General features: G+C 65.8%; 49 protein-coding genes, 1 tRNA gene and 3 pseudogenes (2 of these 53 only partly in view). 26 read left to right on the top strand and 27 right to left on the bottom strand.

Translation table 11 applies throughout. The features are described 5' to 3' along the window. From argJ to IPM73_01605, 3 genes are all read right to left on the bottom strand, one after another. On the bottom strand, positions 1-481 hold the 5' portion of the coding sequence (gene argJ, locus IPM73_01615; GenBank protein MBK8916789.1) for a bifunctional glutamate N-acetyltransferase/amino-acid acetyltransferase ArgJ. Its footprint begins 746 nt before the window's first position; 481 of the gene's 1,227 nt are visible here — the first part of the coding sequence; it begins with the start codon at positions 479-481; its stop codon lies beyond the left edge, outside the window. A 117-nt stretch (positions 482-598) separates the two neighbouring features. Further along, complete coding sequence (gene secA, locus IPM73_01610; GenBank protein MBK8916788.1) at positions 599-3,322, bottom strand: preprotein translocase subunit SecA; 2,724 nt, start codon at positions 3,320-3,322, stop codon at positions 599-601. Positions 3,323-3,441: 119 nt separating this feature from the next. After that, a complete protein-coding gene (locus tag IPM73_01605; GenBank protein ID MBK8916787.1) occupies positions 3,442-4,311 on the bottom strand; it encodes a M23 family metallopeptidase in 870 nt (289 codons plus the stop codon). Between the two features lie 68 nt (positions 4,312-4,379). On the opposite strand from IPM73_01605, the gene IPM73_01600 reads away from it, so the two are divergent. After that, complete coding sequence (locus IPM73_01600) at positions 4,380-4,811, top strand: DUF721 domain-containing protein (GenBank protein ID MBK8916786.1); 432 nt, start codon at positions 4,380-4,382, stop codon at positions 4,809-4,811. A 10-nt stretch (positions 4,812-4,821) separates the two neighbouring features. Here IPM73_01600 and IPM73_01595 read toward each other — a convergent pair whose 3' ends face one another. From IPM73_01595 to mraZ, 17 genes are all read right to left on the bottom strand, one after another. Next, positions 4,822-5,010 (bottom strand): hypothetical protein, encoded by a 189-nt coding sequence (locus IPM73_01595; GenBank protein MBK8916785.1) that lies wholly within the window; start codon positions 5,008-5,010, stop codon positions 4,822-4,824. A gap of 30 nt (positions 5,011-5,040) precedes the next feature. Continuing rightward, positions 5,041-5,967, bottom strand: coding sequence for a UDP-3-O-acyl-N-acetylglucosamine deacetylase (locus tag IPM73_01590; protein MBK8916784.1), 927 nt, complete (start codon positions 5,965-5,967; stop codon positions 5,041-5,043). 91 nt (positions 5,968-6,058) lie between these two features. After that, entirely contained in the window at positions 6,059-7,222 is a 1,164-nt protein-coding gene (gene ftsZ / locus IPM73_01585; protein MBK8916783.1) for a cell division protein FtsZ, read from the bottom strand. A 34-nt stretch (positions 7,223-7,256) separates the two neighbouring features. Beyond that, a complete protein-coding gene (gene ftsA / locus IPM73_01580) occupies positions 7,257-8,486 on the bottom strand; it encodes a cell division protein FtsA (GenBank protein MBK8916782.1) in 1,230 nt (409 codons plus the stop codon). 4 nt (positions 8,487-8,490) lie between these two features. After that, on the bottom strand, positions 8,491-9,243 hold the full coding sequence (locus tag IPM73_01575; GenBank protein MBK8916781.1) for a cell division protein FtsQ/DivIB: 753 nt from the start codon (positions 9,241-9,243) through the stop codon (positions 8,491-8,493). Positions 9,244-9,310: 67 nt separating this feature from the next. Beyond that, a complete protein-coding gene (locus IPM73_01570) occupies positions 9,311-10,216 on the bottom strand; it encodes a D-alanine--D-alanine ligase (GenBank protein MBK8916780.1) in 906 nt (301 codons plus the stop codon). Beyond that, on the bottom strand, positions 10,213-11,610 hold the full coding sequence (locus IPM73_01565; protein ID MBK8916779.1) for a UDP-N-acetylmuramate--L-alanine ligase: 1,398 nt from the start codon (positions 11,608-11,610) through the stop codon (positions 10,213-10,215). The genes IPM73_01570 and IPM73_01565 overlap by 4 nt, the downstream gene beginning before the upstream one ends. Continuing rightward, positions 11,607-12,665 carry an undecaprenyldiphospho-muramoylpentapeptide beta-N-acetylglucosaminyltransferase gene (gene murG, locus IPM73_01560; GenBank protein ID MBK8916778.1) on the bottom strand — a complete coding sequence of 353 codons (1,059 nt, stop codon included), beginning with the start codon at positions 12,663-12,665 and terminating at the stop codon, positions 11,607-11,609. The genes IPM73_01565 and murG overlap by 4 nt, the downstream gene beginning before the upstream one ends. A 175-nt stretch (positions 12,666-12,840) precedes the next feature. Then, entirely contained in the window at positions 12,841-14,004 is a 1,164-nt protein-coding gene (gene ftsW, locus IPM73_01555) for a putative lipid II flippase FtsW (GenBank protein MBK8916777.1), read from the bottom strand. Then, a complete protein-coding gene (gene murD / locus IPM73_01550; protein ID MBK8916776.1) occupies positions 14,001-15,353 on the bottom strand; it encodes a UDP-N-acetylmuramoyl-L-alanine--D-glutamate ligase in 1,353 nt (450 codons plus the stop codon). The genes ftsW and murD overlap by 4 nt, the downstream gene beginning before the upstream one ends. 79 nt (positions 15,354-15,432) lie before the next feature. Continuing rightward, positions 15,433-16,536, bottom strand: a complete 1,104-nt coding sequence (locus tag IPM73_01545) for a phospho-N-acetylmuramoyl-pentapeptide-transferase (GenBank protein ID MBK8916775.1) — start codon at positions 16,534-16,536, stop codon at positions 15,433-15,435. Further along, a complete protein-coding gene (murF, locus tag IPM73_01540; GenBank protein MBK8916774.1) occupies positions 16,536-17,963 on the bottom strand; it encodes a UDP-N-acetylmuramoyl-tripeptide--D-alanyl-D-alanine ligase in 1,428 nt (475 codons plus the stop codon). The genes IPM73_01545 and murF overlap by 1 nt, the downstream gene beginning before the upstream one ends. After that, positions 17,960-19,429, bottom strand: coding sequence for a UDP-N-acetylmuramoyl-L-alanyl-D-glutamate--2,6-diaminopimelate ligase (locus tag IPM73_01535; GenBank protein ID MBK8916773.1), 1,470 nt, complete (start codon positions 19,427-19,429; stop codon positions 17,960-17,962). The genes murF and IPM73_01535 overlap by 4 nt, the downstream gene beginning before the upstream one ends. After that, complete coding sequence (locus IPM73_01530) at positions 19,426-21,180, bottom strand: penicillin-binding protein 2 (GenBank protein MBK8916772.1); 1,755 nt, start codon at positions 21,178-21,180, stop codon at positions 19,426-19,428. The genes IPM73_01535 and IPM73_01530 overlap by 4 nt, the downstream gene beginning before the upstream one ends. Beyond that, entirely contained in the window at positions 21,180-21,473 is a 294-nt protein-coding gene (ftsL, locus tag IPM73_01525; GenBank protein MBK8916771.1) for a cell division protein FtsL, read from the bottom strand. Before ftsL ends, IPM73_01530 begins: the two co-directional genes overlap by 1 nt. Continuing rightward, the gene (rsmH, locus tag IPM73_01520) at positions 21,473-22,390 is read right to left on the bottom strand and encodes a 16S rRNA (cytosine(1402)-N(4))-methyltransferase RsmH (GenBank protein MBK8916770.1); all 918 of its coding nucleotides are present in this window, start codon (positions 22,388-22,390) and stop codon (positions 21,473-21,475) included. Before rsmH ends, ftsL begins: the two co-directional genes overlap by 1 nt. Positions 22,391-22,493: 103 nt before the next feature. Continuing rightward, positions 22,494-22,940: a division/cell wall cluster transcriptional repressor MraZ gene (gene mraZ / locus IPM73_01515; protein ID MBK8916769.1), complete on the bottom strand. Its 447-nt coding sequence runs from the start codon at positions 22,938-22,940 to the stop codon at positions 22,494-22,496. Positions 22,941-23,362: 422 nt separating this feature from the next. Between mraZ and aceE the strand changes: the two genes are divergently transcribed. The 5 genes from aceE (at position 23,363) to IPM73_01490 (ending at position 32,720) form a co-directional block, all read left to right on the top strand. Continuing rightward, positions 23,363-26,041, top strand: coding sequence for a pyruvate dehydrogenase (acetyl-transferring), homodimeric type (gene aceE / locus IPM73_01510; protein ID MBK8916768.1), 2,679 nt, complete (start codon positions 23,363-23,365; stop codon positions 26,039-26,041). Positions 26,042-26,054: 13 nt separating this feature from the next. Further along, positions 26,055-27,710: a dihydrolipoyllysine-residue acetyltransferase gene (gene aceF / locus IPM73_01505; GenBank protein ID MBK8916767.1), complete on the top strand. Its 1,656-nt coding sequence runs from the start codon at positions 26,055-26,057 to the stop codon at positions 27,708-27,710. A 12-nt stretch (positions 27,711-27,722) separates the two neighbouring features. Next, positions 27,723-29,621, top strand: coding sequence for a dihydrolipoyl dehydrogenase (lpdA, locus tag IPM73_01500; protein MBK8916766.1), 1,899 nt, complete (start codon positions 27,723-27,725; stop codon positions 29,619-29,621). Positions 29,622-29,802: 181 nt separating this feature from the next. Further along, positions 29,803-30,870: a DUF839 domain-containing protein gene (locus IPM73_01495; GenBank protein ID MBK8916765.1), complete on the top strand. Its 1,068-nt coding sequence runs from the start codon at positions 29,803-29,805 to the stop codon at positions 30,868-30,870. A gap of 98 nt (positions 30,871-30,968) precedes the next feature. Further along, on the top strand, positions 30,969-32,720 hold the full coding sequence (locus IPM73_01490; GenBank protein MBK8916764.1) for a hypothetical protein: 1,752 nt from the start codon (positions 30,969-30,971) through the stop codon (positions 32,718-32,720). A gap of 16 nt (positions 32,721-32,736) precedes the next feature. Here IPM73_01490 and IPM73_01485 read toward each other — a convergent pair whose 3' ends face one another. Genes IPM73_01485 through ppk2 form a run of 3 tightly spaced genes read right to left on the bottom strand, consistent with a single transcriptional unit; the run spans position 32,737 to position 36,658 of the window. Then, positions 32,737-34,245: a PAS domain-containing protein gene (locus IPM73_01485; GenBank protein ID MBK8916763.1), complete on the bottom strand. Its 1,509-nt coding sequence runs from the start codon at positions 34,243-34,245 to the stop codon at positions 32,737-32,739. Further along, positions 34,242-35,534: a M18 family aminopeptidase gene (locus tag IPM73_01480; GenBank protein MBK8916762.1), complete on the bottom strand. Its 1,293-nt coding sequence runs from the start codon at positions 35,532-35,534 to the stop codon at positions 34,242-34,244. Before IPM73_01480 ends, IPM73_01485 begins: the two co-directional genes overlap by 4 nt. Beyond that, positions 35,531-36,658 carry a polyphosphate kinase 2 gene (ppk2, locus tag IPM73_01475; GenBank protein ID MBK8916761.1) on the bottom strand — a complete coding sequence of 376 codons (1,128 nt, stop codon included), beginning with the start codon at positions 36,656-36,658 and terminating at the stop codon, positions 35,531-35,533. Before ppk2 ends, IPM73_01480 begins: the two co-directional genes overlap by 4 nt. Positions 36,659-37,296: 638 nt before the next feature. On the opposite strand from ppk2, the gene IPM73_01470 reads away from it, so the two are divergent. The 8 genes and pseudogenes from IPM73_01470 to IPM73_01435 all read left to right on the top strand — a co-directional run bounded on the left by IPM73_01470 (position 37,297) and on the right by IPM73_01435 (position 44,388). Continuing rightward, positions 37,297-37,908 carry a thermostable hemolysin gene (locus IPM73_01470; protein MBK8916760.1) on the top strand — a complete coding sequence of 204 codons (612 nt, stop codon included), beginning with the start codon at positions 37,297-37,299 and terminating at the stop codon, positions 37,906-37,908. A gap of 256 nt (positions 37,909-38,164) precedes the next feature. Further along, on the top strand, positions 38,165-39,664 hold the full coding sequence (locus tag IPM73_01465; GenBank protein ID MBK8916759.1) for an AMP-binding protein: 1,500 nt from the start codon (positions 38,165-38,167) through the stop codon (positions 39,662-39,664). After that, a complete protein-coding gene (locus IPM73_01460) occupies positions 39,651-40,325 on the top strand; it encodes an iron-containing redox enzyme family protein (GenBank protein ID MBK8916758.1) in 675 nt (224 codons plus the stop codon). The genes IPM73_01465 and IPM73_01460 overlap by 14 nt, the downstream gene beginning before the upstream one ends. Next, a complete protein-coding gene (locus IPM73_01455) occupies positions 40,322-41,188 on the top strand; it encodes an SDR family oxidoreductase (protein MBK8916757.1) in 867 nt (288 codons plus the stop codon). The genes IPM73_01460 and IPM73_01455 overlap by 4 nt, the downstream gene beginning before the upstream one ends. Positions 41,189-41,200: 12 nt before the next feature. After that, positions 41,201-41,842 carry a hypothetical protein gene (locus IPM73_01450; GenBank protein ID MBK8916756.1) on the top strand — a complete coding sequence of 214 codons (642 nt, stop codon included), beginning with the start codon at positions 41,201-41,203 and terminating at the stop codon, positions 41,840-41,842. Beyond that, positions 41,843-42,514 (top strand): annotated as a pseudogene (locus tag IPM73_01445) (response regulator). 649 nt (positions 42,515-43,163) lie between these two features. Beyond that, positions 43,164-43,976, top strand: coding sequence for a hypothetical protein (locus IPM73_01440; GenBank protein ID MBK8916755.1), 813 nt, complete (start codon positions 43,164-43,166; stop codon positions 43,974-43,976). Positions 43,977-44,040: 64 nt separating this feature from the next. Continuing rightward, a complete protein-coding gene (locus IPM73_01435; GenBank protein MBK8916754.1) occupies positions 44,041-44,388 on the top strand; it encodes a diacylglycerol kinase in 348 nt (115 codons plus the stop codon). A gap of 66 nt (positions 44,389-44,454) precedes the next feature. Here the strand turns inward: IPM73_01435 and IPM73_01430 are convergent, their stop codons facing one another. Further along, positions 44,455-44,772, bottom strand: coding sequence for a hypothetical protein (locus IPM73_01430; protein MBK8916753.1), 318 nt, complete (start codon positions 44,770-44,772; stop codon positions 44,455-44,457). 204 nt (positions 44,773-44,976) lie between these two features. On the opposite strand from IPM73_01430, the gene ybaK reads away from it, so the two are divergent. Then, the gene (gene ybaK / locus IPM73_01425) at positions 44,977-45,462 is read left to right on the top strand and encodes a Cys-tRNA(Pro) deacylase (protein ID MBK8916752.1); all 486 of its coding nucleotides are present in this window, start codon (positions 44,977-44,979) and stop codon (positions 45,460-45,462) included. 66 nt (positions 45,463-45,528) lie between these two features. On the opposite strand, the gene IPM73_01420 is transcribed toward ybaK, so the two are convergent. Next, positions 45,529-45,879, bottom strand: a complete 351-nt coding sequence (locus IPM73_01420) for a dihydroneopterin aldolase (GenBank protein MBK8916751.1) — start codon at positions 45,877-45,879, stop codon at positions 45,529-45,531. 58 nt (positions 45,880-45,937) lie between these two features. Between IPM73_01420 and plsY the strand changes: the two genes are divergently transcribed. The 3 genes and pseudogenes from plsY to IPM73_01405 all read left to right on the top strand — a co-directional run bounded on the left by plsY (position 45,938) and on the right by IPM73_01405 (position 47,413). Next, on the top strand, positions 45,938-46,546 hold the full coding sequence (plsY, locus tag IPM73_01415) for a glycerol-3-phosphate 1-O-acyltransferase PlsY (protein MBK8916750.1): 609 nt from the start codon (positions 45,938-45,940) through the stop codon (positions 46,544-46,546). A 139-nt stretch (positions 46,547-46,685) separates the two neighbouring features. Then, entirely contained in the window at positions 46,686-46,982 is a 297-nt protein-coding gene (locus tag IPM73_01410; protein MBK8916749.1) for an AraC family ligand binding domain-containing protein, read from the top strand. 151 nt (positions 46,983-47,133) lie between these two features. Next, a pseudogene (locus IPM73_01405) lies at positions 47,134-47,413 on the top strand (DUF4166 domain-containing protein). Positions 47,414-47,431: 18 nt separating this feature from the next. Here IPM73_01405 and tsaD read toward each other — a convergent pair. After that, a pseudogene (gene tsaD / locus IPM73_01400) lies at positions 47,432-48,465 on the bottom strand (tRNA (adenosine(37)-N6)-threonylcarbamoyltransferase complex transferase subunit TsaD). Between the two features lie 155 nt (positions 48,466-48,620). Between tsaD and IPM73_01395 the strand changes: the two are divergent. From IPM73_01395 to IPM73_01370, 6 genes are all read left to right on the top strand, one after another. Then, positions 48,621-48,833 (top strand): 30S ribosomal protein S21, encoded by a 213-nt coding sequence (locus tag IPM73_01395; protein MBK8916748.1) that lies wholly within the window; start codon positions 48,621-48,623, stop codon positions 48,831-48,833. Positions 48,834-48,976: 143 nt separating this feature from the next. Then, complete coding sequence (locus tag IPM73_01390) at positions 48,977-49,423, top strand: GatB/YqeY domain-containing protein (protein MBK8916747.1); 447 nt, start codon at positions 48,977-48,979, stop codon at positions 49,421-49,423. Between the two features lie 7 nt (positions 49,424-49,430). Continuing rightward, positions 49,431-51,161, top strand: coding sequence for a DNA primase (locus tag IPM73_01385; GenBank protein ID MBK8916746.1), 1,731 nt, complete (start codon positions 49,431-49,433; stop codon positions 51,159-51,161). A 44-nt stretch (positions 51,162-51,205) separates the two neighbouring features. Then, positions 51,206-53,176, top strand: coding sequence for an RNA polymerase sigma factor RpoD (gene rpoD, locus IPM73_01380; protein MBK8916745.1), 1,971 nt, complete (start codon positions 51,206-51,208; stop codon positions 53,174-53,176). Between the two features lie 154 nt (positions 53,177-53,330). After that, a tRNA-Ile gene (locus IPM73_01375) sits at positions 53,331-53,406 on the top strand. Positions 53,407-54,140: 734 nt separating this feature from the next. Next, complete coding sequence (locus tag IPM73_01370; protein MBK8916744.1) at positions 54,141-54,992, top strand: HNH endonuclease; 852 nt, start codon at positions 54,141-54,143, stop codon at positions 54,990-54,992. Positions 54,993-55,094: 102 nt separating this feature from the next. Here the strand turns inward: IPM73_01370 and IPM73_01365 are convergent, their stop codons facing one another. Further along, the gene (locus IPM73_01365; GenBank protein MBK8916743.1) at positions 55,095-56,072 is read right to left on the bottom strand and encodes an IS5 family transposase; all 978 of its coding nucleotides are present in this window, start codon (positions 56,070-56,072) and stop codon (positions 55,095-55,097) included. Positions 56,073-56,097: 25 nt separating this feature from the next. On the opposite strand from IPM73_01365, the gene IPM73_01360 reads away from it, so the two are divergent. Beyond that, positions 56,098-56,562 carry an HNH endonuclease gene (locus tag IPM73_01360; protein MBK8916742.1) on the top strand — a complete coding sequence of 155 codons (465 nt, stop codon included), beginning with the start codon at positions 56,098-56,100 and terminating at the stop codon, positions 56,560-56,562. 731 nt (positions 56,563-57,293) lie between these two features. Continuing rightward, positions 57,294-57,671 carry the 5' portion of a TVP38/TMEM64 family protein gene (locus tag IPM73_01355; GenBank protein ID MBK8916741.1) on the top strand. It continues 213 nt past the right edge of the window, so only the first 378 of its 591 coding nucleotides appear in the window; the start codon lies at positions 57,294-57,296; its stop codon lies off the right edge, out of view.

Raw genomic sequence — 57,671 nt, 5'->3', positions numbered from 1 at the left:
CGACGGTGTCCGTGGTCATGATGGCGTGGGCCGCGGCATGCCAGTTGTCGGCCTTGAGGTCGGTCTGGCAGGCGGGCAGGCCGGCGACGAGACGCTCCACCGGGAGGGCTTCGAGGATGACTCCGGTGGAGAAAGGCAGCACCTGTTGCGCCTCGACTCCAAGGAGCTCGGCCACCGCGCCACAGGTCGCCTGGGCGGCCAGACGGCCGGGCTCGCCGGTGCCGGCATTGGCGATGCCGGTGTTGATGACCAGGGCGCGGATGGCACTGCCGCATTCCAGATGGCTGCGGCACAACTGGACCGGAGCGGCACAGAAGCGGTTCTGGGTAAAGACACCCGCGACGGTGCAGCCCGGGTCGAGAGCGATGAGGGTCAGGTCGCGCCGGTTCTTTTTGCGGATTTCCGCTGCGGCAACACCGAGGCGGACTCCGGGGACGGGGAAGAGCGCTTGCGGAGCGGGGGTCTGGTAATTCACGGGCATGGGCGATCCTCGAACGATGAAGCGGAGCGGGCCACTGCGCTCCGTCAAGCCGGCCGGCGACTCGGCATGGAGTCAGTTACGGCCGGCGCAGGCAGAGACGCCGGGGCGAAGCTGCGCTTACGACAGCTTTCCGTGGCACTGCTTGTATTTCTTGCCGCTGCCGCAGGGGCAGGGGTCGTTGCGGCCCACCTTGGGTCCGGTCTGGACGGGCTGCTGCGGCATAGGCACGGGTGCCTCCCCTTCCTGCGCGTCGTCCTGGGGCTCGTCATAGTCGGCATGGCGGTACTGGACGTTCTGCACCTCGTTGTGAGGCGCGGTTTCCTGCACTTCCTCGGGAGAGGAGATGCGGACCGTAAACACGATGCGGGTCACCTCCCGGCGCACGGAATCGAGGAGGTTTTCGAAGAGCTCGAAGGCCTCGCGCTTGTATTCCTGCTTGGGATTCTTCTGGGCATAGCCGCGCAGATGAATGCCCTGGCGCAGGTGATCGAGGGCAGCCAGATGCTCGCGCCAATGGGTATCGAGCACCTGGAGCATGACATTGCGCTCAAACTGATGGAAATTGCCGGCACCGACCAGCTCGACCTTCTCGGCATAGCTGGCGTCGGCCTGGTGGACGATACGGGCCAGCATGTCGTCGTCGGCCAGGGTCGGCTCGGCCCTGAACCACTCGGCCACCGGTGCGCTGATCTGCAGGGTGGATTCCAGGGCCAGCTCCAGGCCGGGCAGATCCCACTGCTCTTCGACCGACTCGGCGGGAACGTGATTGCGGAAAATTTCGGCGATGACCCCATGGCGCATGGCGACGATGGTCTCGGAAATGTCCTCGCTCTCCAGCAGTTCGTTGCGCTGCTGGTAGATGACCTTGCGCTGATCGTTGGCAACGTCGTCGTATTCGAGGAGCTGCTTGCGGATGTCGAAGTTGCGCGCCTCGACCTTGCGTTGAGCCGATTCCAGGGAACGGGAAACCAGGGGATGCTCGATGGCCTCGCCTTCGGGCATCTTGAGCTTGTCCATGATGGTGCGCAGGCGCTCGCCGGCGAAGATGCGCAGGAGCGGGTCGTCCAGGCAGAGGTAGAAGCGCGATGAGCCCTGGTCGCCCTGGCGCCCGGAACGGCCACGCAACTGATTGTCGATGCGGCGGGATTCGTGGCGCTCGGAACCGATGATGTGCAGGCCGCCAGCGTCCAGCACCCGCTGGTGCAGGGTCTGCCACTCCGCTCTCAGGGTGGCGATGGAAGCGTCCCGGGCGGCGGGGTCGAGGGAGGCGTCGTCACGCAGCGCGGCGATGCGCTTCTCCACATTGCCGCCCAGGACGATGTCCGTCCCGCGGCCGGCCATGTTGGTGGCCACGGTCACCGCGCCGGGCAGGCCGGCCTGGGCGACGATGTCCGCTTCCCGGGCGTGTTGCTTGGCGTTGAGCACCTGGTGGGCAATTTCTTCCTGCTTGAGCATGGCCGAAAGCAGCTCGGAATTTTCCACCGACGTCGTGCCCACCAGGGTCGGCTGGCCGCGCTGCACGCAGTCACGGATGTCGGCGATGATGGCCGTGTGCTTTTCCTGGGCGGTCTTGTAGACCAGATCGTTCATGTCCTTGCGCACCATGGGGCGGTGGGTGGGAATGACGACGGTTTCGAGCCCGTAGATCTGGTGGAATTCGTAAGCTTCGGTATCGGCAGTGCCGGTCATGCCGGCCAGCTTGCCGTACATGCGGAAGTAGTTCTGGAAGGTGATCGAGGCCAGGGTCTGGTTTTCCGCCTGGATGGCCACGCCTTCCTTGGCCTCCACCGACTGGTGCAGGCCATCCGACCAGCGCCGGCCCGCCATGAGGCGGCCGGTGAATTCGTCGACGATGACGATCTCGCCGTTCTGCACCACGTAGTGCTGATCCTTGTGGAAGAGGGTCAGCGCACGCAGGGCGGCGTTCAAGTGGTGCATGAGGGTGATGTTGGCGGCTTCGTAGAGGCTGCGCCCCTCGGCCAGCAGCCCATGCTCGGCCAGCAACTGCTCGGCGTGCTCGTAGCCCGCCTCGGACAGGTGAACCTGATGTCCCTTCTCATCCACCCAGTAGTCCCCCTCGCCGTCTTCCTTCTCGGCCCGGCTGAGCTTGGGCACCACGTCCTTCATGCGCAGGTAGAGGTCGGTGTGATCCTCGGCCTGGCCGGAGATGATGAGGGGGGTGCGGGCTTCGTCGATGAGGATGGAGTCCACCTCGTCGACGATGGCGTAATTGAGCTTCTTCTGTACCCGGTCTGCCGCGCCGTAGACCATGTTGTCGCGCAGGTAGTCGAAGCCGAATTCGTTGTTGGTACCGTAGGTGATGTCGGCGACGTAGGCAGCCTGCTTGGCGTCGTGGTCCATCTGGGACAGGTTGACCCCCACGGCCAGCCCCAGGAAGCGGTGCAGGCGGCCCATCCACTCGGCGTCGCGGCTGGCCAGATAGTCGTTCACCGTGATGACATGGACGCCCTTGCCGGAGATGGCGTTGAGGTAGGACGGCAGGGTGGCGACCAGTGTCTTGCCCTCGCCGGTACGCATTTCGGCGATCTTGCCGTAATGCAGCACCATGCCGCCGATGAGCTGGACGTCGAAATGCCGCATGCCCAACGCCCGCTTGCCGGCTTCCCGCACGACGGCAAAGGCCTCGGGGAGCAGATCGTCCAGGGATTCGCCCTTCTCGTGGCGCGCGCGGAATTCGTCGGTCTTGGCCCGCAGCGCGTCGTCGGACAAGGAGGCCAGAGCGGGCTCCAGGGCGTTGATACGACGCACCGTCGCGGAATATTGTTTAACCAGCCGGTCGTTGCGGCTGCCGAAAATCTTCTTGAGGAGGCCGGGAATCATCGCAGGAGAATAGGGGGCCGCAGAAACGGCAAAGGGCCGATTCTAGCACGCCCCCCCGGCCCGAAGATGACGGCCCGTTACGAGGAAACCGTCTGAAAGTACGGGAAAATCCCCCCCACTCAGCGGCGGCGGGCCTGGGCGTATTCCGATCCCTGCTTCAGGAAGTGGGCCGGATCCTGCGCGACGCCCAGCATGCGCACTTCGAAATGCAGGTGGGAGCCCGTGGAACGCCCGGTGCTGCCAACATCGCCGAGGCGCTCGCCGCGCTGCACCATCTGCCCGATCTTGACCGCAGTCCTGGACAGGTGGGCGTAACGGGAGATCAGGCCTTCGCCGTGGTCGATGTCGATCATGTTGCCGAACTCGGGATGATATTCGACGGCCAGGATCACGCCTCCCGCGGCGGCCACCACGGCAGTGCCGGTCTCCGCGACAAAATCGATCCCTTCGTGCATGGCGCGGACACCGGCAATGGGGTCGGCACGGTGACCGAAGCCGGAACCGATGGCCCCTTCCTTCACCGGCAGCGTCGTCGGCAGGAGGCGGTCACGCACACGCTTGTCCAGAACGCGGGCCTCGAGCTCCGCCAACTGGTCCGCCCGACCATCCACCACACTGGCCAGACGGTCGATTTCCTTTTGCAGTTCAGCCGCCGAAAGGGGTGCCAGAATCAGGGGGCCGCCCTGACCGGCGGGGCGCTTCTCGTTCGCCGCCGCTTCCCTCTTCACCCCTGCCAGCCGATAGAGGCGCTCCTCCAGGTCGTCCAACTGGAGCACCTGGGCCTGAAGTTCGCCGAGGCGGGTCGCCATGAGCTGGAGATTGTTCTGGACGAATTCCTGGGTCTGGCGGGTTTCACGCTGTTGCAGGGAAAGCACCAGTTCCTGGACCAGGGGAAGGCGCAATTGCACCGAAACCCAGGAAAATGCCATCGACGCCGCGATGACGAGACCGACGAAGGCGCCCACCGCGAACAGCACGTGTCGCGGCATAATGGTCAGGGTCTTGGCCGTCTTGAAACGACCAGAGACAAGAATAATCTGCACGGATACCTCCTCCTATGCCTACTTCGCCTGAGGAATTCCTCGATACCGCCGAGGGTGCAGGCAGGGTCATGGCCCATGCCCGTCTGATCCTCAAACTGGCCCGCCGGCTGGAACGTAGCCTGCCGGAACCCCTGGGCACCGTTGCCCGGGTAGCCAACTTCAAGTCGGGAAGAATCGTTATCCACGCCGACAACGGCGCGGTCGCTGCGAAAATCCGGCAAATGAGCCCGCGATTGTGCAGCGAGTTATCGGTTGAAGGGGTCGAGTGTAACGGCATCGACGTCAAAGTTCAACCCCGCCAAATTCCTTGGCAATCAAGGGCTTCACAGCAGAAACCCCTGTCTGGCGGGGCTGTCGGCAGCCTGCGCGCCATCGCCACCGACCTTCCCCCGGGGCCGCTGCGGGCCGCGCTGGAAACGCTGCTGGCCCGGTCAGGAAACCCCTGAGCCGCAGGCCTCACAGGGGAATGAGCAGCACCCGCTCGAAGAAGAGCAGCCCCAGAAACACCAGGATGAACAGGAGACCCCAGCGAGCCAGACGCCAGGCAAAGCCGAGATAGCGACGGTCGCCGGTAAAGGCGTAGGCGACAAAGCCGACCCCGATGGCGATGACCGCCAGGATGGCCAGAATCCGGACGATCAGCATGACGGAGACCCCGGGCGCCCCGGTCCCGACTCAGGCCGCCAGCTCAAGCCAGCGGGACACTCCGGCAGGTGCGCGCTCGGCTTCCTCGAAGCTGACCAATTCCCAGGCGTCACGCCGGGCGAGCAGTTCCCGCGCCAGGAGGTTGTTCAGGCCATGGCCGGACTTGTGGGCCGAAAAGGCCGCCAGAAGGGGATGCCCGAGAAGATAAAGATCGCCGATGGCGTCCAGGATCTTGTGTTTGACGAACTCGTCGCCGTAACGCAGGCCGTCGCCATTGAGCACCCGGAACTCGTCCAGGACGATGGCGTTTTCGAGACCGCCCCCCAGGGCCAGGCCATTTTCGCGCAGGGTTTCCACTTCCTGCATGAAGCCGAACGTCCGGGCCCGGGCGATTTCGCGCACATAGGAGTGCTGGGCGAAATCCATCTCGGCCGACTGGGCAGAGCGGTCGATGGCGGGGTGGTTGAAGACGATGGAAAACGCCAGCCGATAGCCATCGTGGGGTTCGAACCGGGCCCACTTGTCGCCGTCGCGCACTTCGATGGGCGCCGTGACACGGATGAATTTCTTGGCGGCGTTCTGTTCCTCGATACCGGCAGACTGGATGAGGAAGACGAAGGGCGCGGCGGAGCCGTCAAGGATGGGCACTTCCGGCGCGTCGAGGTCCACCCAGGCGTTGTCGATGCCCAGACCGGCAAAGGCGGACATCAGGTGCTCTATGGTTCCGACGCGGATTTTTCCTTGCGGGCCTTCCTGCTCCAGGCAGGAACACATGCGGGTGTCGCCCACCAGAAGGGCATTGGCCGGCAAATCAACGGGCTCGGCCAGATCCACGCGGCGAAAGACGATGCCGGTATCCGGGGCCGCCGGACGCAGGGTCATGGTGACCTTGACGCCGCCATGCAGACCGACGCCGCAGGCGCGGATGAGGGATTTGAGCGTGCGCTGCTTCAGCATGCCAAGTCCTTGAATAATGTGGGAAACGGCGCATTGTAGCACAAGGCGCCGCCCCCTTTTCAGAGAAGGGTCTTTCCCGGAAAACGGACCGTCAATCGGCCTGTTTGCGCAGGAAAGCGGGAATGTCGTACTTCTCCACACCGCTGTTGGCCAGGGCCTCGACGGTGCCGTTGCGTTTACGCACCACGGCCGGCACTTCGGCCATGACGTTGTAGTCCACCGCGGTGGGGGCGACCATGTCGTGGGTTCCCGTGGCCTGCAATACCGGCGTGTTGATGACCTCGAAAGTCTGGCGCTTGGCGGCCGCCTGGCCCAGGCCGGTGGCGACGACGGTGACGCGCAGGGCATCGCCCATCAGTTCGTCGTACACGGCACCGAAGATGATGTGGGCGTCTTCCGCGGCAAAGGCCTTTACCGTGTTCATCACCTCGTTCACTTCCTTCATCTTGAGGTTGCCGCGGGAAGCCGTGATATTGACCAGCACGCCGCGGGCGCCGGAGAGGTTGATGCCTTCCAGCAGCGGCGAGGCGACGGCCTGCTCGGCGGCGATGCGTGCCCGGTCGACGCCTGCGGCAACGGCGGAGCCCATCATGGCGCGGCCCATTTCACCCATGACGGTGCGCACGTCTTCGAAGTCCACGTTCACCAGACCCGGGTAGGTGATGATCTCGGCGATGCCGCCGACCGCGTTCTTCAGCACGTCGTCGGCAGCGCGGAAGCATTCGTCCACCCCGGCGTCGTCGCCCATGACGTCCATCAGCTTGTCGTTGAGGATGACGATGAGGGAATCGACGTGCTTGGAGAATTCCGCGATGCCCGCTTCGGCGGACTTCATGCGCTTGCCGCCCTCGAAGGAGAAGGGTTTGGTGACCACGCCGACGGTAAGGATGCCCATTTCGCGCGCCACCTGGGCCACGACGGGAGCGGCGCCGGTGCCGGTGCCACCGCCCATGCCAGCCGTGATGAAGGCCATGTGGGCACCGGTGAGGCAACTGCGAACTTCCTCCCGGTGGGCTTCGGCGGCGGCCTGCCCGGCCTCGGGCTTGGCGCCGGCACCCAGCCCGGTCTTGCCCAGGGGAACCTTCACGTGGGCGGTGTTGCGGGCCAGGGCCTGGGCGTCGGTGTTGGCGGCGATGAACTCCACCCCCTGCACGCCCTCCTGGATCATGTGCTCGATGGCGTTGCCGCCAGCGCCGCCCACGCCGATCACCTTGATGACGGTCCCGGTCTCTTCCTTGTCGATAATTTCAAACATAGACGTCTCCTCTGAAAAAACGGTCAAACCACACTCAAAAGTTCTTTGCGAACCACGATCTCATGCTGGACAGGACGTCCCTGACGCCCTGCTTTTCCTTGATCTTCTGTCCCCGCTTGTGCTGGGCCTGGGCCTCCAGCAGCAAGCCAAAGGCGGTCGAGAAGCGGGGGCTCTGCACCACGTCGGCCAGGCTGCCGCCGTATTTGGGGGTCCCCAGGCGCACCGGCATGTGGAAAATCTCCTCGCCCAGCTCGATCATGCCGGGCATGACGCTGGCTCCGCCCGTAAGCACGATGCCCGAGGACAGCACTTCCTCGAACCCCGCCCGGCGCAATTCGGACTGGATCAACTCATACAGCTCCTCCACCCGGGGCTGGATGACGTCGGCCAGGGCACGGCGGGACAGCTTGCGGCTGGGGCGGTCGTCCACGCCGGCCACCTCCAGGGTTTCGGCCGGGTCGGCCAGGGCAGCGAGAGCGCAGCCGAACTTGCGCTTGATGTCTTCGGCTTCCCGGGTGGGCGTGCGCAGAGCCATCGCAATATCGTTGGTAACCTGGTCGCCGGCGATGGGAATCACCGAAGTGTGGCGAATGGCACCCTGGGTCCACACGGCAATGTCGGTGGTGCCGCCGCCGATGTCGATGAGGCAGATGCCGAGATCCTTCTCGTCCTCCGAGAGCGTGGCGTAGCTGGAGGCCAGGGGTTGCAGCACCAGGTCGTTCACTTCCAGGCCACAGCGGCGCACGCACTTGACGATGTTCTGGGCCGCCGACACGGCGCCGGTGACGATGTGCACCCGCACTTCGAGGCGCATGCCGCTCATGCCGATGGGCTCTCGGATGCCATCCTGGCCGTCGATGACGAACTCCTGGGTGAGGATGTGCAGGATTTCCTGATCGGCCGGGATGGGCATGGCACGGGCAGTTTCGATGACGCGCTCGACATCGGTCGGGGTCACTTCCTTGTCCTTGATCGCCACCATGCCGTTGGAGTTGAAGCTCTTGATGTGGCTGCCGGCGATGCCGGTGTAGACGTCCCGCACCTTGCAGTCCGCCATCAGCTCGACTTCCTGGATGACGCGGCTGATGGTGTGCACCGTCTCCTCGATATTGACCACCACGCCCTTCTTCAGGCCGCGGGAATCCTGCGACCCCATGCCGATGACGCTGAGGCGCCCTTCCGGCGTGATTTCGGCCACCAGGGCGACGATTTTCGACGTGCCGATATCGAGCCCGACCACCAGATCCTTGTTGTCCCTGCTCATGTCCCTACTTTCCCTTTCCCGCCACAGCCGCTCCCCGCAGGGCAAAGCCGTTGGGATACCGTAAATCCACCACCGCCGGCAGCGTTTCCCGCTGCCCCACGGTTTCCCCGTACACCTTCACAAATCGCTCCAGCCGGGCGCCCACCGGCGACTTGGGCTGGTCCCGCCCCAACTCGATGGCCATGCCGCTGTCCAGGCGCATGTGCCACGACAGCCGCGGCGACAGCAGCACCTGGATCGGTCTCTGCCCCAAGGCCCGGAAGGACTCCGTCCAGTCGCCGTGGCGGCGCAGCAGGTCCGGCGCCGTGCCCGCCGGGCCGTGCAGGGCGGGCAGCAGCGCAGCCTCGGTCCTGGCCAGCGGCGCCGCGAAGACCTCGCCATAGGTGTTCACCAGTTCGTTGCTCGCCGCCGCCCCGCTTTCCCAACGCGCGGCCGCCCGATGCTCCTCGACGCTCACTTCCAGCCGGGCCGGCCACACCCGCCGCACCTGCACCCGGCGAATCCAGGGCAACTTTTCCAGAGCGGCGCGCACGGCATCCAGATTGACGCTGAAGAAATTGCCCTTGAGCGCCGTAGGCAGCGCCTGCTCCACTTCCAGGCGCCGCACCTGATGCAGTTCCTGGGTGAACACCACCTGCTTTATGGGCAGGGAGGGCACCCGCACCAGCCAGACGACCCCCACCGCCAGCAGCGCCGCGACCCCTGCCAGAAGCAGGAGATCGGCCAGGGCGTTGAGGGCGTCGGGCTTGTTCCACATGGCTCATACCTCCCCCTGGGGCAGGCCCCGGGGGGTGAGAGAAGGGGCGGTGGCCGGCGAGATCATGTCAGTCGTGGGAAGCCAGTTCGAGCACCCGGCGCACCAGGGTAGGGTAGTCCATGCCGGCCACCCGGGCCGCCATGGGCACCAGGGAATGGTCGGTCATGCCCGGCGCCGTGTTGGCCTCAAGGAAGTAGTGCTGCCCCTCCTCGTCCATGAGGAAATCCACCCGGCCCCAGCCCCGCCCCCCAAGGATGCGAAAGGCTTCCAGGGCCCCCTTGCGGATACGGGCCTCCTGCTCGGCCGGCAGGCCGCAGGGGCAGAGGTACTTGGTGTCGTTGCGGATGTACTTGGCTTCGTAGTCGTACCAGTCGGTGGCCGGCTCGATCTTGATGATGGGCAGGGCCTCGTCGCCGACGATGCCGACGGTGTATTCGCCGCCCAGGACGCCCTTTTCGGCGATCACCAGGGAGTCGTGTCTGGCCGCCTCGGCATAGGCCGCGGCCAGATCCCCCCGGGCCCTGACCTTGGTAATGCCGATGGAAGACCCCTCCCGGGCGGGCTTGACGAAGAGAGGCAGGCCCAATTCCTCCTCGATCTCGGCGAAGTCGGAATCAGCCTTGAGCACCGCGTATTCCGGGATGGGCAGGCCGGCGGCACGCCACATCAGCTTGGTGCGGAACTTGTCCATGGCCAGGGCGGAGGCCAGCACGCCGGGGCCGGTGTAGGGGATGTGCATCATCTCCAGGGCGCCCTGGATGGTGCCGTCCTCGCCGTGGCGACCGTGCAGCGCGATGAAGGCCCGGTCGTAGCCCTTCAAGGCGTCCAGGGGCTGGTTGGCGGGATCGAAAGCATGGGCGTCGATGCCCTGCCCCTGCAGGGCGGCCAGCACCCGCGACCCGCTGTTCAAGGACACCTCCCTTTCGGCGGACGTTCCGCCGAAGAGCACCGCGACTTTACCGAAATTGCTCACGAGGGCTTTCCTTCAACCAGCTTGCCGGGTACCGCGCCGATGGAACCGGCACCCATGGTCAACACCACGTCGCCGTCCCGGGCGACATCCAGAATGGTTTGCGGCATGGCCGCGATGTCCTCGACGAAGACCGGCTCCACCTTGCCCACCACGCGCAGGGCCCGGGCGAGCGACCGGCCGTCGGCGGCGACGATGGGCGCTTCGCCGGCGGCGTAGACCTCGGCCAGCAGCAGCGCATCGACCGTCGACAGCACCCTGACGAAATCCTCGAAGCAGTCGCGGGTGCGGGTGTAGCGGTGGGGCTGGAAGGCCAGCACCAGGCGGCGGCCCGGGAAGGCCCCGCGGGCGGCGGCGAGGGTGGCGGCCATTTCCACCGGGTGGTGGCCGTAGTCATCGATGAGGGTAAAGCTGCCACCCTCCGGCAGGGCCACCTCGCCGTAGCGCTGGAAGCGGCGGCCGACGCCCTTGAATTCGGCCAGCGCCTTGATGATGGCGGCGTCCGGCACCTGCACCTCGGTGGCCACGGCGATGGCGGCCAGGGCGTTCAGGACGTTGTGCATGCCCGGCAGGTTGAGGGTGATGGGCAGGCGGGAGACGCTGCCGTTCACCCTTACCGCATCGAAATGCATCTGGCCGTCCACCGCCCGCACGTTCTCGGCGTGGACGTTGGCCGCCGGGTCGAGGCCGTAAGTGACGATCTGCTTGGGCACCGCCGGCAGGATGGCGCGCACGTTGGGATCGTCGGCGCAGAGTACCGCCACCCCATAGAAAGGCAGGCGGTTGAGGAAATCGACGAAGGCGCCCTTCAAGCGCTCGAAGTCGTGGCCGTAGGTTTCCATGTGGTCAGCGTCGATGTTGGTGACCACCGAGATGACCGGCGACAGGTAGAGGAAGGAAGCGTCGGATTCGTCGGCCTCGGCCACCAGGAAATCGCCCTGCCCCAGCTTGGCGTTGGCGCCGGCGGCGTTGAGGCGGCCGCCGATGACGAAGGTGGGATCGATGCCGCCCTCGGCCAGGATGCTGGTGACCAGGCTGGTGGTGGTGGTCTTGCCGTGGGTGCCGGCGATGGCGATGCCCTGCTTGAGGCGCATCAGCTCGGCCAGCATCTGGGCCCGGGGCACCACCGGCACGTGACGCTCACGGGCGGCGACCACTTCCGGGTTGTCGGCCTTGACGGCGGTGGACACCACCACCGCGTCCGCCTTGGCAACGTGCTTGGCGGCGTGGCCGACGTGGACCTTGACGCCCTGGGCTTCCAGGCGGCGCGTCGTGGCGCTGGCGGCGAGGTCGGAACCGGAGACCTTGTAACCCAGGTTGGCCAGGACCTCGGCGATGCCGCTCATACCGGAACCGCCGACGCCGACGAAGTGGATATTCTTGACCTTGTGCTTCATTTCGCCACCTCGGAACAGATATTCGCCACTTCCTCGGTGGCGTCGGGCTTGGCCATGCTCCGCGCCTTCTCGGCCATTTCCAGGAGCTGGCTGCGGCTGTAGTTGCGGATCAGGGCGACGGAATCGGGGCTCAGCTCGCCCTGGGGCAGCAGGAAGGCCCCGCCCACATTCACCAGGAACTTGGCGTTCCCCGTCTGGTGGTCATCCACCGCGTGGGGGAAGGGCACCAGGATGGCCGGCACCCCGGCAGCGGCCAGTTCGGCGATGGTCAGCGCGCCGGCGCGGCAAATTACCACATCGGCCCACTCGTAGGCACCGGCCATGTCGTCGATGAAAGCGACGCAGTGGGCGTGGATGCCGACGGCGGCGTAGTTGGCCTTGAGGGCTTCCAGATGCTGCTCACCCGCCTGATGCACCACCTGGGGCAGTTCGTCGGCATTGAGCTGGGCCAGGCCCTGGGGAATGACCTCGTTGAGCACCTTGGCCCCCAGGCTGCCGCCGATGACCAGCAGGTGCAGGCTGCCGCTACGCTCCTTGAGGCGCTCGGCGGGCGCCGGCAGGGCCGCGATCTCCGGGCGCACCGGGTTGCCCACCCAGGCGCCCTTTTTCAAGACCTCCGGGAAGCCGGTGACGACCCGGTCGGCAACGCCGGCCAGCACACGGTTGGCGAGCCCGGCGACGGAATTCTGCTCATGCACCACGAGGGGCTTGCCGAGCAGCACCGCCATCATGCCGCCGGGGAAGGTGATGTAACCGCCCATGCCCAGCACCACGTCCGGACGCACCTGGCGGATGGCCTTCAAGGCCTGCCAGAAACCCTTGAGGAGATTCAAGGGCAGCAGCAGCTTGCGCAACAGCCCCTTGCCGCGCAGGGCCTCGAACTTCACCCACACCATCTCGAAGCCGTGCTGGGGTACGCGACGGGCTTCCATGCCCTCCGGATTGCCCATCCAGACGACCCGCCAGCCGCGTTCGCGCATCTTCTCGGCGACAGCGAGAGCGGGGAAGATGTGGCCGCCGGTACCGCCGGCCATAACGAGGAGGGTCTTGCTCATAGCTTCCCTCCACGCCTGAGATGCCTGTTTTGTCTCCGGCCGCGCTGCGCGCTTAACACCGGCTGCGGCGGGTGAGTGGCTACGACGTCACATTCGCTACGCGAATATGAGTCTGCGCCGCAACGAGCCGCTTTGCGGCGCGTTGTCTGCGCCGAAACAGGCAGCACGAACGTGGTCATAGTTTTCCACCTCGCATGAGCTGCCGGTTCTCCCAGTCGACACGCAAGAGGATCGCCACAGCCACGCAGTTCGCCACAATTCCCGAGCCGCCGAAGCTCATCAGCGGCAGGGTCAGGCCCTTGGTGGGCAGGAGCCCCATATTCACACCCATGTTGATGAAGGACTGCACGCCCATCCAGATGCCGATGCCCATGGCCACCAGGGCCGGATAGAGGCGGTCGAGCTGGACGCAGCGGCGGCCGATGGCGAAGGCCCGCTGCACCAGCAGGGCGAAGAGCAGGACAACAACCAGGACACCGACGAAGCCCAGTTCCTCGGCGATGACGGCGAGGAGGAAGTCGGTATGGGCTTCCGGCAGGTAGAACAGTTTCTCCACGCTGGCGCCCAGGCCGACGCCAAAGAGCTCCCCCCGACCGAAGGCGATGAGGGAGTGGGACAGTTGATAACCCCGGCCGAATTCGTCACCCCAGGGGTCCATGAAGCCGAAGATGCGGTCCCGCCGGTAGGGCGAGACGATGATGAGCACGGTGAACGCCACCAGCAGGCCCGCCACCAGGACGACGAAGAGGCGCGCCCGCAGCCCCCCCAGGAAAAGGATGCCCATGGCGATGGCGATGATGACCACGAAGGCACCGAAGTCGGGCTCCTTCAGAAGCAGCATGCCGACCACGAACATGGCGCCGAACATCGGCAGAAAGGCCTTCTTGAGGTCGTGCATGACCGAAATCTTGCGCACCGTGTAATCGGCGGCGTAGAGCACCGCAAAGAGCTTCATCAGCTCGGAAGGTTGCAGGTTGGCGAAGCCCAGGGACAGCCAGCGCCGGGCGCCATTCACGTCGCGCCCGATACCGGGGATGAGCACGATGGCGAGGAGGAGCACCCCCCCGAGAAAGAGCAGGGGCGCGGCGCGCTGCCAGACAGCCAGCGGTACCTGGAAGACGAAGCCGGCGACCACCAGGCCGATGCACAGGAAAATGGCGTGGCGGAAGAGGAAGTAAGTGGGCTGGTGCCCAAAGGCGCGGCTGGCCTCCGCCGTGGCGATGGACGAGGAATAGACCATGACCAGCCCGGTAAACAGCAGCAGCAGCGCGCTCCACAGGAGAGCGTGGTCGATCTCGGCCACTTCGCGGCGGGGGGAGTCGAGGGCGGCGAGCATCATGAGGGCAGCCCCTGCACCGCGTCGACGAAGGCTTGCGCGCGGTGGGCGTAGTTCTTGTACATGTCGAGGCTGGCACAGGCTGGCGAGAGCAGCACGCAGTCGCCCGCCTGCGCCTGGCTGGCCAGCCAGCGGACCGCCTCGCCCATGTCGGCACAGCGCTGCAGCGCAATGCCTGCGCCGGCGATGGCCGTCTCGATGGCAGCGGCGTCGCGGCCGATGAGCGCGGCGGCACGGCCATGCTTTTGCAGTGCCGGCAGCAGGGGAGAGAAATCCTGGCCCTTGCCGTCGCCGCCCAGGACGATGTTCACCGGCCGCCCCAGACCTTCGATGGCGGCCAGGGTGGCGCCGACGTTGGTGCCCTTGGAGTCATCGACGTAGAGCACGCCGCGCTTCTCGGCCACGGCTTCGACGCGATGGGGCAGGCCCTGGAAGGCCTTCAGCGCTTCCATCAGGCGGTCCGGCGCCACGCCCACCGCCTCGCACAGGGCCAGGGCGGCCATGGCGTTGGCGGCGTTGTGCAGTCCGGCGATCCTGAGGTCGGCCAGGGCCACCAGGCGCACCTGGCCGCGGCAGAGATGGCCATCCGCCAGGCCGTAGTCGGTACCCCGGGGAGCCGCGTCGAGGCCGAAGGTCACCAGGGTGCGCCCGCAGCGGCCGTTGGCCATGGACCAGTCGTCGTCCCGGTTGAGGACCAGGACGCCCTTGCCCTGGAAGATGCGGGCCTTGGCGGCGGCATAGTTGGCCAGGCTGCCCTCGTAGCGGTCGAGATGATCTTCGGAGACGTTGAGCAGGGTCGCGGCGGCGGCGTTCAGGTGGTCGGTCGTCTCCAGCTGGAAGCTGGACAGCTCCACCACCCACACCGCCGGCAGCTTGCCCGTGTCGAGGGCGTCCATGAGGGCATCGAGGGCCGACGGCGAAATGTTGCCGCAGGCCACCGCCGGCACTCCGGCGCCCTTGAGCAGGTGGGCGGTGAGCGCGGTCGTGGTGGTCTTGCCGTTGCTGCCGGTGATGCCGACGATCCGGCTGCCGGGCGCGAATTGGCGGACACCGGCGGCGAACAGTTCGATTTCGGAAATCACCGGCGCGGCGGCGTTCTCCACCTGAGGCGTGGCCTTGGGCACGCCCGGCGACAGGGCGATCAGATCCACGCCGGCGAAGGCCGCATCGGCGAAGGGGCCGGCAATCAGCTCGGCACCGGGCACGGCAGCGAAGAGAGCGTCGACGTTGGGCGGATTCTCCCGGGAGTCGGCCACCCGCACGCGGGCGCCCAGCCGGCCCAGCCACTTGGCCATGGCCAGCCCGGATTCACCGAGCCCGACGACGAGGATGGTTTTGCCCTTGAGTTCCATCAGGCCTCCTGCCGGGCCGTCCCAAAGGGGGCCTGCGCCCCCGCGGGGGGCAGTGAGCGAAGTGAGCGTGGGGGCCGTTTCATCTCAGTTTCAGGGTGGAGAGACCGAGGAGGACCAGCATGATGGTGATGATCCAGAAGCGCACCACGACCTGGGTTTCCTTCCAGCCGGACTGCTCGAAATGGTGATGCAGGGGCGCCATGCGCAGGATGCGGCGGCCTTCGCCGAATTTCCGCTTGGTGTATTTGAAGTAGGCCACCTGCAGCATCACCGACAGGGTTTCGCCGACGAAGACGCCGCCCATGATGAGGAGCACGACTTCCTGGCGCACGATGACCGCCACCGTGCCCAGGGCAGCGCCCAGGGCCAGGGCGCCGACATCGCCCATGAACACTTCCGCCGGATAGGCGTTGAACCACAGGAAACCCAGCCCCGCCCCGGCCATGGCGCCGAGGAAGATGCACAATTCGCCGGCCCCCGGCACGTAGGGGATGAAGAGGTACTTGGCGTACACCGCGTGGCCGGTGACGTAGGCGAAGATGACGAAGGCGGCTGCCACCAGCACCGTGGGCATGATGGCGAGGCCGTCCAGGCCGTCGGTCAGGTTCACCGCGTTGGAGGTGCCGACGATGACGAAGTAGGTCAGGGTGATGAAGCCGACGATGCCCAACGGGTAGGCCACGGTCTTGAAGAAGGGGACGATGAGTTCGGTCTGGCCCGGTGACTTGGCGGAAAAGGCCAGGAACAGGGCGGCACCGACGCCCAGCACCGACTGCCAGAAGAATTTCCAGCGGCTGGCCAGGCCGTTCGGATCGCGGTAGACCACCTTCTTCCAGTCGTCGTACCAGCCGATGATGCCGTAACCCAGGGTCACCACCAGCACGGTCCACACGTACTTGTTGCTGAGGTCGGCCCACAGCAGCGTGGTGATGCCGATGGCGATTAGGATCAGCACACCGCCCATGGTGGGCGTGCCGGACTTCACCAGATGGGTCTGGGGGCCGTCGGTGCGCACCGCCTGGCCGATCTTCTTGGCCGCCAGCCAGCGGATCACCGCCGGACCGGCGGCAAAGCTGATGATGAGCGCCGTCATGGCCGCCAGCACCGTGCGCAGGGTGATGTAGTTGAAGACGTTGAAGAAGCGCACGTCCTGGGCAAGGTACTGGGCAAGGGCGAGGAGCATTACGCACCCTCCGGATTTGTGTCGGCGCACCGCGCCGCGGTTGTCTCCCCTCGCCCGCCTGCGGGAGAGGGGTCGGGGGTGAGGGCGGCGATGGCGTCGGCGACCCGTTCCATCTTCATGAAGCGCGAACCCTTCACCAGCACGGTTGCGTCGGGGGTGAGCTCGGGGGTGAGCGCGTTCAGCAACTCTTCCGGGCTGCGGAAGGACTGCCCGCCGTCGCCGAAGTTGTGAGCCGCCAACTGGGAAGCCTCACCCAGGGTATAGAGACGGTCGACGCCCTGGCTCTTGGCATAGCCGCCGATCTCGTCGTGGTACTGGGCGCTGGCCTGACCGATCTCGCCCATGTCGCCCAGCACCATGATCTTGTGGCCGATGGTGGAGGCCAGCACGTCGATGCCGGCCCGCACGGAATCCGGATTGGCGTTGTAGCTGTCGTCGAGGATCACGGCGCCGTTGGCACCCGGGCGCCGCTGCAGGCGCCCTTTGACCCCGGCAAAGGCGGCCAGCCCCTGGGCCACAGCAGCCAAGGGAATGCCGGCGGCGAGGCAGGTCGCCGCCGCCGCAACGGCGTTGCGGGCGTTGTGCCGACCCGGCACGGCCAGGGCAATGTCGGCCTCGCCCTGGGGAGCGATGAGATGCAGGGTGATGTCCAGCCCGTGCTGGCGCACCTCGCCGCGGACGTCGGCGGGGCTGTCGATGCCGAAGGTGAGGACGCTGTGCGGGCCGGCGAGGCTGCGCCAGTAGTCGGCGTAGGCGTCGTCGGCATTGACCACGGCGACGCTTTTCCCTTGCAGCCCGCCGAAAATGGCACCCTTCTCCCGCGCCACTTCGTCCAGGTCGCCCATGCCTTCCAGGTGGGCGCGCTGGGCGTTGGTGATCACAGCCACCGTCGGCGCGCCGATGGGAGCGAGATAGGCGATTTCGCCCGGATGGTTCATGCCCATCTCGATCACCGCCGCCCGATGCCCGGCGTTCAGCCCCAGCAGGGTCAGCGGCAGGCCGATGTCGTTGTTGAGATTGCCACGGGTGGCCAGCACGGCGTCGCCGAAGGCTGCCTTGAGGATGGCGGCGATCATTTCCTTGGTCGTGGTCTTGCCATTGGATCCCGTCACGGCCAGCACCGGCAGGGTGAAGCGGCTGCGCCAGGCGGCGGCCAGGCGCCCCAGGGCGAGGCGGGTGTCGTCCACCACCAGGGCCGCGGCGCCGGCCGGCAGGCGGCTCGCGTCGCTGACCATGAGGGCGGCAGCGCCGGTGGCGACGGCCTGATCGAGAAAATCGTGAGCGTCGAAACGCTCGCCGCGCAGGGCCACGAAGAGCATGCCGCCAGCGGCGGCGCGGGTGTCGGTGGACACGCCGGTCACGGCCTGGTTGGCGCCGACCTGACGCGCACCTATGGCTTGAGCGATTTCGGAGAGGAGCCAATTCATTGTTTTTTCTCTTGGCGTCTGGCGAGGGCGGCGCGAGCTTCGGCCAGGTCGGAGAAGGGCGTGCGCAGGCCGTTGCGCTCCTGGTAGGGTTCGTGACCCTTGCCGGCCAGCAGCACCACGTCGACGTCGGTGGCGGCCGCCAGGGCGGCATGGATGGCCTCGGCCCTGTCCTCGATGACGCGGGCGCCGGGCGCGCCGGGCAGAATGTCGGCGATGATGGCGGCGGGGTCTTCCCGACGCGGGTTGTCGCTGGTGACGATGACGCTGTCGGCGCCCCGGGTCGCCACCTCGCCCATCAGGGGACGCTTGCCGCGGTCCCGGTCACCGCCACAGCCGAAGACGACCGCCAGCTTTCCGCCTCGGGCCGCAGCCACGTCGCGCAGGGCTTGCAGGGCGTTGGCCAGGGCGTCGGGTGTATGGGCGTAATCCACCACCAGCAGCGGCTCGCCCTCGCCTCCCAGGCGCTCCAGGCGCCCTGGAGGAGGGGCGAGGGCCTGGAGCCGGGCGGCGATGTCGGAGGCCGCGAGGCCCGTGTCGTACAGCACCGCAGCGACGGCCAGCAGGTTGGAGACGTTGTAGCGCCCCAGGATCGCGGTGCGCACGGCGACCCGACCGTTGGGCAGGACGAGGGTGAAAGACTGTCCCTCGGGCGTCGCCTCCAGGTGCTCCGCCCGCACCGCGGCCCGGGTGGCCTGCTCGCCTTCGCCCACCGTGGTGCCGAGGATGCGGCTGGCGGAGGAGGCGCTGAACAGAAGGCGCCCGAAGGGATCGTCCAGATTCACCACCGCGGCGCGCAGGCGCGGCCAGTTGAACAGGCGCTCCTTGGCCGCCGAGTAGGCCTCCATGGTGCCGTGGTAATCGAGATGGTCCCGGGACAGATTGGTGAATACGGCCACGTCGACCCGCAGGCCGTTCATGCGTCCTTCCTCGATGCCGATGGAACTCGCCTCCAGGGCGCAGGCCCGCGCCCCCCTCCCCTGGAAGTCGGCCAGGGCGGCCACCAGGGCGGTGGCTTCCGGCGTGGTGAAGCCCGTTTCCTGCAATTCATCCGGAAAGCCCGCGCCCAGGGTACCGATCACGGCGCAGGCCCCGGGATAGGCCCGGGCCAGCCACTGGCTGACGGTGGTCTTCCCGTTGGTACCGGTGATGGCGACCAGGGAGAGCCTTTCGCTGGGCCGGCCGAGAACTTCGTGGGCCAGGGGACCGGCCAAAGCGCGCAGGCCGCTGGCCGAGCGATTGGCAACGCGCCAAGCGGCGTCCCAGGCGAAGTCACCGCCGGGCTGCCAGAGGACCGCCGCCGCGCCTCGGGCAAGGGCGTCGGGAATGTAGCGCCGGCCATCGGCGAGGTCGCCGGGGTAGGCCAGGAAGATATCCCCCGGGGCCACCCGACGGCTGTCGTCGGTCACCCCGCTGGGGCGGATGCCCGCGGCTTCGAGGTCGGCCAGCAATTCGCGCACCGCGGTCATAGGTGCCCTCCCCCCGCTGCGCGGTCCTGCTGGGCCACCTGGAGCGGCAGATCGGGCTTGATCCCCAGGGTGCGCAGGGCGCCGGCGGTGATGCCGGAAAAGGCAGGCCCCGCCACGTCGCCCCCGTAGTGGCCGCCCGCGGTCGGCTCGTCGATCATCACCGCCACCACCAGGCGTGGATCGCTGAGGGGCGCAACACCCACGAAGGACGACACGTACTTGCGGGCATAGGCGCCGTTCTCGATCTTGTAGGCGGTGCCCGTCTTGCCTCCCACGCGGTAGCCCACGACGCGGGCCTTGGGCGCCGTTCCCTCGGGCTGGACCGCCATTTCGAGCATGGCGCGGATTTCCCGGGCGGTCTCCGGCGAGAAGACCTGGACGCCCTTGGCCGGCGGCTCATCCAGGCGCAGGAGCGAGAGCGGAACGAGGTCGCCGTCCCGGGCGAAGACGGTATAGGCCCGGGCGATCTGAATCAGGCTGACCGAAATGCCATGGCCGTAGGACATGGTGGCCTGTTCGATGGGCCGCCAGTTCTTCCAGGGGCGCAGCCGGCCGGAAACTTCGCCGGGAAATCCCAACTGCGGCTGCTGGCCGAAACCCACCGCGTCGTACATTTCCCACATTTCCCGGGGCGAGAAATTGAAGGCCAGCTTGGCGGTGCCCACGTTGGACGACTTCTGGATCACCTGGGCCACGGTCAGGGGGCCGTGGGGATGGGCGTCGGAAATGGTGGCGCTGCCAATGGTCATGCGCCCCGGGGCGCAGTCGATCACGGTGTCGAAGCGCACCTTGCCTCGCTCCAGGGCCAGGGCGGCGGTAAAGGGCTTCATGATCGAGCCGGGCTCGAAGGTATCGGTCAGGGCCCGGTTGCGCAGTTGGGCGCCGGAAAGATGCTCGCGGTTGTTGGGGTTGTAGGTGGGCAGATTGACCAGGGCGAGCACTTCGCCGCTGCGGGCATCGAGGACGATGGCCCCGCCGGCGCGGGCCTTGTGCTCGGCAACCGCTGCCTTGAGATGGCTGTAGGCCAGGTACTGGATCTTGGAATCCAGCGCCAGACGAACGTCCTTGCCGTCCCGCGGCGGTTTGAGGGCCCCCACGTCCTCGACGATGTGTCCGCGCCTGTCCTTGATGACACTGCGGCTGCCGGCGCGGCCTTCGAGGCTCTTCTGGAAGGCCAGTTCGACCCCCTCCAGGCCCCGGTCGTCCACGCCGGTAAAGCCCACCATATGGGCGGTCATGTCTCCGGCCGGGTAGTAGCGGCGGTATTCCTTTTCCTGGTGTACCCCAGGCAGCTTGAGGGCCGAGACCTGATCGGCGACATCGGGCGGCACCTGGCGCTTCAGGAAGGCAAAGGTCTTGTCTCCCGCCAGACGCTGCTCCATGTCCCGCGGCGGCACGTCGAGCAGGGCGGCCAGACGCCGTTTCTGCTCCGGCCCCATCTGGCGGGCATCTGCCGGGATGGCCCAGATGGACTTCATGGGCGTCGAGACCGCCAGCAGATCGCCATTGCGGTCCACGATCCTGCCCCGGGAGGCGGAAACCTCGATATCGCGCAAATAGCGGGATTCCCCCTTGCCGCGGAGAAAGTCGGTATCGACGATCTGGAGATAAAAGCCGCGCCCGGCCAGCAGCGCGAAGGCCCCCATGAGCACCAGCCCGACCAAGCGTGACCGCCAACCCTGCAAGGCCAGTTGCAGGACCGGGCTTTCGGCGAAACGGTGGGCGGCGCGACCGCGGCGGCGAACGACCATCAGCGGCGCCCTCCGCGCGACGCGGCCGGAGCGGTGGCAGGCTCGATGACGCGACCGAAGGCGTCAGGCTGGCGCATGCGCAGGCGCTCCCGCGCGATCTGCTCGATGCGGGGATGGGTCGCCCAGGTAGACATCTCCAGTTGCAACTGGCCGAACTCCACGTCGAGTTGCCGCGCCCGTTCCTGCTCTGCCTCCACGTCCTGGAATAGCTTGCGGGCCCGGTGCTGGGCGGTGACCACCCCCAGGGCGGAGAGCACCAGGACGATGAGGAGAATGGTATTGACGCGCAGCATCAGAGCTTTTCCGCCACACGCATGACGGCACTGCGCGCCCGCGGATTGGCCACGACTTCCGCCGCCGACGGACGCAGCGCCTTGCCGACCGGGCACAGCACGGGCTGCGGCAACTGGTCGGCCCGCAGGGGAATGTCCCGCGGCAGGGCGTCGGGCTCCGCCAGGGCACGCAGATAGCGCTTGACGATGCGGTCCTCCAGGGAATGGAAGGCGATCACCACCAGCCTGCCCCCCCGGCGCAGGAGCTGGGTCGCCTGGGGCAGGGCTACCTCCAGCTGGCGGAGCTCTTGATTGATATGAATCCGTAGAGCTTGAAAGCTGCGCGTCGCCGCGTCCTGCCCTGGCTCACGGGTGCGCACGGCCGCGCGTACGAGGGCCGCGAACTGGCCTGTTGTGACAAGAGCTTGCTCGCTCCGAGCAGCCACAACCTTCTTTGCAATCTGGACAGCAAACCGTTCTTCGCCATAATTTCTTATCACCTCCACGATGTCTCGCTCATCGGCCCGCGCCAGCCATTCCGCCGCCGTCTCGCCGCGGGTGGTATCCATCCGCATGTCGAGGGGGGCATCGTGGCGGAAGCTGAACCCCCGCTCCTTGTCGTCGATCTGGGGCGACGACACCCCTACGTCAAACAGCACCCCGTCCGCCGCTGCCAGACCGGCACCGGCTACCGCAGCAGCCAGATCGCCGAAGGCGGCGTGAACGAGACAAAAACGGGGGTCGTTGATCGCCTCGCCCGCGGCGACGGCCTGCGGATCCCGATCCAGGGCGACCAGGCGGCCGGCACTGCCCAGGCGGGCGAGAATGGCGCGGCTATGCCCGCCCCGCCCGAAAGTCGCATCGATGTAGGCGCCGTCCGGCCGAATCGCCAGGGCTTCGACGGCCTCGTCCAGCAGGACGGTCACGTGGGCGCTCAACGCAAGCCCCCCGCCACGGGGACGCCGCCTACCGACAAAGGGGCCGCCGCGCGCTTCCGCCGGACCCCTGTGCGACCGTGAGCCGGGCGGAGGTGGGGACCGATCACAGCACCAGGTCTCCAAACCCGGCCGGCAATTCGCCGGACAAGGCCTCGGCCGCCAGATCGTTCTGTTTCTGCCAACCCGCTTCGCTCCAGATTTCGAAGTGGCTGCCCATGCCCACCAGATAGACGGTCTTCTCCAGGTGGGCATAGGTCCGCAGTTCCGGGGCCAGCAGGATGCGGCCGGCGGAATCGAGCTCCTCGGTGCGGGCATTTCCCACCAGGACGCGCTTGAGCGATGCCGCCCGGGGATCGAAGCTGGGGACACGAAGAATCTGGTCCCGGATCGGCTCCCAGACCGGCGTGGGATAGAGGAGCAGGCAGCCGTGAGGGTGGGAGGTGAGCGTGAGGGAGCCTTCGCCGGCGGCCAGGAGCGCATCCCGGTGGCGGGCCGGAATGGCCATGCGCCCCTTCGCATCCAGATTCAACGCCGCCGCGCCTTCGAACACTCGCCTCCCCCTATTACCCACTTTTTGACACCTTTTCCCACTTTAGTGCATGCCTTCGGGGGGAGTCAAGGGCAAACGCAGGATTTTTTCTGTGAAGACAAGGACTTACGACACTTTTCCGTGGAGATTTTGGAGAATTTTTTTCCTTAAAAATCAATGTGCCAATATGAACACTTAATGTAATTTGTTACGAGTGGGGAAAACCTGCCCAGCGGCACCCTCAAGTATCAGGAAGGCATCATTTCCGCACCCGGCCATACCCCCGGTCGGGTCTACGGGTAAACCGCAGTTGCACGATACGAATTACGGTTTTACCATGTGAAATGTGAGTGCGCCCAGCCCTACCCGGCGGAGGCGCCAGGCGTTAGAGTTGTCCGGCCCACCAGGCTCGACGGAATACAACCCAATCGAGGAGACGAACCATGGCAGACCCCACCCCCGCCCGTGCCGCCGACGCCGACCCCCAGGAGACCCGCGAGTGGGTCGATGCCCTGGAAGGCGTCATCGCCCAGGAAGGCCCCCAGCGTGCCCATTACCTGATCGAAACCCTGATCGGCCAGGCCCGGGAAGACGGCATCGACATTCCCTACTCGGCCAATACCGAGTACATCAACACCATCCCCGCCGACCAGCAGCCCAAGTACCCGGGCAACCCGGATCTGGAACTGAAAATCCACTCCTATATCCGCTGGAACGCCATGGCCATGGTGGTGCGCGCCAACAAGGACACCAACGTGGGCGGCCACATTGCCTCCTTCGCCTCCGCCGCTGCCCTCTACGACGTGGGCTTCTCCCACTTCTGGCACGCCCCCGGCGCCGAGCACGACGGCGACCTGATCTTCTTCCAGGGCCATTCGGTGCCCGGCATCTATGCCCGCGCCTTCATGCTCGGGCGCCTGAGCGAGGAGCAGATGGACAACTTCCGCCAGGAAACCGGCGGCAAGGGCATTTCCTCCTACCCGCACCCCTGGCTGATGCCGGATTTCTGGCAGTTCCCCACCGTCTCCATGGGTCTCGGCCCCATCCAGGCCATCTACCAGGCCCGCTTCATGAAGTACCTCGCTTCCCGCGGACTGATCGACGCCAAGAAGGCCGAGCAGCGCAAGGTCTGGGCTTTCCTGGGCGACGGCGAGACGGATGAAGTCGAATCCCTGGGCGCCATCGGCATGGCCGGCCGCGAACAGTTGGACAATCTGGTCTTCGTCATCAACTGCAACCTGCAACGCCTGGACGGCCCGGTGCGCGGCAACGGCAAGATCATCCAGGAGCTGGAAGGCGAATTCCGCGGTGCAGGCTGGAATGTCATCAAGCTGGTCTGGGGCACCCACTGGGACGCCCTCTTCCAGCGCGACAAGAAGGGCATCCTGAAGAAGCGCATGATGGAATGCGTCGATGGCGAGTACCAGACCTTCAAGGCCAAGAACGGCGCCTACGTGCGCGAGAATTTCTTCAACACGCCGGAATTGAAGGAACTGGTGGCCGACTGGACCGACGACGAAATCTGGCAACTGAACCGCGGCGGCCACGACATCTTCAAGATCTTCGCCGCCTACAAGGCCGCCACCGAGCACAAGGGCCAGCCCACCCTGATCCTGGCCAAGACCATCAAGGGCTTCGGCATGGGTCAGGCCGGCGAGGCCATGAACATCTCCCACCAGCAGAAGAAGCTGGACCACGAGGCCATCCGCCGCTTCCGTGACCGCTTCGGCCTGCCGGTGCCCGACGACCAGCTCGACGCCCTGCCCTACCTGAAATTCGCCGAGGATTCGCCGGAATACCAGTACCTGCGCCAGCGCCGCCTGGACCTGGGCGGCTTCCTGCCCCAGCGCCGGCGCAAGGCCGCTCCCCTGGCGGTGCCGGGCCTCGATACTTTCGCCGCCCTCTTGAAGGCTTCCGGCGAAGGGCGCGAGCTGTCCACCACCATGGCCGTGGTGCGCATCATGAACATGCTGCTGAAGGACAAGCAGGTCGGCAAGAACGTGGTGCCCATCGTGCCGGACGAATCCCGCACCTTCGGCATGGAAGGCATGTTCCGCGCCGTCGGCATCTGGAACCAGCAAGGCCAGAACTATGTGCCGGAAGACCACGACCAACTGATGTTCTACAAGGAGTCGAAGAGCGGCCAGGTGCTGCAGGAAGGCATCAACGAAGCCGGGGCCATGAGCGACTGGATTGCCGCCGCCACCGCCTACTCCGTGCACAACGTGCAGACCATCCCCTTCTATATCTGCTACTCCATGTTCGGCCTGCAGCGGGTGATGGATCTGGTGTGGGCCGCCGGTGACCAGCGTGCCCGGGGCTTCCTGGTCGGCGGCACCGCCGGCCGTACGACGCTGAACGGCGAAGGCCTGCAACACGAGGATGGCCACAGCCACATCCTGGCCAACCTGGTGCCCAACTGCATCTCCTACGACCCCACCTTCCAGTTCGAAGTCGCCGTCATCGTCCAGGACGGCCTGCGCCGCATGCACGTGGAGCAGGAGGACGTCTTCTACTACCTGACGGTGATGAACGAGAACTACGAGCATCCGGACATGCCCAAGGGCGCCGAAGCCGACATCATCAAGGGCATGTACGCCCTGCGGCAGGGCGCCAAGAGCAAGGGGCCGCGGGTCCAGCTGCTGGGGTCCGGCACCATCTTCCGCGAGGTCATCGCCGCCGCCGACCTGCTGAAAAACGACTGGGGCGTCGAAGCCGACCTCTGGGGCTGCCCGTCCTTCAACGAACTGGCCCGCGAGGGCCAGGACGTCGCCCGCTGGAACCTGCTGCATCCGCTGGAGACGCCAAAGCTGTCCCACGTCGAGCAGAAGCTCAAGGGCGCCGAAGGCCCGGTGGTCGCCGCCACCGACTACGTCAAGCTGTTCGCCGAGCAGATCCGCCCCTTCGTCAAGGGCACTTATGTCACCCTGGGCACCGACGGCTTCGGCCGCTCCGACACCCGCGAGGCCCTGCGCCACCACTTCGAAGTGGATCGCCACTGGGTGACCCTGGCCGCACTGAAGGCCCTGGCCGACGAAGGCAAGATCGAGCGCGAGAAGGTCGCTGCCGCCCTGGTCAAGTACAAGCTGGATCCGGCCAAGCCGAATCCGATGGCGGTTTGAGGGGGAGACGACCATGAGCCAACTCATCGAAGTCAAAGTCCCCGATATCGGCGATTTTTCCGACGTGCCGGTCATCGACCTGTTCGTCAGAGTGGGCGACCCCATCAAGGTCGACGACGCCATCGCCACCCTGGAATCCGACAAGGCCACCATGGACGTGCCAAGCACCGTCGCCGGCGTGGTCAAGGAAGTGCTGGTGCAGATCGGGTCGAAGGTCAGCGAGGGATCCTTACTGATCAAGGTGGAAAGCGGCGCAACCGCCGCTGTCGCTGCCCCCGCGCCCCAGGCGGCAGCCTCTTCCCCCGCCCCGGTCGCTCCCGCGGCTGCTGCGGCCCCGGTGGCCGCACCTGCCGGCGCTGGCGGTGTGGTGGAAGTGAAGGTGCCGGACATCGGCGACTTTTCCGACGTGCCAGTCATCGACCTCTTCGTCAAGGTCGGCGACAGCATCAAGGTGGACGACGCCATCTGCACCCTGGAATCGGACAAGGCCACCATGGACGTGCCTTCCACCGCCGCCGGCGTGGTCAAGGAAGTTCTGGTGCAACTCGGCTCCAAGGTCAGCGAAGGCGCCCTGCTGATCAAGGTGGAGAGCGGCGCAGCAGCAGCTGTCGCAGCGCCCACCGCCGCGCCCCAGCCGGTTGCCCCGTCTGCCGCGTCTTCGCCTGCCCCCGCGGCTGCGGCACCTGCCGCCGCCCCCGCTGCCCTGCCCGCCGCCCAAGCCCAGCCGCTGGCCCTCGGCGCCAAGGTCCATGCCTCGCCGTCGGTGCGTGCCTACGCCCGGGAACTGGGCATCGATCTCTCCAAGGTCACCGCGTCCGGTCCCAAGGGCCGCATCCTCAAGGAAGACCTGAGCAAATACGTCAAGGGCGTGATGACCGGTGCCATCTCCGGCCCGGTGGCTTCCGCCTCGGGCGGCGTCACCGGCGGCGGCGTGCTCGACCTGCTGCCCTGGCCGAAGGTGGACTTCAGCAAGTTCGGTGAAATCGAAACCAAGCCCCTGTCCCGCATCAAGAAGATCTCCGGCCAGAACCTCTCCCGCAACTGGGTGATGATCCCCGCCGTGACCTATCACGAGGATGCCGACATCACCGACCTGGAAGCCTTCCGGGTGCAATTGAACAAGGAAAACGAGAAGGGCGGCGGGGCGAAACTCACCATGCTCGCCTTCCTGATGAAGGCCTGCGTCAAGGCCCTGCAGAGGTTCCCCGAGTTCAACGCCTCGCTGGATGGCGACAATCTGGTGCTGAAGAAGTACTTCAACATCGGCTTCGCCGCCGACACGCCCAACGGCCTCGTCGTGCCGGTGGTCAAGAATGCCGACAAGAAGTCCGTCTTCGAGCTGGCGCAGGAATCCGGCGACCTGGCCAAGCAGGCCCGCGATGGCAAGTTGAAGCCGGCCGACATGTCCGGCGCCTGCTTCACCATCTCCAGCCTGGGCGGCATCGGCGGCACCTCCTTCGCCCCCATCGTCAATGCGCCGGAAGTGGCCATCCTCGGGGTCAACAAGTCGGCCATGAAGCCGGTGTGGGACGGGAAGGATTTCGTGCCGCGCCTGACCCTGCCCCTGTCGCTGACCGCCGACCACCGCGTCATCGACGGCGCCCTGGCGACCCGTTTCAACGTGTATGTCGCGCAGCTGCTGGCGGACTTCCGCCGCGTCGCGCTGTAAGGGGGGATGACCATGAGTCTCGTAGAAGTCAAAGTCCCCGACATCGGCGATTTCTCCGACGTGCCGGTCATCGACCTCTTCGTCAAGGTCGGCGATGCCATCAAGGTGGATGACGCCATCTGCACCCTGGAATCCGACAAGGCCACCATGGACGTGCCGAGCACTGTCGCCGGCACGGTCAAGGAAGTGCTGGTCCAGCTCGGCTCCAAGGTCAGCGAAGGCGCCCTGCTGATCAAGGTCGAAGCAGGCGCCTCCCCTCTCCTTCAAGGGGAGGGCCAGGGTGGGGATGGGTCGAAGACCGCAGCCTCGGCCCCCCATCCCCCTCCCAGCCGCCCAGAGCAGGCTCTGCATAGCCTGCCCACTCAGTCGGCGCAGAGCAGTGCTCTGCGAAACCCCGCCTTCGCCCCCCTTGAAGGGGGAGGAGCCGCGCCGGTGACCGGCAGTCATGCCGGCGGCGCCGACCTGGAGTGCGAGATGCTGGTCCTCGGCGCCGGCCCCGGCGGCTATTCCGCCGCCTTCCGCGCCGCCGACTTGGGGCTGAAGACCGTCATCGTCGAGCGTTACGCCACCCTCGGCGGTGTCTGCCTGAACGTCGGCTGCATTCCCTCCAAGGCCCTGCTGCACGTGGCCGAGATCATCGACGAGGCCCGTCACGCCAACGACCTCGGCGTCACTTTCGCTGCCCCCCAGGTCGATCTCGACAAGCTGCGCGCCCACAAGGACAAGGTCGTCGGCAAGCTCACCGGCGGCCTCGCCGGCATGGCCAAGGGACGCAAGGTCGAGGTGGTACGCGGCTATGGCAGCTTCCTCGATCCGCACCACATCGAGGTCGAGGAAACCACCGGCAGCAGTCAGGACAAGACCGGCAGCAAGAAGATCATCAAGTTCCAGAAGTGCATCATCGCCGCCGGCTCCGCCGCGGTGCATCTGCCCTTCATCCCCCGCGACCCGCGGATCGTCGATTCCACCGGCGCCCTGGAGCTGCCGACTTTTGGAAAAAATTCGGTGCCGAAAAAGATGCTGGTCATCGGCGGCGGCATCATCGGCCTGGAAATGGCCACCGTCTATTCCACCCTCGGCGCCAAGGTCGATGTCGTGGAGATGATGGATGGCCTGATGCAGGGCCCCGACCGCGATGCGGTCAAGGTGTGGGAGAAGCAGAACGCCCACCGCTTCGAGCGCATCATGCTCAAGACCAAGACCGTGGCGGTGGACGCCAAGGACGACGGCCTGTGGGTCAGGTTCGAAGGCGAGGGCGCGCCCAATGCCGAAGCCGTGCGCTACGACATGATCCTGCAGGCGGCAGGACGCAGCCCCAACGGCAAGAAGATCGGCGCCGAGAAGGCCGGCGTGGTCGTCACCGACCGCGGCTTCATTCCGGTGGACGCCCAGATGCGCACCAACGTGCCCCACATCTTCGCCATCGGTGATCTCGTCGGCCAGCCCATGCTCGCCCACAAGGCCGTCCATGAAGCCCACGTCGCGGCGGAAGTCGCGGCAGGACACAAGGCCGCCTTCGACGCCCAGGTGATTCCCGGCGTGGCCTACACCCACCCCGAAGTGGCCTGGGTCGGCACTACCGAGGAGCAGGCCAGGCAGGAAGGCCGCAAGGTCGAGACGTCCAAGTTCCCCTGGGCCGCCTCCGGCCGCGCCATTGCCAACGGCGCCGACTACGGCTTTACCAAGCTGATCTTCGATGCCGAGACGCACCGCGTCATCGGCGGCGCCATCGTCGGCCCGTCGGCCGGCGACATGATCGGCGAAGTCTGCCTGGCCATCGAAATGGGCTGCGACGCCGTCGATATCGGCAAAACCATCCACCCTCACCCCACCCTGGGCGAAACCGTCGGCATGGCCGCCGAAGTGGCCCACGGCACTTGCACGGATGTTCCACCGCCGCGCAGGAAGTAAGCGATCCCATCTGCACTTCCTGACGCGATTTCAGGCGACGGCGACCCCGTCGCCTTTTTTTGCCGCCGGACAATCGGCAACATAGCCAACATCAGCCCGTAACACAGGGCCGCCATGACCGCGCTGCCGAGGGGGCGTTCAACGTGTTGACCTCAAAAATTCCAACTACAACACCCGGACCGTGACCATCGTTGCCCCCGGCACCCAGGGGTTCGTTTCAGGCGATGCCTCCCGGTGGACCCCCTGGGGCACTTACCTTACGGCCGAGGAATCCTGGGGCGCCAACAGCACCAAGGGACGCCTCTTCGAGGTCACCAATCCCACCACGGCAGCCGCCAATGGCGGCGACTTTGTCCAACGCACGGTGATTCCGCGGGTATCCCACGAAGGCCTGGCTTTCGATAACAACAACACCCTCTATTTCGTCGACGAACTGAACGGCGGCGGCATTTACAAGTACGTGTCGGCCAAACCCAATGCCACATCGGGTGCCGACTACTTCGCCGAAGGCCAGACCTACGCGCTCAAGGTCGGCGGCGGAGGCCAATTCGAAGGCAACAACGGCAGTGCCATCGCCGGCGGCGCCACCTGGGTCGCCATCACCGATGCAGCAGGCAGAGCACTTTCCGGCGTGTCGGTCGTCCTCGCCGACGGGACCATTGACGGCCGCGCCTCGGCCACCGCCGTTGGCGCAACGGGCTTCAACCGCCCCGAAGACCTGGAAATCAAGGTACTGGCAAATGGCCACGAACTGATCTACTTCACCACGACGGATTCGGATAACGATGCCAACGCAAGCAACGGCCGGGGCCGGGTGTACGCGCTGGATCTGGCCACGAACACCGTCAAGCTCGCAGCGGACAACACCCTCAAGGACCTTGCCACGGGGCTTGCCGTCGGCAGTGCCTGGAGCAACCCGGACAACCTTGCCATCGACGCGGCGGGGAACATCTACGTTGTCGAGGACCAGGATGGCGGCAAGGCCGACATCTGGTTCCTGCAGGATATCGATGCCGACGGAATCGGCGATGCAGTGGGCCGCTGGCTGTCCTTGTCGACGCTCGGCGCCGAGCCGACCGGACTGTATTTCGACAAATTCGATCCCTCGGTCGCCTACGTCAATGTTCAGCATCCGGCCAGCGGCGACGATCAACTGATCCGTCTCCACGCCGTCCCCGAGCCTGGCGCCCTGCTACTGGCCCTCACCGGACTCGGCCTGATGGGCACGGCGGGCCGTCGTCGGCGCTGAAGGTCTCCCCCAAGCGATCCACCCAGGGCGCCCAAGCGGCGCCCTTTTTCTTGTCCATCCCCGGTTAGCCCGAACCGCTGACACCGTACGGGGATGCCATGCAAGCGACGCACCGGCGGGCACCGCCCGGCAATGCCGCGCCCCCGGGGCATTCGGGTAAACTGCCTCCTCCCCATCCCAACGGACCAAGCACCGTGACCGCGACGCCCTCCCCTCCCCCCGTCGTCCGCCACTTCCGGGCCAATCTGGTCTGGCCGCTGCAACTGGAACCCCTGGACTCGCCCGAAATCGACGGGCGCCACTGGGAAATTTTCGAGGCCGGCCTGCCGGGTACCCCCTGGTACCGTGTGGACGATGAATTCACTGCCGACGCGCGGGATTTCAAGGAACGGCATTACCGGGAGTTCGTTTCCTTCCTGCCTTACGTGCAGCGCTTCCTCTACGGTGAGGGGCGCTCCCGCACCCCGCGCCCCGACGACCCGCCGGGAGGCTCGCCCATGCACGTCTTCCGGCGCAGCGACGTGGCCCGCCTGCGCATCACCCTACGCAAGGATTCCGAGCCCCTGCTCCTGGACGTGGTCCACCTGGACCTGTATTTTTTCCACGATCTGGATCTGGTGCTCCTCAACCTCGAAGTGCAGGCCGGGGAGATGCCCCTCGCCACGGCGCGGGATCTGCTCTTCCGCTTCGGCCGCGCCTACCCTTCCGGCTGGGACGAGGAAGGCGCCGGCCTGCACAACTCCCACCTGGCCGAATGGCTGGACGCCGAAGGCCGCGTCCTGGCGCGCTCCGACGCCCAGCGGCGGGAGAAATTCCTCAGCTACGTCTGCGCCCACCGCAGCCCCTGCATTTCGGAACACTGGGCCTGCCTCATCCGGCCCCTGGTCCTGGCCCACTCGGACGAAACCGGCGCTCTGCGCTACCGCCTGATCGAATACCACCGCATGCCGGTCACCGCCTACCTGGCGGTGGACGATCCCCGCCGCCTCTCGCGGGAGGACTGGGTGCGCATCGGCCTGGCCACTACCCTGCACCCGGACGAGGCCTTGCCGAGCAAGGATCCCGCCGTCGCGGAATTCGAAAGCCGCTTCTGCCAGGACCGTTTCTGGAACGACAGCGACGCCGGTCCCAATACCCGCTTCCTGTGCACCGGCAACGCCCTCACCGTGGTGGGCGATGCCCGCCAGTCCTTCTTCCTGGACAAGGAGCGGGGTGTGTTGGCCCAGTTCCGCCATCAGTATTTTCTGGTCTTCCTCATCGCCCACCTGCACCGGGCGGCGCTCCTGGTCTTCGCCGACGTCCTGGTCGATTCGGTGAACGACCTGGACATCCGGGACGACACTTCGGTGCGCCGCTTCAAACGCCGCATCCGGGCCAATTTCGAGACTTTCCTGCGTTTCACCCACCGTTACTGGTTCCACGAAATCTCGGAGCGCCCCCACGTGCAGGCCATTTTTCGCCTGAGCGCCGATCATCTGCGCAACGACGCCCTATACGACGAGGTGCGGGACGAAATCAGCGAAATGTCGGCCTATCTCGACAGCGATTCCCAGCGCCGCCAGTCCAACACCGTCGTCCGCCTCACCGTCATCACCATCCTGGGGCTGATCGCCACGGTGACCACCGGTTATTTCGGCATGAACATCATTACCTTCGCCGAGGAATCCACCCTCACCAAGATCGTGCATGCGGTGCTGTCCACGACGATCTTCGTCGGCCTGGTGTTCTACGCCGTGGCCCGCTCCAAGCGCCTGTCCGACTTCCTTGAGGATTTGGCCGATGAGCGCCTGGGCTTCGGCGCCAAGATGGCTTCCCTGGGCCGGGTGCTCGCCGGGCGGGACCGCCTGTGAGCCTCTGACTCCAGGATCACGCGCCCGGCACGGCGCGCAGCGGAAACCACAGGGTCAGCACCGTCCCCGCACCGGGGGCGCTGTCCACCCGCAACTCGCCGCCCGCAGCCTCCGCCCGCTCGCGCATGCTCAAAAGCCCCAGGGACGTGAGGCGGCGCGAACGCTCCGCCGCTTCCCGCAGGTCGAAGCCCACGCCATCGTCCTGCACGCTGAGCCACAGGGCACCCTCCTCGATCCACAGCCCGACCACGATGGCGCTCGCCTGGGCATGGCGCAGGGCATTGCCGACGGCGCCCTGGACGGTGCGGAAGGCCGCCAGTTCGATCGGCGGGTCGAAGCGGCGCGACCCCACCGACTGCTCCAGGCGCAGGCTGGGCTGGCCGCCGGCCGGCAACTGGCCGATGAACCAGCGCAGGCTGGCAGCCAGCCCCAGTTCATCCAGGATGGGGGGCCGCAGGCGGCGGGCCAGATGCTTGGTCACATCCACCAGGCCGGCGGTAATGGCGTTCGCCGCCCGCAGGTCGGCCAGGCAGGCCGGATCGCCGGCCAGCTTGCGGCGCAGGCTTTCCAGGGTGAACTGGAGGGCGGCCAGGGACTGCCCCACCTCGTCGTGCAGTTCCCGGGAGAGCGCCTGGCGCTCGGCCTCCTGCAACGCGAACTGTTTGGCGGCCAGCTCCTTGAGCTGCGCTGCCGCCTGGCGCTCCGCCTCCTCGGCGGCCTTGACGGCAGTGATGTCGAGACAGATGCCGCGCATGGCCAGGGGCCGCCCGACGCTGTCGCAGGTGGTGCTGCCGTGGACGGCGATCCAGCGCACCTCGCCGGAGGGACGCAAGAGCCGGTGTTCGTTATCCAGGATGCCGCTGTGCACGGCAGCCTCCACCCGGCTTTCGGCCTCAGCCCGATCGTCGGGATGGACGATGCGCCTCCAGGTCTCGACACTGGCTTCTTCCCGCTCCGGATCCAGGCCGAAGAGACGGAAGAATTCGTCCGACCAGGTCAGACGGCCGGTAACCATGTTCCAGCTCCAGATGCCGGCGCCAGCAGCTTTTTGGGCCAGGTTGAGGCTATCCAGGGCCTGGCGCAATTCGCTCTCGCGGCGCTTGGCGCCGGTCAGCACGTCGAAGGCCGCCACCACGAAGCCCCGCCGGGGCGAACAGAGGGAAACGCTGAACCACTCCCCGAGACCGGGCACGAACATTTCGAACATTTCCGCCCCCCCGCCCCGGGCGACCCGGCCCAGGGCCTCCAGGGCGGGGCCGTTGCTGGCCGGGAAATCGGGCAGGAGGTGGCACAGGCGCTGACCCACCACGTTGCGCAGGTGGGTGATGCGCTGGTGGGCGGCGTTCACGTAGAGGTGGATGAGGTCCACCGGACGCCCCCGGTCGAAGATCACCCGGCCATACACGACGGCGTTGAAGACATTGTCCAGGGCCTGGCCCAGGACTTCCTCCCGCGTGGGGAGGGGGCGCTGGCCCGCAGGCGCCCCCGGGCCGGGGGGCAGGAGGCCACCAGGCCGTGGATTCATCGCCGAAAGTGTTCGCCCAGGGCGGCGATCAGGGCCCCGTGGTCGTGGCTGCCGGCGCTTTCCCGCAGGCTGTGCATGGCCCACAGGGGGTTGCCCACATCGACCACCGCCATGCCCAGACGGGCGGCGACCAGGGGGCCGATGGTGCTGCCGCAGCCCAGGTCGCCCCGGTGGGCGTAGGACTGGCAGGGCACCCCCGCCGCCGCGCAAAGCTCGGCGAAGCGCGCCGCGCTGTCGGCCCCGGTGGCGTAGCGCTGCCCGGCGTGGGTCTTGATCACCGGGCCGCCATTCACCAGGACGCGATGGCCCGGCTCGTAAGCATTGGGGAAATTGGCATTCCAGGCGTGGGCCATGTCGGCGCTGACGAAGAAGCTGCGGGCCCGGGCGCAGCGCCCGCCCTCGGCATCCAGCCCCAGGGCGGCGCCGGTCCGCTCCAGGACATCGGCCAGGAAGCTGCCGCCGGCCCCCACGGCGCTTTCGCTGCCCACTTCTTCGTGGTCGAAGAGGGCCACCCCCACGCTGGCTTGCGGCGCCTCGGCCCCCAGGAGGGCACCGAGGGCGGCGTGGCAGGAGGCGAGGTTGTCGAGGCGGGCAGCGGCGATGAATTCCTGCTCCGCGCCCCAGAAGGCGGCGGGCTGGGTGTCGAAGGCGGCCAGATCCCAGGCCAGAATGTCCGCCGGGGAAACTTCCAGACGATCCGCCAGCAAGCGGCGGAAGCGCGTGTCGCCCTCCGCCGCCTGGCCGTCCACGGCGAGCAGCAGGGGCAGTTCGGTCTGGCGATTGAACTTGAGGCCCTGTTCGTTCACCTCCCGGTTCATGTGGATGGCCAGATTGGGCAGACGCAGGAGCGGCCGATCGAAGGCCAGCAGCCGGGTCTGCGGCCCCGCCGCGCTGCGCACGACGACGCGACCGGCCAGGGAAAGATCCCGGTCGGCGAAACTGGCAAGGATGGGGCCGCCATAGACTTCCACCGCCAGGCGCAGGCTGCCTTCGCCGGCCAGGGCCGGCCGGGGCTTGACCCGCAGGCCGGGGGAATCGGTGTGGGCCCCCACCAGGCGCCAGCCGGCCCGCTCGGGCGAATCCTGGCCGATCACGAAGGCGATGAGGGACGAGCCCCCCCGCTGCACGAAATGCCGCCCCCCGGGAGAGAGGCGCCAGCGCTCCCCTTCGTCCAGGGGCGTGAAACCCGCCGCGACAAGGCGCGCCACCGCGCGCTCCACGGCGTGCCAGGGGCTGGGGCTGGCGTCGATGTAAGCCAGCAGGTCGGCGGCGTGCCGGGGCGCGGTCAAAGGAGCGGCGCCCCGACCCGGTGTTCGCCCCGCTCATACACCACGTGGGCGCGGCCGACGATGAGGGGGTCCAGGTTGCCGATGCGCTCGGTGTCCTTGCTCGTGTAGGGCAGGCGGTGAAGGATGTAGCGCATGGCGTTGAGACGCGCCCGCTTCTTGCAGTCGGACTTGATGACCGTCCAGGGCGCGTCGGCGGTATCGGTGTAGAAGAACATCGACTCCTTGGCCTTGGTGTAGTCCTCCCATTTATCCAGGGAGGCCATGTCGATGGGGGAGAGCTTCCATTGCTTCAGGGGGTGCACCTTGCGCTCCTTGAAGCGGCGGCGCTGCTCGTCGCGGCTGACCGAGAACCAGAACTTGATGAGGTGGGTGCCGTTCCGCACCAGCATGCGCTCGAATTCCGGCACCTGGCGCATGAACTCGGCGTACTCGGCTTCGCTGCAGAAGCCCATCACCCGTTCGACGCCGGCCCGGTTGTACCAGGAGCGGTCGAAGAGGACGATCTCGCCATGGGTAGGCAGGTGCTGCACGTAGCGCTGGAAATACCACTGGCCCCGCTCCAGTTCCGAGGGCTTCTCCAGGGCCACCACCCGGGCGCCCCGGGGGTTGAGGTTTTCCATGAAGCGCTTGATCGTGCCCCCCTTGCCGGCGGCGTCCCGCCCTTCGAAGAGGATCACCACTTTTTGCCCTGTCTCCTTGACCCAGGCCTGGAGCTTGAGCAGTTCGACCTGGAGACGGTACTTCTGGCGCTCGTAATTGCGCCGCAGCATGAGGTTCTTGTAGGGGTAGCCCCCGTCCCGCCAGTCGGGCAGCAGTTCGTCGTCGGGGTTGGGGGTCATCAGGCCGGCGGCCATGCGTTGCTGCTTGAGCAGGCCCTTGAGCAGCGCCACCGACTCCTCCTGGGTCACCCCCGAGATGAGGTCGCGCAGGGCGGCCAGGCGCGCCTCCTGCGCCGCATCCAGGGCCTCGCCGACGGTGAAGCCTTCGATGTGGGACGCTGCATCGGTCGGCCCGGTATCTCCAGCCTTGACGCTGCGCCGGGGCGAACGCTTGGCAATCGTCGGCCGTTCCGCCGCCGGCTGGGGTTTCCGGCGCCGCGCCGGTCCGCTCGCTGCATCTGCCATGATCTTCTCCCTGGAAAACGCCGGCGCGGCGCTCTGCCGCGGGCATCGGGGGATTATCGACCTGCGCTCGCGGGCTGTAAATGCGGGCTGCTGTCCCCGGAGAAACCGGACGACTCATTCCTGGTCTCCCCGGCCTGACCGTTTTTCTGAACCCATGGTTTCCGCGCCTGATGCGCGGGCGTACTTTCTTCTTGAGTGGCAAGAAGAAAGTAGCCAGAAGCCACCCCTGGGTCGGAGGCCCCCGTTGGGGGCTACCAAAGCTAGCCGCCCGGCCCCACAGCCCGGACGCCCCTCCCCCCATGGAAGACGCTGAGCAACGCAGGGCTTCCGGGGGCCTTCGGGTCGCGTTGTCCGAGCCGCAGGCGAGTTTAGCGACCCGCCCGGAAACCCGAGTAGCGCAAGGGACCGGGCAAAGCCCGGCGTCGACCCTGGGGTCGCCTTCTCTTTGGTGACTTTCTTTTGGCGAAGCAAGAGAAAGTCACCCGCCCTCAGGGCGGAACCCCAGGGTTCAGCCGCTTCCGGGCCGGCCGAGGATCAATGAACAGTCCGCAACCCCGGACCTCCCCCGCGGATATGGTTAAGAACCCTTTAAGGATGGCGGGCGACACTCCGCCCATCCAATCAGAAGGGAATTCGCCATGCAGACTGCCAGGCACAGCCTGTTCGACCGACTGGGGAGCGGCGCCGGTGCCGTGACCTCGGTCCACGCCCCGCCCGGTGCTCCCCGGCGGAGTGTCGCCGAGGGCTTCATCCGGGAGGTGTTCGCCCAACGCTATGGCGCCCGGGTAAACAGCTTTGCGCCCAATCTGGTGTTCTTCGAGGAAGCGGGGCAGGTCGTCGCCGCCACGGGCTGGCGGGCCGCCGGTCACGAGACCCTGTTTCTGGAACGCTACCTGGACCGCCCGGTCGAGGAGGCCCTGGGCCATCTCGCCTCCCAGGCGGTGAGCCGGCAGCGCATCGTCGAGGTGGGCAATCTGGCTTCCACCCGCTCGGGGGGAAGCGTCCATGTGATCCTGGCCCTGGCCCGTCAGTTGGACCGCTTGGGCTTCGAATGGGTGGTCTTTACGGCCACGGCGGAACTGGTCCGCCTGTTCAGCCGCCTGGGGCTGCCGCTCTTCGCCCTGGCGCCGGCCGATCCCTCCCGGCTGGGCGACGAAGCCGCCGATTGGGGAAGTTACTACGACGCCGGCCCGGTGGTGGTCGCCGGGCGCGTGCGCCAAGGGGTCGAGATCAGCGGGAGGTGGCGTTGAACCTAGAAACCTCAGTTGACCGCTTGTCGATACCCGGAATGTCTTGTGCCCTGGAACTTCGCACCCCACCGAATCGCACACCCGTTGGGTGGCATCGCTACGTGCCCGTTGGCGCATCCGGGTGGGCGCCTGGCTTTGTCGCTCCTCCTTGCAGGCTTCAGCCTGCTGCGTCGTCGCTTCGCGCCAGACACCCGCCCGACCGCACCACCGGGCTCGTCCAACTGAGGTTTCTAGGTTGAACCCGGCCTGGAAACCGCTGCGCGCTGCCCTGGCAGCGCGTCCCAAGGAGGCGCCGGTCCTGGTGGGTGAGCAAAGCACCTGGAGGGCGGGCGATACCTTGGCCGCTATCGACGATCTGGCGGCCGGGCTGGCCGGGTGCCGCGCCCTGGCGGTCCTGGCGGACAACGGCCCCGCCTGGGCGCTGGCCGAGCTTGCCGCCCTGGCGGCCGAAGTTCCCCATGTGCCTTTGCCCACCTTCTTTCAGGGCACGCAACTGGCCCACGTCCTGGATGCCACGGGGGCAGACTGCATCCTCACCGACCAACCGGAACGCATCGGCGCCCTGGATCGCGGCTTTGCCATCACCGGCCGCGATCTGGGACTGATCCGCATGCAGCGTGTGCCCCTGGAGGGTGCTGCGCTGCTGCCTGCGGGGACCGCCAAGCTGTCCTTCACCTCGGGCAGCACGGGCGCCCCGCGCGGCGTGTGCCTGGCCGCTGCCGGCCTGGCCGATACAGCGGCGGCGGTGGCGGCCCGCCTGGCGGACATGCCCCTCGCGTGCCACCTGGCCGTGCTGCCTCTTTCGCTCCTGCTCGAGAATGTCGCCGGTCTGCACGCCGCCTTGCTCGCGGGGGCGGAGGTCCATCTTCCCGGGCTCGCGGCCCTGGGCTGGCGCGGCATGGCCGGCTTCGATCCCCTCGCACTGGAGGAGCAGATCGCACAGCGGCAGCCGGCTTCGCTCATTCTGGTGCCGGAATTGCTCAAGGCCTGGACCCTGCTGCGGGCCAGGGCGGGCAGCCCGGCACCGGAGAGTCTGCGCTTCGTTGCCGTCGGCGGTGCCCGGGTAGACGGCAGCATTCTCGCCCGGGCCCGACACCTGGGCATCCCCGCTTATCAGGGTTATGGGCTGACCGAGTGCGGTTCCGTGGTCAGCCTCAACCGCCCCGGCGACGACGGCGACGACTGCGGCCGCCCCCTCGACCACGCGCGCGTCTCCGTCGTCGAAGACGAGGTCATTGTCGCCACCCGGGCCTTCCTCGGCTATCTGGGGAGCGAGCCGGCCCCCGCCGACCCTGCCGGATTCCGCCCCCATGCCACCGGCGACCTCGGCGGTCTCGGCGGTACCGGCCACCTCGCCCTGGCCGGCCGGCGGGGTAACCTGCTCGTCACCTCCTGGGGGCGCAACGTCTCGCCGGAATGGATCGAGGCGGCGCTCCTTGCCCAAGCCGCGGTGCAGCAGGCCGTCGTCGGAGGCGACGCCCGGCCCTGGTTATGGGCCGTGCTGGTGCCGGCCCCCGGCGCCACGGCGGACGATCTCGCCGCAGCGGTGGCCGCCGCCAACGCCGGACTCCCCGATTACGCCCGGGTGGGAGGCTGGGTGAGCAGCGCCCCCCTCACTTTCGCCAACGGCATGGCCACCGGCAACGGTCGCCCCCGTCGCGGCGCCGTTCAGGAAACCCATGCCGCCGCGCTGGCGGCGCTCTACGAATCGATTCCGCAAACCCTGCGCAAGGAAACCGCCGATGTCCTTTTATGAAACCCTCACCGAGATGACGGCCACCGAGCGCCGGCAACTGCTCGCCGCGCCCATCATCCACGACTGCCTGCAAGGGCGGGTGCGCAAGGCCAGTTACCTCGCCTTCCTTGCCCAGGCCTATCACCATGTCCGTCACACCACGCCTCTCCTCATGCTCCTGGGGGGGCGTCTGCCCGAACGTCTGGCCTGGTTGCGCAAGGCGGTGGCCGAATACATCGAGGAGGAAATCGGCCACGAGGAATGGATCCTCAACGACATCGGCGCCGCGGGCGGCGACCCTGCTGCCGTGCGGGCCAGCGCCCCGGACCTGCCCGCCGAACTGATGGTGGCCTACGCCTACGATCTGGTGAACCGCGGCAATCCGGCCGGTTTTTTCGGCATGGTCTACGTGCTGGAAGGCACCAGCGTGGCCCTCGCCCTGAACGCGGCCGACCTCATCCAGGCCTCCCTGGGACTGCCGGACGGCGCCTTCACCTATCTGCGCTCCCACGGCACCCTGGATCAGGAGCACACGCGCCACCTGGCCCTTCTGGTCGATGCCATGGAACCCGGCGACCAGGCCGAAGTGCTGCGTGCCGCCCGGGTGTTCTTCCGCCTCTACGGGGATATCTTCCGCGCCCTGCCGGCCTACGGCGCAGTGTTCGCCGAGGGGGCATCATGAACCTCGCCAGCGCACGCATTCTGCTCACCGGCGCCAGTGGCGGCCTGGGGGGCGCCCTGGCCCAGCAACTGGCAGCCTCCGGCGCCGCGCTGCTGCTGGCGGGCCGCGACCCGGAACGCCTGGCCGAAATCGGCCGCAGCCTGCCCCGGGCTCAGGGCATTACCCATTCCACCGTGCGGGCCGACCTGACCCAGCCCGAAGGCGTTGCCGCCGCTGCCGGAGCCGCCCGGGAATTCCGCGCCAACGTGCTCATCAACAACGCAGGTGTCGGGGGCTTCGGCCTCTACGAGCGGCACGAATGGGGCGAAATCGACACCCTGCTGGCCACCAACCTCACGGCGCCCCTGCGCCTGACCCACGCCCTGCTGCCCTGGCTCAAGGCCCGGCCCCAGGCGGCCATCGTCAATATCGGCTCCACCTTCGGCAGCCTGCCCTTCGCCGGGTTTGCCGCCTACTCCGCCGCCAAGGCCGGCCTGCGCGGTTTCTCCCAGGCCCTGCGGCGCGAGTTGGCCGACACCTCGGTGGCCGTGGTCCACATCGCCCCCCGGGCCATCGACACGGCGCTCAACAGCGCGGCGGTGGTCGCCCTCAACCGGGATCTGGGCAACCCCAGCGATTCCGTGGAGGCCGTAGCCCGCCAGGTCGTCGCCGCCCTGGAACGGGGAGGCGGCGAGCATCACCTGGGGTTTCCCGAACGTTTCTTCGCCTGGCTCAACGGCGTCGCGCCGGCCCTCATCGACCGCGGTCTGGCCGGCAAGCTGGCGGTGATCAAGCGGCACGCCCTGGCCCCCCTCTCCCCCAGCCCCTCTCCCGCCGCGCGGGAGGAGGGAGATGAACGAGACGCTGCGCGTCTTTCACTTTGATTGGAGTTTCCGATGAAATTCTTCCGTTTTCTCGCCGTTCTCGCCTTCTTCGCCAGCGCGACCGCCGGTGCCGCCTCTCCGGAGGAACTCATTCGCCCCCTTCAGGACCGCTGGGCGGAAATCAAGTACAAGACCCCCGAGAAGCAGCAGGAGGAGGCCTACCAGAGCCTGGTGCAGCAGGCCCGCAAGCTGGCCGAGGCCCATCCGGGCACGGCGGAAATCCTCATCTGGGAGGGGATCGCCCTGTCCAGCCAGGCAGGTGCCAAGGGCGGCCTGGGGGCACTGGGACTGGCCAAGGAAGCCCGGACGCGCTTCGAGGATGCCCTGAAGCTCGACGAAAAGGCGCTGGCCGGATCGGCCTATACCAGTCTGGCCACGCTCTACGCCAAGGTGCCGGGCTGGCCCATCGGTTTCGGCGACAAGGCACGGGCCGAGGAATTGTTCCGCAAGTCCCTCGCCATCAACCCGTCCGGCATTGACCCCAATTATTTTTACGGCGAGTATCTCCTGGACCGCTCCCGTCCCGGCGAGGCCCGGCCCTATCTTGAGGCGGCCCTCAAGGCGCCGCCGCGCCCCGGCCGCGAACTGGCCGACAGCGGCCGGCGCGGTGAGGTCGAGGCCCTGCTGGCCAAACTGGCCAAGGAAGGAAAATAGTTGCGCGTTCTGCTGGTCGAAGATGATGAACTCCTGGGCGACGGCATTCAGGCCGGCCTGTTGTTGGCCGACTACGCCGTCGACTGGGTGCGGGACGGCGAGTCCGCCCGCCTGGCGCTCCTCGATCACGCCTACGACCTCTGTGTCCTCGATCTCGGCCTGCCCAAGAAGGGCGGGCTCGCCGTCCTCGCGGAACTGCGGGCGAGGGGCGGCAATACGCCCGTTCTGGTGCTCACTGCCCGGGATACGGCAGCGGACAAGATTGCCGGTCTGGACGCCGGCGCCGACGACTACCTGACCAAACCCTTCGACCTGGGGGAGCTTCAGGCCCGCCTGCGGGCACTCACGCGGCGGGCCGGCGGCACCGCCCTGCCGCTGTTGACCCACGGCGAAGTAAGCCTGACCCCGCCAGCAAGCGCGTGACGCGAGGAGGAGGAAGTCGCTCTCTCGGCCCGCGAATACGCCGTACTGCACGATCTTCTCCGTCACCGCAACCAGTTGCGCACCCGCAGCCAATTGGAGGAAAGCCTCTACGCCTGGGGAGGCGAGGTGGAAAGCAATACGGTCGAGGTCTACATCCACCACCTGCGCAAGAAGCTCGGCACCGGCTTCATCCGCACCCTGCGCGGCCTCGGCTATCGTCTGGGCGAAGGTGAAGAGGGTGCCTCATGAACCGCTTTGCCGCCGCCCCCCTGTTGGGGGAGCAGCCGGCTTCCCTGCGTCGCCGCCTCCTGGTCATGGTTTCCCTTGCCACCGGGGTGATCTACGTGCTGGCCGCCCTCCTGACCTATCGCCAGGCGCGCCATGAAGTTCAGGAAATGATGGATGGCGAGCTGGTCAAGGTAGGCCGCCTCGTACTCATCCAGGCCCGTGACGAATCACCCCGTCTCGCGGAATTTGCCGCAGCCCTGGCCACGGTACGGGGGATGAAGCCCCGTCACAACAAGCTTGCCCTGGAGTTCGTGCTGACCCGGGGGGACGGCCTCGTTCTGGCACGCTCCGATCTGGCGCCAACCGGTCCCGTCGGTCGCGCGCTCGGCTTCAGCAATGTAGAGCAGGGCGGGCAATTGTGGCGCACCGTCGTTCTGGAAACCGGCGACCGCGGGCACCGGGCACTCATCGCGCAGTCGATCCGGCAACGCGACAAGGAGGCGCTGGAGATCGCCACCAAGACGGTTCTGCCGCTGGCCTTCCTGCTGCCCTTGCTCATAGCGCTCATCTATTTCTCCGTGCGGCGCGGCCTGCGACCCCTGGACGAACTGGCGGGGGACGTGGCAGCCCGTTCCCCGGCAACCTGTCTCCCTTGGTTCCGGCGACCACCTTGCGGGAAACCGGACCTCTGGTCGTCGCCCTCAATCGGCTCCTGGACAGGCTGGCCAAGGCTCTGGACAACGAGCGCCGTTTCACCGCCGACGCCGCCCATGAACTGCGCACGCCTCTGGCGGCGCTCAAGATTCACGCCCAGGTAGCCCTGGCCACTGGCGACCCGCAGCAATGCAAGACTGCGGTGACCAAGGTGATCGCGGGGGCGGATCGCGCCACCCGTCTGGTCGAGCAGCTTTTGCGCCTGGCCCGCCTGGATCCCCTGGAGAAACTGGGTGATCCGCGACCCGTCGATCTGGCCGATCTGGCACGCAATGCGGTGGAAGATGCTGAGCGCATTGCGCGGGAGCGCGGCATCGCCCTGGAACAGGTCACTGCCGACTCGGTACCGACGGTTCCCGGCGACCGGGATCTGCTGGAAGCGGCCCTGCGCAATCTGGTGCACAATGCCTTGACCTACGCCCCCCGGGGGAGCCGCGTCACGGTTCGGGCCGGGGCCGATTTCGGCCAGCCGCTGCTGGAAGTGCGCGACGATGGTCCAGGCGTGCCGCCGGAAGAACTGTCCCGTCTGGTCGAACGCTTTTACCGGGGCCGCGACGTCAGTGCTGAAGGGAGCGGCCTGGGGTTGGCGATCGTGCACCGTATCGCGGAACTGCACGGGGCGCGTCTGGAAATCGAGAATCTGGAGGGCGGTGGCTTCGCCGCCAGTCTGCGCTGGTGTCTCGTGGGAGACGCCGGGTGGACTTGCGAGTCCCGCATCCCGGGCCCTGTGTCCGCAGCCATAAAAAAAGGAAGTGCTCTTGAGCGATAGTGACGGCAAGCGTTCCACGACGCTGAATTCCGGGGCTGTGGCCCCCGGCAAGGGCCGCACCGGGATGGACCGGGTGGTGGCCGCCCTGGGCCATTCCCTTGCGGGCCTGGCTGCTGCCTATCGGGGCGAAGCCGCCTTCAGGCAGGAGGTCTGGCTGGGTATTCCCCTGGCGGTGATCGCCATCGCCCTCCCCGTGAGCGCCCTGGAGCGGGGCTTGCTCATTGCCAGCCTGCTGCTCGTCCTAATCGTCGAACTGCTCAACTCCGCCGTCGAAGCCACGGTGGACCGGGTCGGTCTGGAACACCATCTTCTGTCCAAGCGCGCCAAGGATATCGGCAGCGCGGCGGTCCTGCTCTCCCTGATCAATCTGGCCGTCGTGTGGGGGAGCGTTCTCGCCACACGCTTTCTGTAGGGGTGCACGCCCTCCAGGCGGCACCCCAGGGTTCAGCAAAACGCCAGGCTGCAACACTCTTGGCGCTCAGCCAAACAAAGTCACCGCCAGCCGCTCGAAAAACCCCAGCCCGGACCACCAGCGCTCCCCCCGGGCGCGAAAACTGCGCCCGGCTTCGGTCAGCCCCAGGCAGCGGGCCCCGAATTCGGTGGAGCCGCGGTCGCACACGAACCCTCCTGCCATGAGGTACTTGGCGATCACGGGCTGAATCTGCTCGCCGTCGAGCAACCAGCGCGTTCCGTAGCCGTCGTCATCGCCGCGCAACATCAGGATGGGCCGATGCTCGCCCATGGTGCGCAGGATGCGCAGGGTGTCGGCACGCAGGGGAATGAGCTTTGGCTCCATGCCGCGCGGACGAACGGGTACTCAGCCCTGTCGGGGCGCAAGACGGGCCCCGCCGGAGACAATTCCGCGTGCCCAAGCGGCCCGGGGGTGGCTTGAGGAGGATAAGACGGCCATGGAAGCTCCTGTGCAGTGCGCGGGGTACGGCATGGATTCATGCCGGTTTGGCCGGGGTAAAATCCTTTTTGTTCCCCCAGAGTGCGTCCCATGAGCAAAGCCGATCACCCGCCGGAAACCCCCGCCACTCAGTTCCTCAAGACCCACCGGGTGCCTTTCTCCACCCACCTCTACGCCTACGAGGAGCATGGCGGAACCCGGGTGTCGGCCCGCGAACTGAACGTGGACGAGCACGCCGTGGTGAAGACCCTGGTCTTCGAGGACGAGGCCGCGCGGCCCCTCATCGTGCTCATGCACGGCGATCGCAAGGTTTCGGCCAAGGAACTCGCGCGCTGTATCGGCTGCAAGAAGGTGGAACCGTGCAAGCCTGAAGTGGCCAACCGCCATACAGGCTTTCTGGTCGGCGGCACCAGCCCCTTCGGCACCCGGAAGAAGCTTCCGGTCTATGTGGAGAAGGGCATCCTCGACCTTTCCCTCATCTACATCAACGGGGGGCGACGGGGTTTCCTGGTCGGCATCCACCCCCACGACTTGCTGCGCACCCTGGAACCCGTGACCGTGGAAGTCGCCCTGTAGGCTTGCGGAAGCGCCCGCGGACCGGATCGTCGGCGGCGCCCTTTGCAACCGGGCAGCGCGCGGAGGTCAGACGGAGCGTTCGATGATGACGCCCACCCGCCTGACGCCGGGCAGCATGCCCAACTTGGCCACCGATACGCGGACCCACTGGGCAGCAAAATTCTCCAGCAAAAAGGTGGCGACGTGCTCGGCCAGTTTTTCCAGCAGGTTGAAGTGGGCCCCCGCAAGGTCAGCCCGCAGACGTTCGACCACGGCAGCGTAATCGACGGTGTCGCGGATGTCGTCCGAAGCCCCGGCGGAGGCCGTGGAGACGCCGATGTGCAGCGAGAGTTCAATGGTTTGCGGCAGGGCCTTTTCCCGGGGGTAGATGCCAACCCAGGTGGATAGCCGCAATTCCTCGATAAAGATGATGTCCATGCCGACCGTGGGCGGGAGTGTAAAATCTGTGGCGATTTTACCCCAGCGCCCCCGCCCCATGCCCGCCGCCGCCCAACTTGCCCTCGCCCTGCTCGCCGCCTATCTGCTGGGCTCGGTTCCCTTCGCCATGGTCGCCTCCAAGGTGTTCGGGCTTGCCGATCCGCGCAGCTACGGCTCGGGCAACCCCGGGGCCACCAATGTGCTGCGCAGCGGCAACAAGAAGGCGGCCCTGTTTACGCTGATCGGCGATGCCCTGAAAGGCTGGGTCGCGGTTTTCGCAGCCCATGCAGCAGGGTTTTCCGAGACTGGCGTCGGCCTGGTGGGGCTGGCCGTATTCTTTGGCCACCTGTTCCCCATCTTCCTCAAATTCAAGGGCGGCAAGGGCGTCGCCACCGGGGCCGGCGTGCTCCTTGCCCTGGACTTGCCCATTGGCCTCGCCGTCCTGGCCACCTGGATCCTGGTGGCTTTCGCCTTTCGCTATTCTTCCCTGGCTGCCGTTGTCGCCGCCGCTGCGGCGCCGCTCTACGTGGGCCTGGCCCGATCAGCCGGGGGCGAACTCCTGGTGGTGGGCGTTCTCGCCCTGGCCCTCATCGGCAAGCATTGGGGCAACCTCCAGCGCCTCCTGGCCGGGCAGGAGGGCAAGATCGGGGCCAAGAAAAAGGCCTGAGCCCTCCGGCTGCCCCTTCATTCCCCGGCATCCGGCGCCTAGACTGAGGTCGTGGGCGCGACAGGCCCGGCGCCGCCCCCGGTCGCCGGAAGCACAGTTTGTGATCCCTGACCGCGCCCTCATCGCCGACGAGGTCGCCATGAAAATTCCCTCTTTTTCCGAATTCGCAGCCCTGGCCCGGGCCGAAGGGTACGACGAAGTCCTCGAACGAACCTGGCCCGCAGGAAGCCTGGTCGAGACCCATGCCCACCCCTTCGCCCTGCGCGCCCTGGTCGTCGCCGGCGAGATGTGGCTCACCATAGACGACCATTGCCGCCACCTCCGGCGCGGGGATGCCTTCGCCCTGGACAAGGACTTGGCCCATAGCGAGCGCTACGGGGACGAGGGGGCGACTTACTGGGTGGCGCGCCGGGTCGCCCCCGCCAACCGCTCGTAGAGTCGAACCGCCGTATCGATGTGCCGCGACAGACGATCACTGGCGGGCTGAATGGCTGAAAGTGAGCGGCCACTAGTGGCGCCACCCGAGATTCCTGGCAGGACTTCCGCTGCTCCCGCACCGCCGGCAACTGGGCCACCCGTTTCGGGAGATGGGCGGCAGCGCGTTGCGTCCAAAGCGCCCCTACGTGGTCGGTAAGCATCTGCACTATCGGGGCGTGCGCTTCGTCGCACGGCTGTGGCGCTGGCGGGTGCCGAGTGCGGAATGGCTGGCCCTCGGTCGGCCACACGACCATTGTCGAGGAGGCGCTTGACGCAACCCGCTTTGCCATGGATTTCCGCTTGACCCACCCGCTGTTCGGCGAGGTCTTCCGCTACAGCGGCGAGTTCGAAGCCCAAACACTACCGTCTTCCACGCCCGCACCTGATTGACGCCGCTGGCGGCGCCCCCTATTTCAGCGCGGCATCGCTCATGTCCATCAAGGGCCACCGGGGCTGGACGGCGAAGCTGCCGGCGGGCTTGGCAGGGGCGCCGGCCTGGAGGCGCAGGCAGCCGGCCAGGGCGATCATGGCGGCGTTGTCGGTGCAGAACTCCAGTTCCGGGTAGTAGACGCGGAAGCGCTTGCGGCGGGCTTCCTCGTCCAAGGTGCCGCGCAATTGCTTGTTGGCGCCTACCCCACCGGCGACGACGAGTTGCTTGAGGCCGGTCTGCTTCAGAGCCTTGAGGGACTTCTTCACCAGCACCTCGACGATGGCGTCCTGAAAGGCGCGGGCGGCGTCGGCCCTGAAGGTTTCGCCGGGTGTCTGCCCCTGCTCCCGTACCAGGGTCAGCACGGCGGTCTTGAGGCCGGAAAAGCTGAAGTCGAGATCGGCGGAATGCAGCATGGGGCGAGGCAATTCGTATCTGCCGGGCTGCCCCGCCTCGGCCAGCCGGGACAGCAGGGCGCCGCCAGGATAGGGCAGGCCGAGGAGCTTGGCGCTCTTGTCGAAGGCTTCGCCGGCAGCGTCGTCCAGGGTTTCGCCCAGGAGTTCGTACCGTCCTACGCCGGAGACCCGCATCAGCTGGGTATGCCCCCCGGAGACCAGCAGGGCGACGAAGGGAAAGCTGGGGGCTCCCGGGACAACAGGGGCGAGAGCAGATGGCCTTCCAGGTGATGGACCGGAAGCGTGGGCCGCTCCAGGGCGAAGGCCAGGGCCTCGGCAAAGGCACAGCCCACCAGCAGCGCGCCTGCCAGGCCAGGCCCCCGCGTGTAGGCTACGGCGTCGATGGCGGCCAGGGGCTTCCCCGCCCGCTCCAGCGTTTCCCGCAGCAGCGGTACGACCCGCCGGATATGGTCGCGGGAGGCGAGCTCGGGGACCACGCCGCCGTACTCGGCGTGCATCGCCACCTGGGAGTGCAAGGCATGGGCCAGCAGCCCGGCTGCGCTGTCGTACAGCGCGACACCGGTTTCGTCGCAGGAGGATTCGACGCCAAGGATCAGCATAGGGCCGCGATTCTATCACCACCGCCAAATAACACTTGATGGATCAGGGAGTTGTCTCCTATACTGCTCGGCTTTTCCGCGAATCCGCGGAGTTGAATTGCGCGCACCGCCCCCTACTTGACCGGGCGGGCGCCTGACGGAAGGGGGTGATTTTTATGCCGAACATTCGTGTCAAGGAAAACGAGCCGTTCGAAGTGGCCATCCGCCGCTTCAAGCGCACTGTCGAAAAGACGGGTCTCCTGACCGAGCTGCGCGCCCGTGAGTTTTATGAAAAGCCCACCTCCGAGAGGAAGCGCAAGCAGGCTGCCGCCGTCAAGCGTCACCACAAGCGCATCCGCAGCATGACCCTGCCGCCGAAACTGTACTGACCCAGTTCTTCGCCACGCAGAGCAAGCCGCCCGCTTCAACCGCTGGCGGCTTTTTTGTTTGTGAAACGTGAAGCGAGGAGGCCTCTCCGCTGCCACGACCTCGCCACGTTTCATCTTTCACATTTCACCATTCAGCCCGCGCAATGACCCTCAAAACCCGCATCACCGACGACATGAAATCGGCCATGAAGGCCAAGGAAACCGCGCGCCTGGGCGCCATTCGCCTTCTGCTTGCCGCCATCAAGCAGAAGGAGGTGGATGAGCGGGTCGAACTCGACGATACCGGAGTGACCGCAATCATCGAAAAGCTGGTCAAGCAGCGCAGGGACAGCGTCAGCCAGTACGAAGCCGGCGGCCGCCAGGACCTGGCGGACGTCGAGAAGGCCGAAATCACCGTACTCTCCGCCTACCTCCCGGAAAAGATGAGCCCCGAGGAAGTCGCCGCCGCCGTGGCCGCCGCCGTGGCCGAAACCGGCGCCAAGGGTCCGGCCGACATGGGCAGGCTGATGGGCATCCTGAAGCCGCGTCTCGCCGGAAAGGCCGACATGGGCGAGGTTTCGAAGCAGGTGAAGGCGGCGGTGGCAGGCTGAACGCGCCGTGATTCCGGAATCCTTCATTCAGGATTTGCTGGCGCGAGTCGACATCGTCGACCTCATCGACAGCTACGTCCCCCTGAAGAAGGCCGGGGCCAACTACGCCGCCTGCTGCCCCTTCCACAACGAGAAGTCGCCCTCCTTCACCGTCAGCCCGACCAAGCAGTTCTACCACTGCTTCGGCTGCGGTGCCCACGGCACGGCCATCGGCTTCGTCATGGAATACCAGGGCATCGGCTTCATCGACGCCGTCAAGGAATTGGCCGGCCGCAGCGGCATGCAGGTGCCGGAGGCCGAAGGCCGCGCCTTCCACGACGAAAAACCGGGCCAGACCCGCACCCTCATCGAGGTCATGGCCCAGGCCGCCGCCTACTACAAGGAACAACTGAAGCGCTCGCCCCGGGCCATCGAGTATTGCAAGAAGCGCGGCCTCTCCGGCGAGGTCGCTGCCCGCTTCGGCGTCGGCTACGCACCGGAGGGCTGGCAGAACCTGCAAGCCGTCTTCCCCGACTACAACGCCGAGGCCCTGCACGCCGCGGGCCTGGTCATCGACAACGACAGCGGCCGGCGCTACGACCGTTTCCGTGACCGGCTGATGATCCCCATCGTCAATCCCAAGGGCGACATCATCGCCTTCGGCGGGCGCATCATCGACCAGGGCGAGCCCAAGTATCTCAATTCGCCGGAGACACCGCTCTTCGAGAAGGGCCGCGAGCTCTTCGGTCTGCCCCAGGCCCGTCAGGCCCTGCGGGAAACCGACATCGCCATCGTCACCGAAGGCTACATGGACGTCATCGCCCTGGCCCAGAACGGCGTAGGCAACGCGGTGGCCACCCTGGGCACCGCCACCACCGCCACCCATGTGCAGAAGCTGCTGCGCCAGGTGGACCGCATCGTCTTCTGCTTCGACGGCGACAACGCCGGCCGCAAGGCGGCCTGGCGCGCCCTTGAAAATTCTCTGGAAGCCCTGGCCGACAACAAGTCCCTGGGCTTCGTCTTCCTGCCCGAAGAAGACGACCCGGACAGCTTCATCCGAACCCGCGGCAAGGCTGCCTTCGATCGCCTGGTGGCCGAGGCCATGCCCCTTTCGGATTTTCTCCTGCGCGAACTCGCCCAGCGTTGCGACCTGACCAGTTCGGAAGGCAAGGCCAGACTGGTCTATGAGGCCAAACCTCTGCTCACCCGCCTGCCCACGCCCCTGCTACGCCTGCAACTGGTCAAGCGCCTGGCCGAGGCCAGCGGCTTCGCGCAGGCCGAAGTGGAGCGACTGTGCGATCTCAAGTCCATTTCCGCCCCACCACCGCCCCGTGCCCCGCGGGCCGCCCCATCCCTCGGGCGCGGGCTGCTCCGCCTGATCCTCCAACGGCCCGAACTCGCAGCCCGCCTGCCGGTCGACCTGCTGGGCGACCTGCCCGAAAGAAGTCTACTGCGGCGCCTGGCCGCCGAGGCTAACAGCGGCGCAGACAGCTACGCCACCCTGCGGGAGCGGCTGCGAGGCGACCCTGAAGAAGGCGCCCTGGACCAGGTGGCCGCGGAAGCCCTGGGCAAGCCGCTCGACGCCAGCGAAGCCGAGACCGAGTTCGCCGATGTCCTGGACAAGCTTCGCGAGGGCGCCCAGAAGCGGGCCTTTTCCGCCCTGCAAGCCAAGGTCCAGCGGCTTGGAGTGACGGGTCTGTCGACGGAGGAAAAACAGGAATACCTGCGGCTCCTTTCGAACCCCGCAAAAAGAGGCTAAGTTGTGGTAGAATTTGAGGTTTTCCCAATTTACGGATCGTGGTGATGGCCAAGGCAAAAACCCCTGCGAAAGACGCCCCCAAGGCACGCGCCAGCAAGGCGTCGGCCCGGGCAGCCGAGAAGGCGCTGCTCGAAGGCGCGATGACTGAAGCTCCGGCCCCGATCGACGCCGAAGCGCGCAAGACCCGCCTCAAGAATCTCATCAAGCTGGGCAAGGAGCGCGGCTACCTGACCTACGCCGAGATCAACGACCACCTGCCGGACGACGTCGTCGATGCCGAGCAGATCGAGTCCATCATCTCCACCTTCAACGACATGGGCATCCAGGTCTTCGACGAGGCCCCGGCCGCCGAAGAACTGCTCATGTCGGAAACCGCCCCTGCCGTCGCCGACGACGAAGAAGTAGAAGAAGAAGCTGAACAGGCCCTCTCCACCGTCGATTCTGAATTCGGCCGCACCACCGATCCGGTGCGCATGTACATGCGCGAAATGGGCTCCGTCGAACTCCTCACCCGCGAAGGCGAAATCGAGATCGCCAAGCGCATCGAGGACGGCCTGAAGCACATGATCCAGGCCATTTCCGCCTGCCCCACCACCATCGCCGAAATCCTCGACATGGCCGCCAAGGTCGAACGCGAGGAAATGCGCATCGACGAGCTGGTGGATGGCCTCATCGACCCCAATGCCGTCGAAGCGGAACCCGCCGCCGAACTCGCCGAGGAAGCCGAACTCGAGGACGAGGAAGAAGGCGACGAGGAAGGCGACGCCGGCGCTGCCGTCTCCGCCTCGCTCCTGCAACTCAAGGCCGACGCCCTGGAACGCTTCACCATCCTGCGCGGACTCCACGTCAAGATGCACAAGGCCCTGGTGTCCAAGGGCCCCCAGGACAAAAACTACCTGAAGCTGCAACAGCAGATTTCCGGCGAATTGATGAATATCCGCTTCACCTCCCGCTCCATCGAACGCCTGTGCGATTCGGTGCGCGACATGGTCGAGCGGGTGCGCCGCTCCGAGCGCAAGATTCAGCAGATTTGCGTGGATAAGGTCAAGATGCCCCGCCCGCACTTCATCAAGGTCTTCCCCGGCAACGAAACCAGCCTCACCTGGGTGGACGCGGAAATCGAAGCCGCGCCCAAAACCTACGGCGTCGTGCTCACCCGCAACGCCCCGGCCATCAAGGAAGAGCAAAAGAAGCTCATCGCCCTGCAGGATCACATCGGCATTCCGCTCAGGGATCTCAAGGAGATCAACAAGCAGATGTCCACCGGCGAAGCCAAGGCCCGCCGCGCCAAGCGCGAAATGACCGAAGCCAACCTGCGCCTGGTGATCTCCATCGCCAAGAAGTACACCAACCGCGGCCTACAGTTCCTGGACCTCATCCAGGAAGGCAACATCGGCCTCATGAAGGCGGTGGATAAATTCGAATACCGCCGCGGCTACAAGTTCTCCACCTACGCCACCTGGTGGATCCGTCAGGCCATCACCCGCTCCATCGCCGATCAGGCCCGCACCATCCGCATCCCGGTGCACATGATCGAGACCATCAACAAGATGAACCGCATCAGCCGCCAGATCCTCCAGGAAACCGGCGCCGAGCCGGATCCCGCCACCCTGGCCAAGAAGATGGAAATGCCGGAGGAGAAGATCCGCAAGATCATGAAGATCTCCAAGGAACCCATCTCCATGGAGACCCCCATCGGCGACGACGACGACTCCCATCTGGGCGACTTCATCGAGGATCAATCCACCCTGCTGCCCGCCGACGCGGCCATGTATTCCAGCCTGCGCGGCGTCACCAAGGAAATCCTGGACACCCTCACTCCCAGGGAAGCCAAGGTGCTGCGCATGCGCTTCGGCATCGAGATGAACACCGACCACACCCTGGAAGAAGTCGGCAAGCAGTTCGACGTCACCCGCGAGCGCATTCGCCAAATAGAAGCCAAGGCCCTGCGCAAGCTCCGCCACCCCAGCCGTTCCGACAAGCTGCGCAGCTTCCTCGACAGCAATAGCGGCTGAAGTCGCGATGACACCCTCCGCGTAATCCCCAGAACCGACGAGGGCCACAAGCCGCACGGCCCTCGTCGTCGGGAGCGCCCCCGGCGCCGCCGGCAGGATATCCCGACGATACCCCCGACCGACCTTCGGTCATCTTGCAGCAAAGACTTCCGGTGGGCCTGTAGCTCAGTCGGTTAGAGCAGAGGACTCATAATCCTCTGACATTTCAACCGAGCATTTTCAGAGGCCCTTGTGTAGCAAGGCTTACAGACAGATTTCGGTCGGTCTGGAAGAGCAGTAAAAGAGTCGTCTGGTCCATTTCTGGTCCAGTCTTGGGACGGACGACAAAATGCCGACACACCCAATCAGGGCATGCCGGTAGAATTGCAGTTTCGGGCCTGTAGCTCAGTTGGTTAGAGCAGAGGACTCATAAGTTAATTGTGACTTTCGTCAGAAATGGCGATCGAAAATCGGGTGAATTCAGGGAAACCTAAGCGCGCAGTAATGTGCGTACGGCAACCCTGAGCCAAGCCGGGGCTACAGCTCCGGAAGGTGCAGAGACTAGCGGAGGAATTGAGTTTCCTTAATGACCGCCTTGAGCGCCCGACGCCTGACCGAACCGAGAGATCGGTGTCGAAGGCGATAAGATAGTCCGACGAGTGTCAGGCGGGGTTTCCCGCTTGTGATGAAAATCAAGGCTCGGTCGAATCCTTTGGTCCACGGTTCAAGTCCGTGCGGGCCCACCAAAAAAGCAAAAAGCCAACCTCGTTCGGGGTTGGCTTTTTTGTTTGCGTTGACCATGTTGCCGCAGTCTGAACATCGCCTCATTTTGCGGATCGATACCGGCCTCGACCGTGATGAGCAATGCCATGACGTTCGTTGAGCAGGTCATCTGACCCTGGCGGGCGATTCAGTTAAATTGATCTGAACAGAGCCCACTACCACTCCTCTGTTGTATGCTTATTGCAACAAATGGAGAACTAACGTGCCAGAACAGACAGCGATTCTCGACGACGGCGGGCTTCGCCTTCTTAGGCTTCTCGTCTCTCGATTAGCGAGCGTCAAACCCAATGACCCGCGAACGTACATCAGCTACAAGGACGTTCATGACGCGCTCGCTCTTCAGCAAGAGGGTCCCACTTTTGGCGAAAGCCTGAAACACCAAGGGCTAAATTCATTGGCGGATTGGTCAGCGAAAACCGGCAAACCAGCCATCACGGGCTTGATTATCGACAAGTCGTCCTGGATGCCAGGCGACGGGTATTTCAAATTGTTCAGCAGGAAGGCTGACGACTTCCATTGGTGGCGTTCGGAAATTGAGAAGTCAAAATTGTTTCAGTGGGAACCGTATTTGTCCGGTGAGTCTGCGGTGACGGAGTCAGTGGGCGGGAGGCATTGGTCAGAAGAAGAACTGCGTGCGTCCGTATCCGCTTATCTGAAGATGCAGCAGTTGGACCGGTCCGGCACCTCGTTTACAAAGAAGGGTTACTACGAAGACCTGGGCAGGCGTTTTGGCAGAACAGCCAAGTCCTTCGAGTACCGGATGCAGAACATCTCCTACGTCATGTCTCTCATGGGCAGGGACTGGTTGTCCGGTCTGAAGCCGGCCAAAAACGTGGGTGCAAACGTTGCTGCCCAGATCGAGCAGTTAATTGCTGAACTGGAAGGCAAACCGGTGGTTCCAGTGGTTGCCTTTGAGATCGCCGTCCGCGAGGACGTAAAGAAAAAGATGCTTCCATTGCCGACGGGAAGCCACAACCCGAAGGTCGTCATCACATCGATTGCCCAGTATCAACGAGATGCCTCGGTGAAAGCCTGGGTTCTAAGGATTCTCTGAATAACCGGCTATTTCCGCGCAGGCTGTCATAAAAAAGATGAAAAACAGGCGATTTTCGACCGTTGACCGTGAAATCCAGGAGTTTTCCCTGCATTTCCCGTTTCACGGGCGCACCTCGCCCACCAAGGGCAACAATCGCTTGCGAGCCATCCACAAATTTGCCAGCGCAAACAGCGTCACGATCTGCCCCGTATTCTTCGCCAGACCACGGTAGCGAACTTTCACAAAGCCAAACTGGCGCTTCACTACCCGGAACGGATGTTCAACAATTGCCCGCACCGCCGAGAGCATCCGGTTGAACGCCTTCTGCTCCTCAGTCAGCGCTCCGCCAGCCGGCTTCTTGGTCGGTGTCAGAACAGACAGATTGCCTTCCTTCTGGAACTCGTCAATCGTCCGGTTCTTCTTGTGATAGCCGCGATCACCGAGCGCAATGGCTTCTTCCCCGTGCAGGCACTTCTCCATCATCGCAATGTCCGCAACCTTGGCCGTCGTGCATTCCACGGTATGAATCAAGCCGCTGTCGGCATCGACGCCAATATGGGCTTTCATCCCGAAGTGCCACTGATTGCCCTTCTTGGTCTGCGTCATTTCTGGATCACGCTTCTTGTCTTCGTTCTTCGTCGAACTCGGTGCTGCAATCAGCGTTGCATCGACTACCGTGCCGCGCTTCATCGACAGCCCTTTCTCCGACAACACCGCGTTGACCTCGGCAAAGATCGCCACCGCCAGGTCATGCTTCTCCAGCAGATGGCGGAAGCGCAAGATGGTGCTTTCGTCTGGCATCACATCCTCGAAGGCATCCAGTCCGGCAAACTGGCGCAGCAGCGGCACGTCGTGCAAGGCTTCTTCCATCGCCGGGTCCGAGTAACCAAACCACTGTTGCATGAAGTGAATCCGCAGCATCGTGCCCAGCGGCATCGGCGGGCGGCCGTTTCCCTTTTTCGGGTAGAACGGCTCGATCAGCGACTCAAGACGCGACCACGGCACCACCGTTTCCATCTCCGCCAGGAACACTGCCTTGCGGGTTTGCTTGCCGGCTTTCGGCAAAAAACCCGTCTCGGCCAGGCTCAGTTGCTTCATCGGTTTCATCTGTCTCATCAACTCAATGACAATGCCGTCATTTTCTCAAATTGCGCTGCATGATGGTTACTTATGCAGAGTTTCCCTAAAGGAGGCAGGCGGCATTTGTGAGTGCTGTCGACAAGCGGCTCCTTTCAATGGGGCCGATGGCATTCCGTACCTGGAGGTGCACCACGTCCAGAAATTGGCGGAAAAGGGTGCCGATACGACGACAAATGCAGTTGCCATTTGCCCGAATTGTCACCGGGAACTTCACTACGGGGAGTGCGCAAAAAAGCTAGTTGAGGAACTGTATGATAACCATTTTTCCCATCGATCCTCCTCGAAATCGAGGCGGCGCAATAAGCCGGTTTCATCAACAGAAAGAAGCGGCTCACCGGATTCGTCGATCGGCAGAACAACTTCGGATTCACGACCTGGAATCGCCCTCGACCAGCGCGCGATATCTTCCGCCCCAGCAAAATGTGCTTCTTTTAGGGCGGAAGGGTGATAAAGCATGCTATGAGTCGCAGGCAGGGCTTTGCGAAGTGCATCGAGCGAAACAGGCACCGACGGAACATTTGACAACCGACAACCGCTTAAATACAACCTTGCTGCACCTGCAACCAAATAGGAACGAATCGCGTCACCAATCATCTGCCAGCGTATAGCGGCATGACGTGCAATCGCAGAGTCAAGGCCCTCACCATCACCTTGAATCGGAAACGGGAAATCCACACAGAAATCTCCAGGAAGACCTCGCAGGCGCTCGTAGTAAACTTCCCCGCCACAATAGTAGGACTCAAGACCTTTTCGTTCCGTGTAGGTCACTGTTCGCGGCGTTAACGCCCCCCTATCGGATGGCACTCTTAATGCCGCGTGAAAACTTCGCGGGGCCAAAGGATTGTGAGACCGCTGGAGATAATTGGCTTGCGGGGTCGCAGTGTATGCAATGTAAGCAGCATACAACTGGCTATGACGAGTTGCGGGTGAACCGTCTTCAGATGACCATAAGCGCTGAATGAACTGCGGTGTAATGCGATGACCGTCTCTCGCATCAAGAATGCTTGCATCGTCTGCTTCATCATCAAGAACAGCCAACGCCAATGCCCTACCCCTGATGGTTGGCTTAGATCGTCCCTTGGTGTCACTCAGGATGCCCGACGCACTCACGCTGAATCCAAAGAATATTACACTCGACCTGCTACCCAACCCGCTTTCGGGGATCCCCGGGGTAGGTGGATGAACGGCGTGCCTGAACGCACGCTGCTCTCGCGGCACGGCCGCCTGCTGGCCGTACTCGCCTTCCTCGCGTTGCTCGCCGGTAGCGTTGCCTCGTTCGGCCTGAACGAGCATTTTTCGCTGGCGGCGATCCGCGACAAACTGCTGATGCACCCGGCCAGCGGGTTCACGATATTCGTTGCACTTTTCGCGCTCGGCAACCTGCTGCTTGTGCCCGGCTGGATATTCCTCGCCGCAGCGGTACTCGCCCTTGGTCCCCTATATGGCGGCATTGCGACCTGGCTGGGCGCATCGATGGCCTGCGTTGTCGCCTTCATGATCGTCCGCCAGATCGGCGGCAATGCGCTGCGCGAATTCGAACATCCAGTCGCAAAGCGC

This window comes from Betaproteobacteria bacterium, assembly GCA_016720065.1.
GTDB lineage: Bacteria > Pseudomonadota > Gammaproteobacteria > Burkholderiales > Rhodocyclaceae > SSSZ01.
The sequence above is the reverse complement of the archived record's forward strand: the minus strand, read 5'-3'. Positions and strand labels throughout refer to the sequence as shown.

Bases quoted from the DNA above. Each gene is read 5' to 3' on its own strand.
- secA (MBK8916788.1), bottom strand. From the start codon at position 3,322: ATGATTCCCGGCCTCCTCAAGAAGATTTTCGGCAGCCGCAACGACCGG.
- IPM73_01605 (MBK8916787.1), bottom strand. From the start codon at position 4,311: ATGCCGCGACACGTGCTGTTCGCGGTGGGCGCCTTCGTCGGTCTCGTC.
- IPM73_01600 (MBK8916786.1), top strand. From the start codon at position 4,380: ATGCCTACTTCGCCTGAGGAATTCCTCGATACCGCCGAGGGTGCAGGC.
- IPM73_01595 (MBK8916785.1), bottom strand. From the start codon at position 5,010: ATGCTGATCGTCCGGATTCTGGCCATCCTGGCGGTCATCGCCATCGGG.
- IPM73_01590 (MBK8916784.1), bottom strand. From the start codon at position 5,967: ATGCTGAAGCAGCGCACGCTCAAATCCCTCATCCGCGCCTGCGGCGTC.
- ftsZ (MBK8916783.1), bottom strand. From the start codon at position 7,222: ATGTTTGAAATTATCGACAAGGAAGAGACCGGGACCGTCATCAAGGTG.
- ftsA (MBK8916782.1), bottom strand. From the start codon at position 8,486: ATGAGCAGGGACAACAAGGATCTGGTGGTCGGGCTCGATATCGGCACG.
- IPM73_01575 (MBK8916781.1), bottom strand. From the start codon at position 9,243: ATGTGGAACAAGCCCGACGCCCTCAACGCCCTGGCCGATCTCCTGCTT.
- IPM73_01565 (MBK8916779.1), bottom strand. From the start codon at position 11,610: ATGAAGCACAAGGTCAAGAATATCCACTTCGTCGGCGTCGGCGGTTCC.
- murG (MBK8916778.1), bottom strand. From the start codon at position 12,665: ATGAGCAAGACCCTCCTCGTTATGGCCGGCGGTACCGGCGGCCACATC.
- ftsW (MBK8916777.1), bottom strand. From the start codon at position 14,004: ATGATGCTCGCCGCCCTCGACTCCCCCCGCCGCGAAGTGGCCGAGATC.
- murD (MBK8916776.1), bottom strand. From the start codon at position 15,353: ATGGAACTCAAGGGCAAAACCATCCTCGTCGTCGGGCTCGGTGAATCC.
- IPM73_01545 (MBK8916775.1), bottom strand. From the start codon at position 16,536: ATGCTCCTCGCCCTTGCCCAGTACCTTGCCCAGGACGTGCGCTTCTTC.
- murF (MBK8916774.1), bottom strand. From the start codon at position 17,963: ATGAATTGGCTCCTCTCCGAAATCGCTCAAGCCATAGGTGCGCGTCAG.
- IPM73_01535 (MBK8916773.1), bottom strand. From the start codon at position 19,429: ATGACCGCGGTGCGCGAATTGCTGGCCGACCTCGAAGCCGCGGGCATC.
- IPM73_01530 (MBK8916772.1), bottom strand. From the start codon at position 21,180: ATGGTCGTTCGCCGCCGCGGTCGCGCCGCCCACCGTTTCGCCGAAAGC.
- ftsL (MBK8916771.1), bottom strand. From the start codon at position 21,473: ATGCTGCGCGTCAATACCATTCTCCTCATCGTCCTGGTGCTCTCCGCC.
- aceE (MBK8916768.1), top strand. From the start codon at position 23,363: ATGGCAGACCCCACCCCCGCCCGTGCCGCCGACGCCGACCCCCAGGAG.
- aceF (MBK8916767.1), top strand. From the start codon at position 26,055: ATGAGCCAACTCATCGAAGTCAAAGTCCCCGATATCGGCGATTTTTCC.
- lpdA (MBK8916766.1), top strand. From the start codon at position 27,723: ATGAGTCTCGTAGAAGTCAAAGTCCCCGACATCGGCGATTTCTCCGAC.
- IPM73_01490 (MBK8916764.1), top strand. From the start codon at position 30,969: ATGCAAGCGACGCACCGGCGGGCACCGCCCGGCAATGCCGCGCCCCCG.
- IPM73_01485 (MBK8916763.1), bottom strand. From the start codon at position 34,245: ATGAATCCACGGCCTGGTGGCCTCCTGCCCCCCGGCCCGGGGGCGCCT.
- ppk2 (MBK8916761.1), bottom strand. From the start codon at position 36,658: ATGGCAGATGCAGCGAGCGGACCGGCGCGGCGCCGGAAACCCCAGCCG.
- IPM73_01470 (MBK8916760.1), top strand. From the start codon at position 37,297: ATGCAGACTGCCAGGCACAGCCTGTTCGACCGACTGGGGAGCGGCGCC.
- IPM73_01460 (MBK8916758.1), top strand. From the start codon at position 39,651: ATGTCCTTTTATGAAACCCTCACCGAGATGACGGCCACCGAGCGCCGG.
- IPM73_01455 (MBK8916757.1), top strand. From the start codon at position 40,322: ATGAACCTCGCCAGCGCACGCATTCTGCTCACCGGCGCCAGTGGCGGC.
- IPM73_01450 (MBK8916756.1), top strand. From the start codon at position 41,201: ATGAAATTCTTCCGTTTTCTCGCCGTTCTCGCCTTCTTCGCCAGCGCG.
- IPM73_01435 (MBK8916754.1), top strand. From the start codon at position 44,041: ATGGACCGGGTGGTGGCCGCCCTGGGCCATTCCCTTGCGGGCCTGGCT.
- IPM73_01430 (MBK8916753.1), bottom strand. From the start codon at position 44,772: ATGGAGCCAAAGCTCATTCCCCTGCGTGCCGACACCCTGCGCATCCTG.
- ybaK (MBK8916752.1), top strand. From the start codon at position 44,977: ATGAGCAAAGCCGATCACCCGCCGGAAACCCCCGCCACTCAGTTCCTC.
- IPM73_01420 (MBK8916751.1), bottom strand. From the start codon at position 45,879: ATGGACATCATCTTTATCGAGGAATTGCGGCTATCCACCTGGGTTGGC.
- plsY (MBK8916750.1), top strand. From the start codon at position 45,938: ATGCCCGCCGCCGCCCAACTTGCCCTCGCCCTGCTCGCCGCCTATCTG.
- IPM73_01410 (MBK8916749.1), top strand. From the start codon at position 46,686: ATGAAAATTCCCTCTTTTTCCGAATTCGCAGCCCTGGCCCGGGCCGAA.
- IPM73_01395 (MBK8916748.1), top strand. From the start codon at position 48,621: ATGCCGAACATTCGTGTCAAGGAAAACGAGCCGTTCGAAGTGGCCATC.
- IPM73_01390 (MBK8916747.1), top strand. From the start codon at position 48,977: ATGACCCTCAAAACCCGCATCACCGACGACATGAAATCGGCCATGAAG.
- rpoD (MBK8916745.1), top strand. From the start codon at position 51,206: ATGGCCAAGGCAAAAACCCCTGCGAAAGACGCCCCCAAGGCACGCGCC.
- IPM73_01365 (MBK8916743.1), bottom strand. From the start codon at position 56,072: ATGAAGCAACTGAGCCTGGCCGAGACGGGTTTTTTGCCGAAAGCCGGC.
- IPM73_01360 (MBK8916742.1), top strand. From the start codon at position 56,098: ATGACAATGCCGTCATTTTCTCAAATTGCGCTGCATGATGGTTACTTA.